This window comes from Polaribacter litoreus (assembly GCF_054584775.1).
On the sequence record NZ_JBTLRD010000018.1, the window covers coordinates 1 to 57,671 of the forward strand.

Genomic DNA, 57,671 nt, shown 5'->3' on the forward strand with positions numbered 1-57,671 from the left:
GGTATAGAACATTTAAAGAAATATATGAAAACGAAACATTAACAAAAGCTTCTGTTGCTCTATATGCTTCTCAACCTGGAGTTAGTGTACACTTAAATGCACTAGAAGCTTATGTTGGTAAAAAACTTTTTGAACGCACTTCAAGAAAAATGATTCCAACAGAAGATGGAAAATTTTTATATGAATATATTATTGAATCTATAAAAAAACTTGAGATTGCTGAACAGCATTTTAAAAAAACAACACAAGAAAAAAAACCATCACTAAATGTAGGGATGTGTTCTGAAATGTTTCAATTGATTATTGAACCCGAAATTCCGAAATTAAACTTTGATTTAGTTGCCAGATTTGGAGCACACACAGATTTAATAAAAGACCTAAACAACGGTATTTTAGATTTAGTAATAACCCCTAAAAAACAGAACGAAAAAAAATCATTCGTTGAATATGTACCCTTTTCAAAAGAAAGAATTGTTTTAATAGCAGGAACTAAAACAAATATAACCCAAATACAAAATCACATTAAAACAAAAGATTTAGAACAATTAGAAAAAGAGTTGCTCCAAAATGTTTGGTACAGTTCATCTAATGAAATGGAACATTTTAGACGTTTTTGGTTTGAAAATTTTAATAAGAAACCTGCTTTCAAACCCAACTATATTTTACCAAATCTTACTTCTATTATTAGATGTTTAAACAATGGAAATGGACTCGCATTAGTTCCAGATTTTTTATGCCAAGAACAAATTTTAAGAAACCAAATAAACTTAGTTTGGGAGGGTGAAGTACAAACAGAAAATACTTTATATTTTGCATCAAGTACAGATTTGAAGTATAATAAGGAACTAGATACAATTAAGAATATTTTTAAAGCAAAAATGAAATAAAGGCTCAACTCAATAAAATTAATTGCTAGGACTGGTCTACTTATAAAAGTTTTATGGAATTTCTATTTGGATAATAGATGTTTTTTTGTGATTAAAGCGCTTAATTCTGTAATAGCACTACCAGTTAAAGGCTAAATTTTAAAGTGTTATGGCAGTCGTTTTTTTAGTTAAATTATTACGCAAAAGTTATATGCACAAAAGCATAAAAATGATATAATTTTTCCGTCTTTAATGCAATTTTTTTGGTTTTTAGACCTATTGCTAAGTTTTTATATGTTTTTAATGATGTCTTCATACTCAAAATAAAATAGCTCAAATTTCGACATGGTTTCTAGATAAAACTCATAACAATCTCGCCAAGTATTTTTATTATAAATACTAAATTTTTTGTCGAAAGTCACGTAAATTCTATGGATTGTTTTTCCATTTTGAAGCACGTAAGCGTTATCAAAAACAACACTAGGGAGTTCGTTTTCTAATAAGGACTTTAAAGAAAGTAGTTGATCGTAATAGAGCAAATTTGCTACTTCGTCATTTGTATCGATATCTAAACAAACCAAGGCTTTTTTTCTGTCTGCAACAAATTTAAAAGCAAGTCCTTTTATTTTAGTATTGTACAACAACCATTTTCTTGGAAAAGATTTTCCAAAACTTGTCCAAAACAACTTTCTTAAGGCAGCAGCCTCTTCTTTAGAGAACATTTTTAGTTTATAACATCAAATTAGTGTAGTTCAAATGTATAGTTTTTTTGTGTATTCTATATCAAATTTAAATCGCAATTTTAGAAAAAAAGTCAATACAACTACAAGTATTAAGAATGTTTTTATTGTAATTAGAACCTGCTTATAATCCGTATATTTGTTTTTTGTATTCTTTACAAATTTGCTTTTATAAATTTACATTTTATGTAAGCAGGTGAATATTTTTAACATCTATTAATAATAAAAAAAGCCGAATTAAATAACCAACAACTAAAAATGGCAATTGTAAAACCTTTTAAAGCAGTACGCCCAAGTAGAGATAAAGTGGCTTTGGTATCCTCAAAATCTTATGAGGCATATAGCCCTGCTGAATTGGGTGCAAAATTAGACTTTAATCCGTTTTCATTTTTACATGTAATACATCCTGGGTATAAATTCCATCAAGAGGTTAGAGGAGAAGAACGTTTTCAATTGGTACATCATCGCTATTTAGAATTTAAAGAAAAGAATATCTTTATTAAAGATGATATCCCCTCTTTTTATATTTACGAAAGAGTAAGTAATAACAGTGCAGTTTGCGGAATCATTGCAGCCACAAGTGTAGAAGATTATAAGAACAATAACATTAAAAAACACGAGGCAACTATTAGCGAAAGAGAACAGCTTTTCGAAAACTATTTAAAAGTAACTGGCTTTAATGCAGAACCCGTATTGTTAACTTTTCAAGATGATGAAACAATAGCTAAAATCATCAAAAAAGAAAAGGAAAAAAGACCAGAATACGAATTTTCTACAACCGATAAACAATTGCATAAACTTTGGTTGATTAAAGTGGAAAAGAGCATACACCAAATTTCAGATGCATTTCATAAAATAGAATCATTATATATTGCTGATGGCCACCATAGGTCTGCTTCTTCTGCATTATTGGCTAAAGATTTGGCATCAGAAAACCCAAATCATAATGGCCAGGAAGCGTACAATTTTTTTATGAGTTACCTTATACCTGAATCTGAATTAAAAATTTTAGCTTTTAATAGATTTATTAGAGATTTAAATGGTTTGTCTGTAAATGATTTTTTACAGCAATTAAGCACTGTTTTTAACATAGAAAATAAAGGACAACACATATATACACCTACTAAAAAACATCATTTTACTATGTATCTTCAAGGAGAATTTTATGCCTTATATTTAAGAAAAAATTCATACCATTTTACAGATGCTTTAAGTAAATTAGATGCAGAAATTTTATACAACACAGTGTTGCATCCAATTTTAGGTATAGATGATGTAACTAATAATGATAGGATTGCGTATTCGCATAACCAAACAAATGCTATTTCTATTAAAACAAAGGTAGATGAAGGGTTGTACAAAGTTGGTTTTGGTTTGTATCCTATAGGAATCCATGAAATGAAAGAAATTGCAGATGCAAATTTAAAAATGCCTCCAAAAACTACATATATTCAACCAAAATTAAGAAGCGGATTAACAATGTACGAATTTTGATGTTTTTAAAACATCAGTATAAACCTTTTTAAAATAGATAAGAATGATTAAAAAAAACTTAGAAAATATAAAATCAACTTTACCCGAAAATGTAACGTTAGTTGCTGTTTCTAAAACCAAACCTGTAGCAGATTTACAAGAAGCCTACAACGCAGGTCAGCGTATTTTTGGTGAAAATAAAATTCAGGAAATGGTTGACAAATATGATGCTTTACCTAAAGATATTCAATGGCATATGATTGGTCATTTACAAAGCAATAAGGTAAAATATATGGCACATTTTGTAGATTTAATTCATGGGGTTGATAAATTAAAAACCTTAAAGGTAATTAATAAAGAAGCAAAAAAACACGATAGAGTTATTTGCTGTTTGTTACAAGCAAAAATAGCGCAAGAAGACACCAAATTTGGGTTATCTTTTGATGCCATTACAACCATTTTAACTTCTGATGAACTTTCTGAACTAAATAATATTAAAATAGTTGGTTTAATGGGTATGGCTACATTTACTGATGATGAAACCCAATTAAAAGAGGAATTTACATCACTTAAAAATCTCTTTGAAGACTTAAAAACAAAGGTAAATACAGAAAATTGTGCGTTAAGCATTTTGTCTATGGGAATGAGTGGAGATTACCAAATAGCCATTGAAAACGGAAGTACAATGATAAGAGTTGGCAGCTCTATATTTGGTCATCGAAATTATAATCAGTAAATTTCGCAAAAAAATAAAGAAAAAGATATTGTACGCAATTTTAGATATTGAAACTACAGGAGGTAAATTTAATGAAGAGGGCATCACAGAGATAGCTATTTACAAATTTGACGGACACGAAGTTCTAGATCAATTTATATCATTAGTAAACCCAGAAAGAGAAATTCAAGAATTTGTTGTTAAACTTACAGGGATTAACAGTAAAATGCTTAGAAACGCTCCTAAATTTTACGAAGTAGCAAAACGTATTGTAGAAATTACAAAAGACTGTATATTAATAGCACACAATGCTGCTTTCGATTACCGTATTTTAAGAACAGAGTTTAATCGTTTAGGGTTTGATTTTCAAAGAAATACTTTATGCACGGTAGAATTAAGTCAGCAGTTAATGCCAAACCAACCCTCATACAGTTTAGGTAAATTAACCCGATCTTTAGGCATACCAATAACAGACAGACACAGAGCTTCTGGAGATGCTTTGGCAACCATACAGCTGTTTAAATTATTGTTAGAAAAAGATACCAAAAAAAATATCATTCAAAATTCTATCAAATATTTTGACAAACGATTAGAAAAAGAAAAACTAAAAAACTTAATAGAAGAAATACCCCGAGTTTTGGGCATTTTTTATGTACACGATGCGAATGGAAAGGTAATTTTTATAGGTAAAGGTAAAAATATCAATATAGAAATTAACAAACTGTTTTTAAAAACCACAAGGCGTGCAGTAAAAGTTCAAGATAGAGCTACTTCTGTTTCTTATAACAAAACTGGCAATGAGTTATTTACTCGCTTAAAATATTATATTGCTTTAGAAACCTTATCACCCAAATTTAACTTTAAGAAAAAATTTAAGTTAACAGACGATAATTTTAATCATGATAATTTTATCATCTTAGATAAGGGTAGAGAAGTAGAGGAAAATGCTGTAATTTTGATTGAAAATAACAACGTTACAAGTTTTGGATATACCAATTTGGCTTATCAAGAAAATAATATCGGCATTCTTAAATCGTTATTAACAACTGTATCTCAAAAAGAACTTGCTAAAACTATTGTAAAGAATTATTTAAATAAAAATAAGGTTCAAAAAATTATTCGATTTTAAATAAAAAAATTGTTTCCAAGTTTTTATAATGATATCGGTTTTATAATAAACGAGCTAAAATAAGGCAAGTGACTTTGGGTGAAATCATAAAAACAGACAACAAATCTTCAACAAATATTTATGTACAGGTGTTGAATTCGTAAAAGCCTTATTGTATATCGCGTTTTAAAATCTTACAAGATGTTGTTTGTTGAGTAGCTAAAAATATCAGCTATTTTTCATCAAATTATAAAAGCCTTTAAAAGTTTTATAAACAAATAATGATTACTTTAAATCGGAAACAATTTAAGCAAAAAAATAAACAAATAGCAACACGTATTGGTAGCAGGTGCATAATTATAGAACAAGTAGCACATAATTGTTTCTAAGCTTTTAGTTGACTATTGTAATTACAAAAATTAGCATTAATATACTATATTAGCCAAAAAATAAAAAAGGGATTCATGTTTTGGTATCATCCAGATTTAGAGCGATTAGAAAATGAAGTAGAGTGTTTAGCGTATCTTCCTAAAATGATTTTTTATGGGAGTTCAACATTTACATTATGGCAAGAATTAGCAACTGTTTTTAGAGCTTACAACCCTGTTAATCTAGGTTTTGGAGGCTCTACTTTAGCGGCTTGTACTTGGTTTTTTGATCGTGTTTTTAAAAATATTAAAAACCCTGATTCTATTGTAATTTATGCAGGTGATAATGATTTAGGAGATGGAAGACACCCAGAAGAAGTTGTTTTGTTTTTAGAAAATTTGTTAGCTAAAATTAGAGCCAAATACGGAAACGTAAAGTGTACTTATATATCTATAAAGCCTAGTATTGCTCGCAAAAATTTGTTAGAAAGTATTCATTATACCAATACTTGTATTGAAACGTTAGTGCTTAAAGATCCTCATTTTTACTTTGTTGATATTTTTGAAACACTTTTGGATGAAAATGGTAATCCAGATCAAAAATACTATCAAGAAGATGGACTGCATTTTAATAGTGAGGGGTACAAGATGTTAATTAATGCGTTGAAAAAGAAAAAGGCAATTTTTCCAGAAAGAGTTTTAGAAAAAATTGAATTGGAATAATTGCTTTATAAAAATCTATGAAAAGAGAATATCACAAATGGTATAGTCCAAATCTTGAAAAAGAGATGGAGATTTTGGTCTATGGTGATTCTGGAGCAAAAGTATTGTTTTTTCCACCCAGAATGGGGCGTTTTTACGATTACGAAAACTGGAAAGTAATTAAAGCTTTAGAAGAAAAAATAACTAACGGATATCTACAAATTTTTTGTGTTGATAGTGTAGATTTAGAATCTTTCTATAACAGTTTTGTGCATCCTGGCTATAGAATTTATAGACACATTCAATACGAAAAATATGTGTTAGAAGAAGTATTGCCTTTAGCAAATAAAATTAATAGCAATACAAACGTTATCTCTACAGGATGTAGTTTAGGTGCTTACCATGCTGTAAATGTAGCCATGCGTCATCCTAATTTATTTTGTAAAGTTGTAGGTTTAAGTGGTCGTTATGATTTGACTAAATCTAAAGGATATTTTAAAGATTTGTTAAGTGGCTTTCATAACGATTTTGTGTATTTTAATATGCCCAATCAATATTTAAAAAATATTGATGATCCCATTTTAATTGAGCAAATTGATAAAATGGATATTATTTTAGTAATTGGTAAAGAAGATCCTTTTTTAGAAAGTAATTACATTTTATCAAGTATTTTACATGAAAAAGGTATTACGCACCAAGTTTACGAGTGGGACGAAAGAGCGCACAAAGCACGCTATTGGAGAAAAATGGTTCAAATTTATTTTTAGATTTTCAATCGTTAAAAATAAAAATGTACTCCTATTGCAGAACTAAAAGCATCTCCCATAGATACTTCTTTAGAGGTTATGGCATACCATAAATAAGACTCTACTGTACCCAATTCATAATAGAAATCGATTCCTTTAAAAATACTTTTAGCATCAAAGTCTTTATGAATTTTTACGCCCCCAAAAATAACAAAATGAATGGCATTAGATACATAATAACCTTTTGTAAACTGGCTAGGTAAGGTGGTAAATGTATTTGTTGTTGCATCATAAGTTGCAGTTAAACCAGCAATTGGAGATATAAAATAGTTTTTTGATAATTCTTTAGTAAAAATAGGAAATGTATTTTTAATAGTAATTAAATGAGTAGACTTAGCCTCTGTAATAGCTTCAGGTATGTAACCATATAATAGCTCAGCAAACCAAACATTATCAAAAATTTCATATCCTACACCAGTAGATAATAGGCCTATGTTACCAGCAAATTGTAAAGAAGCATAATCAGGTACGTACCATGATTTCTTTTTTTCTGTAACTTCTTGAGCAAAAATGTTTGCAGAAAAAATGAATAAAAAAATTAAAGTAGCTATGTGTTTCATTTTTTATAATTCTATCAACTCTATTGCAAAAGATTTTTCTCGAACCGTAACAATGCCGTAAGCTAATTCTTTGAGTGAAGGTATCGTTAAATAACTTACATCTCCTTTTTCATAATTGTAAGTATGCGTGTGGCCATGAATGGATAATGGCACATTGTTATTGGTCATAATATTTCTGTAAGTACTACCCATTTCGTCTGTAAATTGATCACCATTTGGAGGGATGTGTGCAATAACAAATACTTCATTAAAAGAATTATGATCTTTTAATTCTGATGATAACCAATCAAAATCAGGTGTTTTTTTACTCTCCCATACAATATCATCAAAAAGAATAAACTTATTATTATTAAATTGAAATGTGTAATTATAATCGCCAAACATTCTCGAATAAATTAAATTTCCGTTAGAATTATAATCGTGATTGCCAATAACCGTAAAATAGGGTTTTTTAAGATCTGCCATAATATCATAAAAAATCTCATATTCTTTTAAAAGTGCCTGTTCTGTAATATCGCCACCAAAAACAACAAATAGTATCTCGTCATTCGTATTAATATGGTCTACAACCGTTTTAAGATTATCGTAATAATAATGGCTGTCTGTTAGGAAAGCAAATTTAAAATCTTGAGAATTGACTTCAATATTTTTTAAGATCTCTAAATTTTTAGATGTTGTGTTTTTATGTTCTTCTTTAACATCAGCATCGTAAACAGTATATTCAAAAATAGTATCACAAGATATTATGAATACAATAATGAAAAGAAAAAAAAATACCTTGATAAATTTCATTTGAAAAAAAGTTTCAACTAATAATAAATGTAAAATTAAGTTGCAAAAATAGTTAAAAAGAAAGCAGTTGGATAATTTGAGAGTTAGTTTTTATGTAGAATTCTTTTAAATATAGCTTTACAAAACAAGTAGCTTGGCATTTTAGACATGATTGATAAATCATCAATAAAAGAAGTTTCGCCATCTAAAAATTGAAATATTTTTGCAATAGAATTTCTTTTAAATAACCTACTAAAAAGTGATGTACCCAATAGATTTTTTTCAGCCAAAATATCTAATAATAACAAATCATAAAACCAATACCTTGATACTTTGTGAAAATTTGTAAGTGGTTTGTTTTCTTTTAAATAAGATATTAATTCGGTAGTTTTTTTTATGGTATTTTTAAATGTAAAGCCTGTACTGGCTTTAGACCAGCCACCAGAAGTGCCAATGTGAATAATGTTTTTAGAATTTTTTTTCCAAAATTTATAAGATGTCATGGGTATAATACCATCTTCTTTTTCAATAATGGTATAATTTATAATCTTCTTTTTTTGTAAATAGTTTTTAATAGCATCTTCATAAACACTATACTGCAATAATTCTTCAGAAAAAAGTGTATACTCAAAAAGTGCAACCTTTTTGCTTAAAGGCAATACGTACATGAATCTTGTATTGTTTTTTTGAGGGATATTAAAATCCATAAAAGTTGCTGTAGTGTCATCAAAAGTATTTTCTTGCAACTCTACAAACCACCCTACAAAATGTTGTTTTAAAACAGGATATTTTGTTTGTTTTAAATATTGTGAATCAAATAAAATACTGTTCAATAATTTTTTAGTAGCATATTTAGATTTGTTTGTGGTAACTGTAGCAAAATTCTTTTCTTGATGAATTGCTTTTACATCAGACATTACAAAATCTATATGTTTTTTTGTGTCTAAAATTGACCATATTTTTTGATAAAACGTACTACTTCTTATCAACTTATAGGTATAAGGCGTTATCTTTTTTTTAAGGTGATACGTTTCGCTTTCAAAAAGTATGGTGTTCCAAGAAGTTTGTAAAATATCGTCCCATTCGCCTTTTCCTTTTTCCCAATAACACCAAGTTCTGTCATTGCTGGTTTTTTTTTCTTTGTCGATAATTAAAATGTTTTTATCATCAAAAAAAGTATCCTTAGCCATTTTGTAAGCCATCATTAAACCAGAGGCACCAGCACCAAGTATTATGTAATCGTAGTTTTTCATCAAAAGAACAAAAAGGTAGAAAAGAAAATAAGAATAGCCATAAGTATGTGTATAGAAACTTTTTGATCTGTTTTTATGTGAAACCTATTGTAAAAAGCATGTGCAATGGCAGCAATTAAAAACCAGGCTACATAGTTTTTTATTGGCACAATACCGTTTTCAAATTCCCAAAAATCGAATCTTGGGGCTACAACCTCTATAATTAAATCTAACAACATCATAAATACCCCACCTAATAAAAATCGTAATATCTTGTTTTTGGTAATTTTTTGTGAAACATCTGCTGTAATAACGGTTAATACGCCCCAATTTACACAAATCATAATAGGTACACCACCAATTTTAAATCCTAAATTTTCTCCATATTCATAATTACCAAAAAACCAACCATAATTAACACCTAGAAACTCAGTGATAAACCCGATAAAAAAAGGGATAGAAAAAGCGATAAAAAAACGAGAATTAATGCCTTGTAAATTCCAAAGAATAGCAAAAAAATATACCAATAAATTTAACGGAGTTAAGCTTAAAAACCAATCTTGATATGATGATAAAATACCAAAAATACCAGAAATATTAAATAACCAAATGATAAATATGGTAATATATGCTTTGTATTTGGTTATCATTTATGATTGTTTACAATTAATTCTGATACAATTTTACCCGATAGTAAACACAAAGGAATTCCACCTCCTGGATGCACACTACCTCCACAAAAATAAAGGTTTTTAATAGTTTGACTAAAGTTTGGATGTCTTAAAAAAGCTGCAAATTTATTATTACTAGACGCGCCATACAAAGCACCTTGATGCGATTGTGTATTCGCTTCAATTTTTTTTGGATCTAGAATAGATTCGTAATTGATTAGTTGGTTAAAATCGACCTTTAGTATTCTAGACAGTTTATCGATAATATTCTTTTTAGTTCTTTGGATAATTTCATCCCAATCTTGGCCAGTGTTTGATGGTACGTTTACCATAACAAACCAGTTTTCAGAACCTTTAGGTGCATCATTTTCTTCTTCTTTTGATGATATGTTTACATAAATTGTAGGATCATTACAAACATTTTTATCATCAAAAATAACTTGAAACTCTTTTTTATAATCTTTAGAAAAAAAGATATTGTGCAAATCTAATTCTGGGAATTCTCTTTCAATTCCCCAATAAAATATTAATGCAGCACTAGATCTTGGTTGGTTTAGTATTTTTTCTGGTGCCTGTTGTTTTTTTAATAATTTGCGGTAAGTGGGCACAACATCAGCATTAGAAACTACAATATTAGAAAAATATGTTACACCTTTGGCTATAATACCTTTTGCTTTTTTATTATCAACTAAAATTTCATCAACCAAAGTATTAAATTGAAATTTTACTCCAATATCTTTGGCCAAGTTGTACATAGATGTGGTTATGGAATGCATGCCTCCTTTAGGAAAGTAGGTTCCAAAATATTGTTCTAAATGCGGAATCATAGACATAATTCCTGGGGTTTTATAGGGTGATGAACCATTATAGGTGGCAAATCGATCAAAAAGTTGCACTAATTTTTTATCCTTAAAAACAGCTTTGTTGTAGTTGTGTAAGGTTGTATTAATATCTAAACTGTTGATTCTAAAAATAGCATTAATCGTATCTTTAGATAAATAAGTACTTAACTTGTGCAAAGATTTTTCTAAAAATAAAGAAGCGGTTAAATCGTATTTTTTTTTACTTTTATTAAAATATTTGTGCAACTGAGCTTCATCTACATCAAAAGAATTTGTTGCATTTTTAGCAAATTGAAAAATATCTGCAGCAGCTGTAAAACGAGTGCCATCTTCATAAAAATATTCGCAAACAACTTCTTTTTTCTTGTATTCAAAGTAATCTTGAATGTTTTTGTTTGTGGCTTTGAATAAGTCTTCTAGAAATTGAGGCATGGTAAACAAAGAGGGCCCCATATCAAATCGGTATCCGTTTTCTGAAAAAGCGGTTAGTTTACCACCAAAATAAGTATTGGCATCAAAAACTGTGACTAAAAAACCTGCAGATTGTAAACGAATAGCAGCTGCTAAACCTGCAATACCAGCACCAACTACAATTACTTTCTTCTTTTGGTTATCCATTAATTAAAAAGTGTAGGTATACGTTTAAGCTTTTAAATTGGGTTTTCTAAAATATTTAAATGGTACGAAAAGCATACCAAAGCACTCACTTTCTTCTTTGCCCATGTTTTTATGATGAATTTTATGTGCTTTACGTAAACCTAGTAAGTACCTGTTTTTGGTGTGTTTAAACCATTTAAAGCGTTGATGAATGAGCACATCATGAACTAAAAAATAGGCTAGACCATAAAAAAGAATTCCGAAGCCAATTGCTGCTAACCAATAAAGTTGTTGTTCTAACCCAAAAAATATAGATAAAGAACTAGGTATAGCAAAAATTACAAAAAAAGCGTCGTTTTTTTCAAATACATGAGGATATCCAGGTTGATGATGATCTTCATGCAAAAACCACCCAAAACCATGCATAATGTATTTATGTGTACACCAAGTAACACCCTCCATTACAACAAACGTAGCTAATGTGATTAATGCAAAAATCATTTTTAAATAATATTTAGCTTGTATTTTACATAACTTCTTGCCAATAGATTAATTTTCATTGGGTCAGAAATTCGAATTCTAGTGTCCATAATTTTTTCTGATGGAACAGATTTTAGTTTTTTTAACAACCGTCTGTAATATCTATAAGCAGTATAAACCCCAAACTTGGCTTCAACAGGAAGTTTTAAAATTCCGTGATTGTAAGCAAAATCAAAATCATCCTCTATTTCGTCGATAATTACCTGTTTTGAATTTGCATCTAATTCGCCTAAATTGATATTTGGGAAGTAAGAACGATTTAATACCTCAAAATCGTCTTTTAAATCTCTTAAAAAATTTACTTTTTGAAATGCAGAACCCAAACGCATTGCAGCATCTTTTAATTCGTTGTATTTTTTATCATCACCATTTACAAAAACTTTTAAGCACATTAAACCAACAACATCTGCAGAGCCATAAATATATTCATCATATTCTTCTTTGGTCTGGTATTCTGTTTTGTGTAAATCTGCTTTCATACTTTTTAAGAACGCTTGTACCATTTCATCGGGAATATTATAGCGATTTACAGTTTGCTGAAACGAGTGTAATATTGGGTTTAAGCTGATGCCTTGTTCTTTTGCAATATAGTAATCTTTTTCAAAATTTGCCATTAAAACTTCTTTATCATACTCATGAAAAGTATCTACAATTTCATCTGCAAAACGAACAAATCCATAAATATTATAAATATCTGTTCTAATTTTTGGAGATAACATATTTACTGCCATTGAAAAAGATGTACTATACTCTTTGGTAACCAGTTTACTGCAATGATTAGAAACGTTATCAAATAGTGCTTTCATTGTTAGTGTTGTTTTTTAATGATTAATTCTGTTGCAATTTTTCCAGAAATTAAAGCTGGAGGCACACCAGGTCCAGGTACTGTTAATTGTCCTGTAAAATACAAATTATTTACTTTACTACTCTTTATTTTTGGTCTTAAAAAAGCAGTTTGTAACAAAGTGTTTGCCATACCATAAGCATTGCCTTTGTAAGAATTGTACTCTTCCTCGAAATCTTTTACACAAAAAGATCTTTTAAATAATACGTTTTCTTTTACTTTTTGATTGGTTAATGTTTCAAATCTATCCATAATTTTATGGAAATATTTTTCTCTAAGCTCAGGTGTATCTTTAATGCCAGGTGCTAATGGAATTAAGAAAAAACCAGCTTCTTTACCTTCAGGAGCAGATGTTTTATCTGTAATAGAAGTAAAATTTGCATAAAATAAAGGTTCTGAAGGCCATTTAGGGGTATCATAAATTTCTTTGGCATGTGCATCAAAATCTGAATCAAAAAATAATGTATGGTGACTTACATTTTTTATTTTTTTATCAAACCCAACGTAAAATAATAATGACGAAGGTGCAAATGTTTTTTTATCCCAATAGGATTCTGAATATTGTCTTAGATTTTTATCTAATAGTGTTTCTGTATGATGATAATCTGCACCACTCAAAACAAGATTTGTTTTTATTTCTTTTCCGTTTACAAGTAAACTTTTGACATTCTTATTATCATCAACAATAATTTTATCAACATTAGCATTTACTTCAAATTCAACGCCAAGACTTTTCGCTAAGCTTACCATTGCTTCAATTACCTGATACATTCCTCCTCTAGGATGCCATGTACCCAAGCCAAAATCGGCATAATTCATAAAATTATAAAAAGCTGGAGTGTTGCTTGGTTTGGCTCCTAAAAATAATACAGGAAATTCTAAAATTTGAATAAGTTTTTGGTTTTTAATATTTTTTCTAACCTGTTTTCTTATGGTAGAAAAAAACTGACTCACTCTTGCAATAGTGGTTGTAGTAACTAATTCTAATGGAGAAACTCCTGGTCTGTAAACCAAATCTTTAATAGCAGTATCGTAATTAGATTTTGCAGACGCTAAAAAGTTTTTTAAGTGTTTGCTACTTCCTTTTTCTTCTTTTTCAAAAAGATCATAAATTTCATCTAATTTGTCAGATATTTTAACGGAATCGTCTTTGCCAAAATATACCTCATAGCCAGGACTCAATTTATCTAAGGTGTAATAATCTGATGGTTTTTTACCAAAGTCTAAAAAAAAACGTTCAAAAACATCTGGCATCCAGTACCAAGAAGGACCCAAATCAAAAGTAAAACCATCTTTTTTAAATTGTCTGGCTCTACCTCCTAATGTATCATTTTTTTCGAGAACAGTTACTTTGTATCCTGCTTTCGAGAGATAACAGGAGGCTGACAGGGCAGAAAATCCTGATCCTATAATATAAATTTGATTGTGCATTGATTGATTTTTGTTTAACAAATATAAAAATTAATCAAACAAAAATATTGAATGATAATAAAATTTATAAGAGTTTTAACAAATCTGATACAGATTTGTATAATTTAATATTATCGTTTAAATCCATATCCTGAATTTTTTCAACTTTTCTACCAATAGCAATAAATTGATTGTCTGTACGCTCCATAACATCTGCTATTTCATTAAAATAGTCCTCAATTTTATCATCGTAAGGTTGTATGGTTAAAGAAGTTACAAAACAGATTTCACGTTCACTTTCTAAGAAATAACTCAAATTGTTTAGCGGTAAACTTTGTCCTAAGTAAATGGTGTGATTACCTCTTAATACCAATTCATAGTTCAAATACATTAAACCCAGTTCATGAATTTCATTTTCTGGTAAAAACAAAACATAAGTTTTATTTGTATTTGCAATGCTGTATTGGAGTTTTTCTGTATTAATCTGAATTTTTTGAGCAATTAAATTAGAAATAAAATGCTCGTGTGCAGGCAGTAATGTTTCTGTTTGCCATAATAAACCAATATGGTCTAAAAAAGGAATAAAGATATCTTTAAAAATTTCTCTAAACGTTTTTTTGTGTAAAAGTTTGTTATAAGTATTGTTAAATAAAATTTTATCAAATTGAAACATGGCTACTTTAAACGAATTTATAGCTTCGTCATTGGTAGCAATGCTAAATGCCAGCTCTCGAGATTTTGTGTTAATCATCTCTTCTGACATTGCTGCAATTTTAGAGATTTTAAAGTTGTTTTTGTTTAATAAAACAATGTTCAGAAGTTTCGTCAGGTTTTGGGGTGTATAATACCTAATATTTGTATCGGTTCTTTTAGGTTGTAACAAATTATAGCGTTTTTCCCAAATTCTGATAGTATGAGCTTTAATACCAGAAATATTTTCTAGGTCTCTTATCGTAAATTCTTGTTTTATATTGTTCAATTTATAGCTCTTTAAGTTGAACAAATTTAAGAAATTTATTTGATAATAAAATAAATTTATACAAAATTGTAACAAATGTTGTTATTTTAGTACTAATATATCAAACTAACTATTTACCAAGTGCAGAAAGATTTAGAGACTAAATTTTTATCGGACTTTGAAAAGAATCAAAATATAGCACATAAAATTTGTAGAGTATATACTACAAATAGAGAGGCACACAACGATTTATTTCAAGAAATAACCATTCAACTTTGGAAAAACTATCCAAAGTTTAGAGGAGATTCTAAATTTAGTACTTGGATGTACAGGGTTGCTTTAAATACCGCAATTTCGCTGTATCGTAAATCAACAAGAAGAGTTAAAACACAAGATATAAGTGATTTTGCTTACAAAATTAAATCTACTGATTATGATGATACTGAAGAGGTGCAACTAAAAGCCTTGTATAAAGCTATTCATAATTTAAGTGATATTGATAAGGCATTGATTTTTTTATATTTAGAAGATAAACCTTACAAAGAGATCTCCGAAACATTGGGGATAACCTCAGTAAATGCTAGAGTGAAAATGAATAGAGCAAAAGAGAAATTAAAAAACATACTAAACCCATAATTTATGGATGTATTAGAAAATTATAAAAAGGTTTGGGGAAACCAACCTGAAGAGAGCAGTAAATTTTCGGCTATTGAAATTTATAAAATGGCACATTCTAAATCTTCGTCTATTGTAAAATGGATTTTTATTATAGGTATTTTAGAATTTATTGTTTTAAATTCATTGTATTTTTTTATAGATATGGAGCAAGCTAATAAAGAATACGAAAAACTAGGCTTAGAAAACTTTGTATTTTATTCTCAAATAACAGCTTATGTAATATTATTTTATTTTTTATGGATGTTTTATCAAAATTATAAAAGAATTTCTACGGTTGATTCCACAAAAATATTGATGAAAAAAATTCTTAAAACTAGAAAAACAGTAAGAAATTATGTGTTATTTAATTTAAGTTATTTAGCATTAATTATGTTGGTAGTAACCGTGGTTACTATTAATAATGATTTTGATGATTTAAGCGGTAAACAAATTTTTATAATTATTGTATCAACATTAATAGCAACACTTTTATTTTTGTGCATTTTGTGGCTTTTTTATCAACTTATTTATGGTATTTTATTGAAGAAACTAAACAGAAACTATAAAGACCTAGCTAAATTAGATTCCTAATTTTTAGCTTAGCTATCCAAAAAAGTATTGTTTTTATTTGTTTTTGTTCGTGGTACATCATCAGAATTCTGATGTTTGAAACTATGTACAATTTGAAGGTAGTTTTACTTTAGGATATGGAATATTAAAAAAATATTTAGCTGACATCTTTTAAAACATGAACAAAATACCTGTTTTTTGAATTGGTATTGATGTTTTATATGATGATAAAAAAAGTGTTTTTGCACTGGCTGCTTCTACTAGCGTTCATTTTTATTTCTGATAATGTTTCAATTCTTTTAACAGTATTTCGTGCATATCATCAGTATAATTTAAATGAGTTACAATACGTATTTTTCCTTCTCCCATTGGTGTAAGTAAGATGTTTTTGGTTGCCATTTTGCGAATAAAGTTGTCTGCACCGATTTTATCATCTACATAAAAAATTAAAATGTTGGTTTCAGCAGGTTCTATTTTTGTTATAAAATTACAGTTTTGTAAAACCTCGGCAATTTCTTTTGCTTTTTTATGGTCTTCTGCCAAACGATTAACGTTATTGTCTATGGCGTAGTTGGCTGCAGCTGCTAAAAAACCAACTTGACGCATTCCGCCTCCTAATAATTTTCGAATTCTTAATGCATGTTTTATGTCTTTTTTAGTACCTAAAAGCATTGAGCCTATTGGCGCACCCAAACCTTTAGAAAAACAAATAGAAATTGTATCGAATAACTTGCCATATTGTTTTGGGTTTTCATTTTTTGCCACTAGAGCATTAAATAAACGCGCACCATCTAAATGAAATTTTAAATTATTTTTTTGAGTAACTTTTCTAATTTTTTGCAATTCTTCAAAATCCCAACAGGCTCCACCACCTTTGTTAGTTGTGTTTTCAATACAAACCATTTTAGTGTTAGGCAAATAGATTTGCGGTTGTACAGCAGCCATATCACTAATTTGTTGTGCTGTAAACATTCCTCTGTTTCCATCTACCAATTTACATGTAACACCAGAGTTAAATGCAACCCCACCACTTTCATAATTGTAAATATGCGCATATTTGTCGCAAATTACCAAATCGCCAGGTTGAGTTTGAATTTTTATTGCGGTTTGATTTGCCATGGTACCTGATGGAAAAAAAAGAGCATCTTCCATACCAAATAGATTTGCTACTTTTTGCTCTAACTCATTTACAGTAGGGTCCATTTTAAAAACATCATCCCCTACTTTTGCTTGCAGCATTGCTTTTAGCATTTGAGGGGTTGGTTTGGTAACTGTATCAGAAATTAAGTCTATGGTCATTACGTTGTGGTTTGTTTTTTAATTAAATTATTGTCCTCCTAAACGTAAAATGTTTTCATAATAAGCATCAGAATTAGGGTCAGAAGGATCCATTTTTCCATAACCAATTTTATAATATTTTAATGCTTTTTTATACATTTTTCCGGTTTCATAATATCTGCCAATATAATATTCACCTAAAGGCGATCTTGGAAAAAGTTTTAAAATCATTTTTCCGAAATCTCTTAATTTATCACCATTTTCCTTTTCTATAACGATGTTTTCAATAGCATAGATATCTTTTTCTCGGATGCCCAAATTGGTGCCGAACAAAAATTCAATCTCTAAATACTTGTTTTCTAGGTAAAAAATGGCGTCTTTTGGAGCTAAATCTTTAATGTTTTTTTCATATTCCTCTTTAGAAATTGCAGAGTAAATTTCAAAAATTTTAGTCATAGCTCTAGGTATTGCTTCAGCAATAGCAGAAATAGAACTTGCTGTATTAATTTCGTCATTTATAACATTAAAATTGTCTATACCAAGCCCCTTTAAGCCTTTTTGAACTCTACTTATTTTGGATTGCTTCTGGGGTGAAAACGATGAAGAGTTGTTAGTGTAAAAATAAAATGTATTATCTTCTCTGCCAAACTTACTTAAATTATACGATTGCAATTCACCGCCAATAAAGTCAGAAAAACTAGGGTTTATACAAATAAAAGAATTTATAAAAGCTGTGTTTTCTTTTAAAAAATGTGATACTAAATTTCCAGAGTATCCATGACCAACTAAAGAAATAAACGGAGACGTTCTGTAAGTACTTTCCATGTAAAAAATTACTTCATCCCTTAAAAATTCATAAAAATATCTGGCTTTGGCATTCAATTGCCCATTAGAACGGTTAAAACCAACATCATCACTTTTAGTTTTTTCCATAGAAATACCCACTATAATTTGTTTAGGCGCTTTATCTTTCTTCGCAAAAAGTTTAGCACTTCCCACATAAATGTCAAACAAATATTCTTCATCCAAAACAACTGCTAAAGGATAGTTTTTAATGCTGTCTTTTTCATATCCTTCAGGAATGTAAATTCTAAGTTTTCTCGTTGTTTCTAAAATTTCTGATTCTAAGTTTTTTTCTAGTATTTTTTGAGAAAACCCCAAAACAGAAAAAAGAAGAAATAATAATGTAAGTGTTTTCTTAATCATAAATTAGAATGTTTATTTTTGCTGTTGATGATTTTTGTTCTTTTTATGAACGTCCAAAATACAAAAATATGATACAACCTGAGTGGAAAACCGCGAAAGAATATGAAGATATTACCTACAAAAAATGCAATGGAGTTGCAAGAATAGCATTTAACAGGCCTAATGTTAGAAATGCTTTTAGACCAAAAACAACTTCAGAATTATACGATGCTTTTTACGATGCTGGTGAAGATGTAAATATTGGTGTTGTTTTATTGTCTGCAGAAGGGCCAAGTACTAAAGATGGTGTGTATTCTTTTTGTTCTGGAGGCGATCAAAAAGCAAGAGGTCACCAAGGTTATGTGGGTGATGATGGTTATCACAGATTAAATATTTTGGAAGTTCAACGTTTAATCAGATTTATGCCAAAAGCAGTTATTGCTGTGGTTCCTGGTTGGGCAGTTGGTGGTGGCCATAGTTTACATGTAGTTTGCGATCTAACTTTGGCATCTAAAGAACATGCTATTTTTAAACAAACTGATGCAGATGTAACTTCTTTTGATGGTGGTTATGGATCTGCATATTTGGCAAAAATGGTAGGTCAGAAAAAAGCAAGAGAAATCTTCTTTTTGGGTAGAAATTATTCTGCGCAAGAAGCCTATGAAATGGGAATGGTAAATGCTGTAATTCCTCATGATGAGTTAGAAGACACTGCTTATGAATGGGCACAAGAAATTTTAGCAAAAAGTCCGACTTCTATTAAAATGCTAAAATTTGCCATGAATTTAACTGATGATGGTATGGTTGGGCAGCAAGTTTTTGCAGGTGAAGCCACACGTTTAGCCTATATGACAGACGAAGCAAAAGAAGGTAGAGATGCGTTTTTAGAAAAACGTAAACCAAATTTTCCTAAAAAATGGATACCATAGTCAATTGTAAATTTTAGAATTATGAATTACGAATATTGAATTCGTAATTTAAAATTAATAATTCATAATTAAATAGAATGAAATCACAAGTAGTAACTTTTTTAATAAAATGTCCAGATCAAAAAGGATTGGTTGCAAAAATTACCAGTTTTTTTTATGAAAAGGGCTTCAATATTTTAAGTTGTCAGCAATATGTTAATTCAGTAGAAGACATGTATTTTATGCGTATTCGTTTAAATGCAGAAGGTACAAATATCTCTAAAGTGGAATTGGAAAGCAGTTTTTTAGAATTAGCAGCACCTTTACAATTCAATTGGTCTGTAAATTATGGCGATGAAAAGCAGAATGTGGCAATTATGGTGTCGCATACAAGTCATAATTTATACGATTTATTAGAGCGTTATAAAGAAGGCAGTTTAAATTGTAATGTAAAAATGATTATCAGTAATCATGATAAATTAAGACATATAGCAGAAATGTTTAATGTTCCCTATTATCACTTACCAGTAACAAAAGAGACTAAATCAGATCAAGAAGCACAAGTAAAAGAATTGTTAGAAGTAAATGATATTGATTTGGTGGTAATGGCAAGGTATATGCAGATTTTATCATCAGATTTTATCAATTATTATAAAGATAGAATCATTAATATTCATCATTCTTTTTTACCAGCTTTTCAAGGAGCAAATCCATACAAAAGAGCTTATGAAAGAGGAGTGAAGTTAATTGGAGCAACTGCACATTATGCTACAGAAGACTTAGATGAAGGACCAATAATTGAGCAAGATGTTAAACCAGTTACTCACGAAAGTACTACTCAGACTTTAAAAAGAATTGGGGCAGATATCGAAAAATTAGTTTTAGCAAGAGCAGTTAAATGCCATTTAAACAATCAAATTATTGTTTCCGGAAATAGAGCCATTGTTTTTCCAGAAGCTGGAGAGTAATAGCTCTTTTAATTTCCCCAAAGGGAAAAAAAGTAAAACGTAATAGTAATGTAAAAACTCAAATTTTACCCAGATTGGAGTTCCTTCTTTTTGGGAAGGCTAGGATGGGATTTTGTAATGAAAATAATCTGTATTGGGCGCAATTACGCAAAGCATATCGAAGAATTAGCAAACGAAAGACCAGAAAATCCTGTTGTTTTTTTAAAACCAGATTCTGCTATTTTACCACGAAAAAATCCGTTTTTTATACCTCCTTTTTCTGATGATATTCATTACGAAGTAGAGGTTTTAGTCAAAATAAATAAAGTTGGGAAACATATAGACCCAAAATTTGCTTACAAATATTATGATGAAATCGGATTAGGAATCGATTTTACAGCCAGAGATGTACAAGCAAAATGCAAAGCAAAAGGTTTGCCTTGGGAAAAAGCAAAAGCTTTTGATGGTAGTGCTGTAGTGGGTGAATTTTATCCAAAAGAAGAATTCGATTTAGAGAATTTAAAATTTCAATTGTACAAAAATGATGAGCTAGTACAAGATGGAAATACAAATGCAATGTTGTGGAAAACTGATGAATTAATCGCTTATGTATCTCAATACTTTACCTTAAAAAAAGGAGATATTATTTTTACAGGAACACCTGCAGGTGTAGGTAAAGTTGTAGAAAATGATAATTTAAAAGGGGTTATAGAAGGTAAAGAGGCGTTTCAAATTAGAGTGAAATAGTTATAACAAATAATTTCTATTCAATTGTTTTACAGTTAATGATCAATTTTTTAATTCAAATAATTATAGCTGTTTTATAGGTTGGAGCTATGTATATTTAGCAAAGAAATTTAAAAAAAGCAAAATCATTTATTTTTGTATCGGCTTTTTTATTTGTTTGATATTTAGAATTGGATATCTGTTTTTTTATGGAGTTATTACAGATTTTAAAGTAGATCAAGATTTAAATGATCATAAAAACTTGTCAATCGTATTAAGTATTATTGTTGCTTATGTTTTGTTTCGATTATTACGAAATACATTGCAGGATAATAATTCAGAGACTCCTAATATTAACGAAATAGGAAAAGAGTAAAAATAGTTTTATAACCTACATACATTAACTTTAAGCAAAGTTGTTAAATAATATAATGAAAGCAGAAATAATAACGATAGGAGATGAAATTTTAATTGGGCAAATTGTAGATACCAATTCGCAATTTATAGGGCAACAATTAAATAAAATCGGAGTTTCTGTATATCAGATTACATCTATTCAAGACGATCAGCAACATATTTTAAACGCTTTACAAGAAGCGCAAAATAGAGTAGATATTGTAATCATAACAGGGGGTTTAGGACCAACAAAAGACGACATCACCAAAAAAACAATTGCACAATTTTTTAATGATGATGAAATTGTAGAATATCCAGAGGTAATTGCACACATAAAGGAACTATTTAAAAAAATAAATCATCCTTTTAAAGAAGTGCAACGTTATCAAGCGCAATTGCCATCAAAAGCAACCTTGTTAATGAATCATTTTGGAACAGCACCAGGCATGTGGTTTTATGAAAACAAAACTGTGTTTGTTTCACTTCCAGGAGTACCTTATGAAATGAAAGGTTTAATCACAAATAAGGTGTTGCCTAAAATTCAAAAACAGTTTAAACTACCTTTCATCATCCATAAAACAATTATGACATATGGTCAAGGAGAAAGTACCATTGCAGAAATTATAGAAGATTTTGAAGACAGTTTGCCAAAGCATATCAAATTAGCCTATTTACCCTCTTTTGGTAGAGTTCGTTTGCGTTTGTCTGCTATAGGCGAAAACAAAATAAAATTAGAAAAAGAACTTAATGACAAAGTCGCTGAAGTTTACAAATTAATTCCGGATATTATCACAGGTTTAGATGATGATAGTTCTTTAGAAAAAAGAGTGGGCTTGTTGTTGCAACAAAATAATCAAACTATATGTACAGCAGAAAGTGTAACTGGTGGTAAAATTGCATCCAATTTAGTTTCAGTTGCAGGTTCATCTGGCTATTATAAAGGGAGTTTTGTAACGTATTCAGCAGCAACCAAGATCGATTTATTAGGTGTTTTGCCACAAACTATAGAAAAATACACAGTGGTAAGCAAAGAAGTTGCTTTAGAAATGGCTAAAGGAGCTAAAGAAAAGCTAAACACCAATTATGCAATTTCAGTTACTGGTAATGCAGGGCCAACAACAGATCATAATGACAAAAGTGTAGGTTTGGTATATATTGCAATTGTATCTGATAATAATGAGTTTGTGGGCGAATTTAATTTTGGTCAACCACGTGAAAAGGTTATTCATAGAACTGTAAGCAAAGCCTTAGAATTGCTTCAAAAAGAAATATTAAAAAATTAGTAAATTTCTTTTGTTCACTTTTAGATTTATTTGTAGATTTGCACCTCGTTTAGAGATAACACTATAAATACTGTAAGAAGATGTCTAGAGTTTGTGAATTAACAGGAAAAAAAGCAATGGTTGGAAACAATGTTTCTAAAGCTTTAAATAGAACTAAAAGAACATTCGACGCTAATTTAATGACAAAGCGTTTTTATATTCCAGAAGAAGATAAATGGATTACTTTAAAAGTATCTGCATCTGCGTTAAAGAATATTAACAAGAAAGGAATTTCTGCAGTTATTAAAGAAGCAAGAGCAAACGGATTTTTAACAAAATAATACAAGTTGCAGTTTACAGTTTTAGTTTTCAATTGTAAAACTTACAAACTTTTAAACGTTAAAACTTTTAAACTCGAATAGAGATGGCAAAAAAAGGAAACAGAGTTCAAGTAATCTTAGAGTGCACAGAGCACAAAGCTAGTGGTCAACCAGGTACTTCTAGATACATTACTACCAAGAACAAAAAGAACACTCCAGATAGAATGGAAATTAAAAAATTCAACCCTATCTTAAAGAAAATGACTGTTCACAAAGAAATTAAATAATACAACTGTCTAGAACTCAGAATAGAGCACATAGATATAAAACATTTATACAATGGCAAAAAAATCAGTAGCATCGTTACAAACAGGATCAAAAAGATTAAGTAAAGCAATCAAAATGGTTAAATCTCCAAAAACAGGAGCTTATATGTTTGTAGAAGCAATTATGGATCCATCTAAAGTAAACGACTTTTTAGCAAAAAAGTAATCACTTACTACACAATATTTTAAAGCTACATTCTTTTAGATTGTAGCTTTTTTTTTACCTTTACTTTTCTAAATCCAAAGATTTGGGCGTTACCTAAAGGTCGGGCTTTTCGCACTCGCTTTTTTTCTGGTTCCTGAATTTAATTCAGGAACCAGAAAAAAGAGCTCAAACAAATGCTTCAATCCCTAACGCAGCTTGTTTGCAAACGGATTTGTTTACCAGCCAATTTGTCAATATTGTAAGTTGGTATGGTTTTAGACAAGTAATAGTAGTAATAATCATTAACAACTCGAACAATGAGTTTTTTTAAAAAAATATTTTCGAAAGAAAAAAAAGAGACCTTAGATAAAGGGTTAGAAAAGACGAAAGAAAGCTTCTTTGGTAAATTATCAAAAGCAGTTGCAGGAAAATCAAAAGTAGATGATGATGTTTTAGATAACTTAGAAGAGGTATTAGTAGCTTCTGATGTTGGTGTAAATACAACCTTAAAAGTTATTGATAGAATAGAAGAACGTGTTGCCAGAGACAAGTACGTTGGTACAGACGAATTGAATAAAATTCTAAGAGAGGAAATTGCTGGACTTTTATCGGAAACCAATATTGGTAATGAAACTGAGTTTTCTATACCAGAAATTCCTGCTAAAGATGGAAAAAAAATGCCTTATGTATTGATGGTTGTTGGCGTAAATGGAGTAGGTAAAACCACAACTATTGGTAAGTTAGCGAGTCAATTTAAAAAACAAGGTTTAAAAGTAGTTTTAGGTGCAGCAGATACGTTTAGAGCTGCTGCTATAGATCAATTACAAGTTTGGGCAGACAGAACAGAGGTGCCAATTATCCGTCAAGAAATGGGTTCAGACCCTGCTTCTGTGGCTTACGATTCTTTAAAATCGGCAGTTTCTCAAGATGCAGATGTTGTAATTATTGATACAGCTGGTCGTTTGCATAATAAAGTCAATTTAATGAATGAGTTAACTAAGATAAAACGTGTAATGCAAAAAGTGGTAGACAATTCTCCTCATGATGTCTTATTAGTTTTAGATGGTTCTACAGGTCAAAATGCATTTGAGCAAGCCAAACAATTTACCAAAGCTACAGAAGTAACATCGTTAGCAGTTACCAAATTAGATGGTACAGCAAAAGGCGGAGTTGTAATTGGTATATCAGATCAATTTAAAATTCCTGTAAAATACATTGGAGTAGGAGAAGGTATAGACGACTTACAAGTATTCAATAAAGTAGAATTCGTAGATTCCTTTTTTAAATAAAAAATGAATCTGTAAAGAAACTAAAACTCCTTTTCTAATACAGAAAAGGAGTTTTTTGTTTTATTTGAAGTTAAAAATTATATTTTATGCTACTACCTCAACAACGAAAAATTTCCTTTTTTGTTGATGATAGGTTTATTGGAGTTTTCAGGTGGAATAAGAGTGATATTAAACCAATAATCATCAGCAGGAAGGAGATTTCCTTGATAAATACCATTCCAACCTTGGCTGTCTATAGGTACTTGTGCTACTAATTTTCCATATCTGTTAAAAATATTGATGCTAGAATTCGGGTAAAAGGTTTTATTAACTCCTTTTACAATCCAAGTATCGTTTCTTCCATCACCATTTGGGGTAAAGAATTTTGGAAACTGAATTACAGAAACCTCTAAAGTGGTATCAGGTGCACATCCGTTTTTATCGTTTACAATAATGGTGTAAATACCCCCTGTTAAATTCTCGAAAAGTGGTTCGTCTTGAAAACCAATCATGGGTATTCTTTCATTATCATCTTGATTAAAAACGGCAAATTGATAATCTCCAGGTCCTAAATCGTTGTTAATAGTATCTATAGCAATAGATATAAGATCTTGACTACCAATGTTGTTTGATTCATCTATAATGGTGATAAAACTTTGTGCTAAAGTGGCAATATTCGATTCCTTAATTTCAATAGTTTCTGTTCTTTCACAAAGCGTTCCATTGGTTGTGGTTGCAGTAACCGTATATTTTCCAGGAACAGTAATATCAATATGATCAATAGAAGCAGTATTAATCGGGTTTCCATTGGGCGCTTTCCATTGATAAGTATATACATCTCTTGGGTTTTCTATAGCAATATTTAAAGGCAAATCATTTAAACAAAGAATTTGAGGAGAGGTTACTTCAAAATCTGGTAAAGGATTTACAATTACTTCCAAAGAAGCATCGTCATTAATACAAAGCGTTTGCCTGTTTTGAATACGAACAAAAAAGCGTTCAGTAGGATTTGTGTTTTCGTAAGGCGAAGCTATGGCATTATCACCAGAAGAAGCATCAGCTTGAGATTTGTGAAAGGTAACTATAAAATCATTAGGGCTTTGAGAACTGCCTAAAATTTCAGGGATTTTACTGTCTAAATCTATATTTTGAATGATGCCATTTGAGTCATCACCATCAAGCGCATCATCACAATAAGCTAGATTAGTAGGTACAACAAAAGTAGGCTCAGGGTTTACAATAACATCAAAATTAGAAATACTGTTTACACATCCTGTTTCTGTATTTTCTATTCTGATGTAAATGGTTTCTCTATTTGGCGTTTGGTTAGAGTAAGGAGAAACTAAAGGATTATTGCCATTTTGAGCATCAGTAAAAGAACGATGGTAAGTAACAGCAAGAGTACTTGCGTCTTGATTTCCTAAAATACCAGAAGTTTGAGCAGCTAAATCAATAGACTGAGAAAAACCATTTCTAGCAGAACCATCAGTATTATCATCACAAACTTCAAGATCTTCAACAAAATTGGCAATGGGTACAGGATTAACTATTAAATTAAACGAAGTATGATCTGTAAAACAGCCAGTTGCATTGTTGGTAACACGCACAAAAATAGTTTGCAAATCGCGAGTTGTATTTGCGTAAGGAGATACTAAAGGGAAAGTACCAGCATTCGCATTAGCAGCAGAATCGTGATAAGTAACTGTAAAATCATCAGGATTTTGACCATTTAAAATGGCTAAAGTTTGCGAATCTAAATTGAAATTTTGAACAATTCCATTGCTGTTATCGCCATCAATAACATCATCACACAATTCCAAATCAGCAACTTTAGCAGCAGTAGGAACAGCATTTATTTGCAAGTAAAATTGGCCTAAACCTTGGCAATCATTGTTGATGGTACTTAATATTTTATAATAAATAGGAAATTGAATTCCGTTAGAAATATTAGTAACATCGTTTTTAGTAATATCATTTCTAAAATTGGTAATATCAATTTGATTCAAAGAGTTGTTTCTATCACTTTCATTTTCATAGAAGAAGACTTCGGTATTCATTGGTGGGTTGATGTTGTTGATAATGGCATCTTTATCCAAAGAAAAATTAGTGATATTGTCAGTATCAGAATTTGCATCAGTATCATTGCCCTGAGCGTCTAAAAAGTCGTCACAAACGGGTGGCTGAAGCTCATCATAAGTATTACGAACTGTTTGACCGACATTTATAGTAAGTTCAGTAAGATTGGAAGCACAATTAAATTCAGAAATTACTTTTACAAACACCCTTTCTGGGACATTAACTTGAATTGGATAATTGGTAGGATCTGTAATTAAGTTGGTGCCTGCCATATCTTCATAAAATTCAAATGTTACGTTTGGAGTTTCTGAAACGTTTTGCTGTGCTAAAGTTAAATTAACAGTTGTATTGGTATCTGTTACTTCTATACATTGATTTAATTCTGGATTTGCCTTTAAAATTGGTATAGGGTTTACAGTAAGCGTAATTGAGTTAGAGGTTTCTGTACAGGCATTGCCAGATCTATTTAAAATAACTCGATATTGATTGCTATTAAAATTTAATGATGTATTTGTGATTTGCAAACTGTTTGTTGTACTTCCACTATAAATAGCATCGTCAGAAATTGTATTCCAAGTTGTTCCATCTGTAGAAAGTTCCCACTGAAAAGTATCTGCTGTGGAATCTATAGTAATGGAATTTGTTTCATTTTCGCAAAAAGTAACATCCTCAAAAGGAGTGTTTAGTACAATTGGAGCGCTTGTAATATAGTTTACATTTGGGCTTGTATAGCCATCTAAATTGTTCATTACTTTTCCATTATCATCAACCGCAAAAGGAGTAGCGTCTAAAATACCATCGTTATTGGCATCTGTAAAGCCAGCTTCTTTTACATCAAAACAATTATCATTGTCTGCATCTAATTCAACGAAATCAAAATCGGTATCATTATCAGTATTTGCAATTGTGTAATTTAAAGAAAGTAATTTTGCATTTGGTGTAGATTCTAAATTGTCAACTAAACCATTAATTCCTACTAAACTATTTGCGTTGTCTACAATTCCATCAAAATCAGTATCTAAATTATGACCAGCTTCAGTGGAATCGAAAATACCATCGTTATCGGAGTCTAAATCTAAATAATTTAAAATACCATCGTTATCAGAGTCAACATTTAAAACACCATCAAACATATCATCTAAGCCATCTAAATTAGCATCAACACCAGAAAGAGAACTTGGTTGAGGAAAAGCTTCATGTACATCTGGAATACCATCGTTATCTGAATCTAAATCGAACATATTTTCAATACCATCGCCATCAGAATCTAAAGAAAAGCAAGTAAGTTGTATGTTACCTCTAAAATAAGAATCGGTCATTAAACCAATAGAATTATGTTCAAAAACAATTTCATTTATTTGATTAGCCACAAACTGAAACGTGCTTGAATTGCCCATAACACCAGCTTTATAAGTAAATCTAATTTCTGAAGCAGAAACAGTAGTTACCCCAGTTTCATATTCGCCATCAAAATTGGTGTCTACTAAAAGTTGATCATCTGGATCTATTAAAGTAATATTTTTATTATTAGGCAAAACTTTTAAAATAAAGAACTCTTGATTATCTATAGCAACATGGTTTTTAGCGGGATCTTGTTTTAAAATAAAGTTTACACTATTCGTAAATTTTAATTGATATTGAGCACTTGAGTTTGGGTTAGGGGATAGTATCGATTCAAAATTACCATTGATATCTCCTGTTATTGAGCTATTATTTTCTGTTTTAGTGTATGTACTTGAAATTATAGTTGAATTGGTAGAACCGTCTTGAAAGATGATTTCAGGATTATTAATATCCGTAATGTTAATTGCTGCATTTCCAATAGATTCATCACAGTTTAAAATACCATCATTATCTAAATCAACGTCTAAATTATCTATAATTAAATCGCCATCATAATCATCAGGACAAATACTTACAGGTACTTCAATAGACTCAAATGTAGCGCCAGTACAAATTATTTTACCAATTAATTTATACTTACCAGGCTCAGATTCAATAGGCTTGTAATTAGAATCGGAACTTCTAAACTCCCAATTTTGTGTATTTTCATTGAAGTATTGCCATTCGAAACTGTCAAATAAATCGGTGTTTGCGGCTTGTAAGGTAATGTTAGGAATACAATTACCAAGCGAAGTTATGGTTGTATCAAAATTAATTTCTGGAGCTGTTGGAAAACCTGAGTAAAAACTACCAGAGGTTGCAGCTCCGTTAACGTTAAAATACGCACAATACAACTCATCACTACTTTCTACGCTGATGTTTCCTGTAAGATTAGTGACTTTATAGGTTTCGTAATCAGGTATACCATCATTATTAATATCTATACTAAAAGGTCCAGAAGTAGAAAAATTAGCAATTGGTTCTGAGTTAATAGATACATTAGCATTTGCATTGGTTACTACTGTAATTCCACCCGTAAAAGTAATGTTTCCAATATTTTCTATAATTGGTATATTATCTACTTTTCCTCTACTTTCGCAACTTAAAGGAGGTACAAAAAACATACCTTGATTGGCTTCGCTTGAGCTGGCACCCACGCCTTGAAAAGCAAATACAGGTTTAGAGGTTTTTACAAACATATTGCCATTTGTGTCAAACTCATTACCTTCTATTAACAGATATTCTCCTTTATTAATTGTAGTTGTAGCTCCATTATTATTGATTTCCACTTCAGTTTCATCTTCATGAGCAACAATTAAAACATTTTCCCAACCATTTTCTCCATCACCTTTTACAAAAATATAATCAGTACCTACTTTATCTAATCCAACAATTTGATCTATTCCATAATCTCTACCTCCACCATTATGAAAGCTACCATTTGCAGAACCCGTATTTACAACCACAGGCTTATCTGAATTGATTAAAGCACCAATTAAACCATCTCTATTAATCACATTCTCGGCAGCATTTGTAGCTAAAATATAGCTTTCACCCTCGTTTAAATTTACAGAAAAAGGAAAGTTTCCTGTGTAGTTTTTAATTGATATTCCTGCAGGTAAATCATCAAAAGTAACCTGAGTGTTATCTTCGGATGCCATAACTGATATAAAATTAAGGTAATTACTTTGCGGATTTTGATTAGTATACATACCAGCTCTAAAGGTTGTGCCTAATGCAGATGAACCTTTACTTACTAATGCACCAGCTTGTGCACCACCTCCAGCCAAAGCACGAACGGACACATATATTACATCTGTAGCTTCAACAATATAACCTTTATTATTATGAACAATACTAGTTTGTCTAGAATCAACAAAAAGTTGACTATTACCATTTGCTATAAATAGTTCACGTGGATTATTTCTAGAAATAATTCCTGTGATATCGTTATTAGGTGAACCAATTTGCTTTATGGTATAGCTAACGTCTTTAAGGCTAGGGGTAGATATATAAAAGTAGTGATCTTCCGGATTGGCATTACCTTCCTCTGCATACGTTAAAGGTGGTATAAAGTGTTTTTTGCTTAATTGAGAATAACTATTGTCAATTTTTAGAAATACAAAAACGAAAAACAATACTGATAGCTTATATTTCAATGAATTATTATTTATAAAATTAATTTGCTAAAAATAATAAGAATTAAACGGAAAAAGGTCTATTCTTATTATAAGATTAGACCTTTATTTACAAAAAAAGTTTAAGTATTGTTAAAAAATTATAAATCTCTTTTTAAAAGTAGTTTATAGGATAGAAATATGAATAAAAATGTCCAAAAGCAAACAATTAAAATGTTTGATAAATCTACAGAATAACTTTTACTAAATGTTTCACCCATGGTATTTGCAGCTGATCTTACAGCACCTAATCTTGAAAAAGGTTCTTTGATAAGGTTGGCCATTGATTCTAGTGGTAAAAATTGCATAAACTGATCTACAGTTTTACTTGTGTGTTCATTTTCATTGAATTTCCAAAACAGAAAACCTCTTAACATATTTTCTAAAATAAGCCATACAAACATTGCTCCAACAGCAAAAGCAGAGCGTTTTACCAATATTCCTAAAAATAATCCAAAAGAGAAAAAACCAACTAGTTTTATAAAAAAAGCGAATAAATACTCTAAATCTGACACAATAATTGCAAATTCATTATAATCAGAGTAAAACAAGCCCAAAATCAACGAAACCACAAAAACAAATACTGTTGAAATGGCTGCAAAAGCAATAACCGTATAAAATTTAGATAAAATAAATTCCTTTTTACTTAAACCATCAATTAAATTTTGTTTTAAAGTTTTATAGCTATATTCATTAGACATCATAGATACGATTACTAACAATAAAAAGAACTTTAAAATAGCAGCAATATAGGTGTTAAAATGCCAGATATATGGAAAATTAAAGATACCAGCATCTGCCAAATGCAATTTAAAGCTACCAAATTCAAATTTTATGGCTGCAATTAATGCAATTGATGTTAATAACCCAAAGTATATGATCGATAATACTTTACTGGCGCTGTTGTATTTTAGTTTGTGGAATTCTATAGTAAGAAGTCTAAGCATGACTTTGTTTTTTTGGTTAGTTGTTGTTTGTTAAATCTAAAAATTGCTGCTCTAAACTAGGTTTACGTTTTACTAAGTGGCTTAAAACAAATCCTTTATCAAACAATTCTTTATTGATTTTTGTAGCTGATACATTTTGATTTAATGTTGCAATAATTGTTTCATGATTTTTATTGATCTTTAAAATAGCTGTATGATTTTTTAAAAACTCAATTAGTTCTTCTTCGTTTTCTTCAACTTTTAACTCTAATAAACCATGAGAGGCTGTCATTTCATCAACCCTACCAGCATATAATTTTACGCCTTTTCTTATGACAACTACATGACTACATACTTTTTCTACTTCATCTAACAAGTGAGAAGCTAAAAGAATTGTAGTGCCAGTTGCAGCAATTTTTTTAATGATTTGACGAATTTCATGAATTCCTTGCGGATCTAATCCATTTGTAGGTTCGTCTAATATTAAAATTTCAGGATCGTTTAACAAAGCAGATGCAATGGCTAAACGTTGCTTCATACCTAAAGAAAAAGTTTTAAATTTGCTATACCTTCTTTCAAAAAGATTTACTGTGGTTAGTTTTTCATCAATTTTTTCTGTAGAGATGCCCTTAATCTTGCAAATTAGCGATAGGTTTTGAATAGCAGTCATGTAAGGGTAAAAGTTAGGGCGCTCAATAATTGCACCTACTTTTTTTAAGGCTTCGTGCGTAGATAATTTTCCGTCAAACCAAGAAAACTCGCCAGAAGTTCTGTTTACCACGTTTAAAATTATTCCTAAAGTGGTAGATTTTCCACTGCCATTTGGGCCAAGAATACCGTAAACATTTCCTTTTTTAATATCAAAAGATAGGTTGTTTACAGCATGTACTGCTCCATATTTTTTGTCTAAATTTTTAAGCGATAAGATTGTTTCCAAAGAAATTGATTTAGTCAGTTATATGTGTATGACGACTAAAATACAATTTTGTTACTAGAAAATGTTGAATTGTTTAAAAGTGTAATTCTTTCGTTGTAAAAACGTATCACTAGCTAATTAAACAGATAAACGATTACACGGAAAAATTAATACTCATTAAAATCAAAATCATCAAAAATATCAAATTCATCATCAGCATCTTCATCGTTAAGATTATCTGCAATGAATTCTTTTTCAGGAGCTTCATCAGGAATTTTACCTACTTCTAGAATAGTTTTTGGTAAATCGCTTCTTTTTTCTGTTGATATCTCTATAACATCAACATAAAAAGTCCACATATTTAAAAAATCGTACACATAAATAAGTTTGTCATTTGGCTCAGGCAGTGTTTCTTTTAGAACGCAAGTTTGCATTGAAACTTCTTCACCAGCTTCAGCCATATTAAATAACGGAATTTCATCACCTTGATTCCATTCGTCATCAGTTCTGTAAAAAGATGCCATTTCTTGGCCTTCAAAACCAAATGTTTTAGCAATAGCATAATGCAAATTTTCTAAATTGATATTATCATCAACTAAAATGGTTCTAATTACATCTTCTTTGGTATCTAAAATAACACGTATTTTGTACATAGATTTCTTAAATATTGGATTGCAAAAATACAATAAATTATGCGTATTTTTACATAGATAAACTTCTTATAAATGGATATTGACAAAACGCTTTTTGCTTTAAATAATCTTAATAAAAATACATTGATGGAAACTTTACATATGGAGTTTGTTGATGTAGGTAAAGATTTTGTAACTGCTAAAATGCCAGTAAATTCTAGCGTTCATCAACCTTATGGACTTTTACATGGTGGTGCAACAGCTGCTTTAGCAGAAACTGTGGGCAGTTGTGCTTCTGCATTATTTGTAGATACTAAAATTAAAATAGTTAAAGGAATTGAGCTCAGTATCAATCATGTAAAAAGTAAGAAACAAGGCACAGTTTATGCTACTGCAAAACCCATTCATAAAGGGAGAACTACCCATTTATGGGAAATAAAAGTTGTTGATGAAAACGACCAGTTGATATCAATTTGTAAGCTAACCAACATTGTTTTAGATAAAAAATAGTGAATGAATATTTTTGATAAAATTGCCACTTCTTATAATTCAAAATTACCATTTGTTGTATATAGAAAACCAAAAAGAAATACTATTTCTGGTTTTTTTATGATGGATGATAGTTTGAATTTTAGTACAAATTTTTCTGAATCTGGTTTTGTGTTTGCACCTTTTGATGCTAATGAAAAAGCCATTTTGTTTGCTTCAGAAAAATCTGAGTTTCTTACTGAAAAGTTGGTTTTAGATAATTTAGAATTCGAAAATAATACCTTCAAAAATGATGAAACATCTAAACAAAGCCACATTTCAATTGTAAAAAAAACAATACAGAAAATTGTAAATAGCGATTTGAAAAAGGTGGTTATTTCAAGAAAAGAAACGGTTAATATTGTTGATTTCGATTTGTTAAAAATCTATAAAAAGCTTTTAAAAAGTTATCAAAATGCATTTGTTTCTGTTTGGTTTCATCCAAAAGTAGGTTTGTGGTTTGGTGCTACTCCAGAAACACTTTTACAAATGCAAAGTGCCAGTTTTAAAACCATGTCTTTAGCAGGAACCCAAGTGTATGAATCTAAAAAAGAAGTGGTTTGGAAAAGTAAAGAGTTAGAAGAGCAACAATTGGTAACAGATTTTATAGAAAATCAATTGGTAAATATTGCATCAAATTTAAAAATTGATAAAACTGAAACCATTAAAGCTGGAAGTTTATTGCATTTAAGAACAAAAGTAGAAGGTGTTTTAGATAAAAAATCGGATTTAAATGCTATAATTAGAGCTTTACACCCAACACCTGCGGTTTGTGGTTTACCAAGAAATAGCGCAAAAGAGTTTATTTTAGCAAACGAAAATTATAATAGAAGTTTTTATACTGGTTTTTTAGGTGAGCTAAATATCAATCAAAAATCATCGCTTTTTGTGAATTTACGATGTATGGAAATACATAATAATATTGCCTCAATTTATATTGGTGGTGGTATTACAAAAGATAGTGATGCCGAAAAAGAGTGGGAGGAGACTGTTTCTAAAAGTATAACTATGAAAAAAGTTTTATAAAGCTTAGTTCGATTATTTGTGTATTGATCACCAAAAACGTACGTTTTTCTGCAAGGTTTTAGGTGTCTTTTAGGTGTTTTTTAACTAATTTATGAATAGCTATAAGGTAAAAAAAAGACCTTGCAGCATTTTATAGTGTAATTTAACATAAATTCGATATATATTTTTAGGTTGATGCAGGTTGATTTTTTTTGAAAAACAGTCGATTATAATTTTGAATATTACTGAGGTAAAAAATAAATTTTATTAAAAGTACCTAGCGAAGCAAATGGCGTGACTGAGAAATCTCAAATTTAAATTCAAAGTTCTTCGTTTCAGCAGAAATTGCATTCGTCTTAAAGAATAAAAATTATGAAATACTAATAATCAGTGGTTCTTAAATCGAAATTACGTTAATTTACTTTTTAAATGTTCGCGATTATTTTTTAATCAAAATAAGGGTATAAAATAAAAACAGCAAGCTCATTTGAGTCTGCTGTTTTCGTAAAGTGTAAAATAAATTTGAATTAAGTCTGGTATTGTATTTTTAAATATTTCTATTTAAAAAGGGGTATACAAACAGTATTACACTGTTAAATATCGTCAAAAGAAACATCTGTAAAACTTTGTGCAGATTTAGTTTCTTCTTTTATTTCATCTTTTTTGTAATCTTTTTGATGACGCTCACTAATTACTTCGTCTCCTTTTTCGGCTACTATGTAATCTGTAGCTTTTTTTAACATTTCATGAAAATCTGAAAAATCTTCTTTATATAAGTAAATTTTATGTTTTTGATAATGAAAAGAACCATCATCATGGGTAAATTTCTTACTTTCTGTAACTGTTAAATAATAGTCGTTTGCTTTTGTTGCTCTAACATCAAAAAAATAGGTTCTTCTTCCAGCTCTTAATACTTGCGAAAAAATTTCTTCCTGTTCAACTCTCTCTGCCATAATCTTAATAATAGTAATTGTTGTTTGTTGTGCTTACAAATCTAACAAAATATTTTATGTAGCCACGTTAAACCTTAAATTTCTTTTTCTAAAAGTTGTTGTTCGTACAAGCTCTTATAATAACCTTCTTGATTTATAAGTTGATTATGAGTTCCTTGTTGTGCTATTTTACCATTATCTAGTACAATAATTTTGTCAGCATTTTTTGCTGATGATACTCTGTGACTTATAATAAAAGTAGTTTTGTCTTTAGATACACGCTCTAAATTAGATAGTATTTTTTCTTCAGTTTCTGTATCTACTGCAGATAGGCAATCGTCAAAAATTAAAATTTTAGGATTTTTAATAATGGCTCTTGCAATTGAAACACGTTGTTTTTGCCCTCCAGAAAGGGTTACACCTCGTTCTCCTAAAATGGTGTCGTATCCTTTAGCAAAATCAACAATATTATTGTGTACTACAGCGTTTTTTGCGGCTTCTATAATTTCATTTTTGGTTGCGTTTTCTTTTCCAAACTTAATGTTGTTTCCAATTGTCTCAGAAAATAAAAATGGATCTTGAGGAACAAAACCAATTTGACTTCTAATATCGTTTAAATTGGCTTCTTTTATGGGTTGATCATCTAATAAAATTTCACCTTCTGTGGTGTCATAAAGCCTAGAAATTAGTTCGATTATAGTAGATTTTCCTGCACCAGTTTTTCCTAAAATGGCAAAAGTTTCTCCAGGATTTACAGTAAAATTAATGTTTTTTAATGCCGTAATATTTGTGTCATCATAAGTAAAACTTACATTTTTAAAAGTAACTTTTCCAAAAATTTCTGTTGATGCTTTATTTGTGTTTTCTATTTCGGGTACTTCTTCTAAAAACTCATTAATTCTAGCTTGTGATGCTTCAGCTTGTTGCACCATAGAGGTTACCCAACCTACAACAGCTACTGGCCAAGTTAGTATATTAACATAGAGCATAAATTCTATAATAACCCCGGATTTTATTTCACCATTTATATATAAATTACCACCTACATAAATTACGATTAAATTACTAATCCCTATCAATAAAATCATTAAAGGAAAAAAAAGTGCATTTGCTTTATGTAAATTGATGTTTTTTTCTTTGCTTTGATCAGAAATTTCATCAAAATCTTTAATGATAGAAGTTTCAATTCCGTAAGATTTTACCACATTTATGCCTGATAAAAATTCTTGATTAAAAGTGGTTAATTTAGATAGATATTGTTGTACAATGGTACTTCTTTTATGTATCACCCTACTTAAAACAAATATAGATATTGATAAAAGCGGAAAAGGAATTAAGGTATACAATGTTAATTTTAAATCTACCTGAATCATTTGTGTAAAGCCAACAGCAAAAAGCACCAACATATTCATAGTATACATTACAGCTGGGCCAACATACATGCGTACTTTGTTAACATCTTCGCTAATTCTGTTCATTAAATCTCCAGTTCTATTTTGCTTATAAAAGTTGAGAGAAAGTTTTTGGTACTGTTGATATATTTCGTTTTTCAGATCAAATTCAATCAATCTAGAAGTTACAATAAGCGTTTGTCTCATTAAAAAGGTAAAGAACCCGCTTAATAAAGCAACTGCTACTATAATAAGTACATTTATAAGCAACTCATGTTTTACAACATTAACATCTGTAATGGTGTTATTTTGGTAATCTTCTACAACATTAAAAGATTGTTTAATAAGTTTGGGTACTTGTAAAGCTAAGAGTTTAGATAATATGGTAATTATTAAACCTATGATAATACGCCATTTGTATTTCGAAAAATATTTATTTAAGTATTGAAGTGCTTTCAAAGAAAAAATTTAGTAAAAATAAAGTACGAAGATACAAGTTTCAAAAAGATAATTTTTCTTAAAAAAGAATTAAAAAAGTACTATTAAGAAAATAAATTAATACTACTTTTGCAACGCAAAAATAAAAGCTTTTTAAGTTCTTTACAATGATTAACAGAAGACATATTCGAGTTAAAGTAATGCAATCTGTATATGCAATGCAGCAGTCTCATAATAATGATATTATTAGAGAAGAAAAATTTTTAAAACACAGCATTTTAAAAATGTTTGATTTGTATGTTTTAAACTTTCAATTAATAATTGAAGTACAAAAACTAGCCGCAAAGAAAATGGCATTGTCTAAAAAGAAAATACTTGCAACGCAGCAAGATTTAAAGCCTAACACCAAATTTATAGACAACAGAATCATCAACCTTATAGCAGAAAGTGTTAGTGTTGAGAGTTATGTAGAGTTGAATAAATTAAACCATTGGGAAGAAGATGATGAGTATGTAAAAATTATTTTTGATGAATTACAAAAAAGTAATTTGTACAAAAAATATTTAGATACTTTAGAAGATTCAGCAAAAGTAGATAAAGCTTTTGTTATCGATTTTTTCAAAGAAATAATTGCACCAAATGAAAAACTAGCAGATTATTACGAAGATAAAATGATTTCTTGGGTAGATGATATTCCGTTTGTAAATACTTGGGTAGTAAAAACATTAAGCAAATGCAAGCCCAATAAACCCTTTAATTTAGGTAGTTTGTATAAAGATGAAGATGATGAAGCTTTTGTTTCAAATTTATTTAAAAAAACCATTTTAAAGCATAAAACCTATGAAGAAGATATAACCGCTAAAACACCTAATTGGGAAACTGATAGAATAGCTGATATAGACATGATACTTATAAAAATGGCAATCTCAGAATTTTTAAATTTTCCATCAATTCCAGTAAGAGTCACTATTAACGAGTATATAGAAATTGCAAAAGATTACTCTACCTCAAAAAGTAGTTACTTTATAAACGGTGTTTTAGATAAAATTTCTAAAGAATTTTTAAAAGATAAAAGAATTGTTAAAATAGGTAGAGGTTTGTTGTAACATTCTACAGACTAACAATTATTTATTATTTTTACAAAAATAAATCTATTATTATGAGAAAACTAACTTATTTATTTGCCTTTTTACTAATTACAACTGCCATAGTATCTTGTGGTAAAAGCAACGCAAAAGCAAAGATTAATAAAGAAAACTTATCAAGTGCTAAAGATAGAGATGTAGCCATTAAAGAAGGAGCAGCGCTTATTTCTTTCGAAACCAAAGAATATGATTTTGGTACTGTAAATGAAGGTGATATTGTAGAAACCACCTTTAAGCTAACCAACTCTGGGAAAACAGATTTAGTAATTACAGATGCAAAAGTTACTTGTGGTTGTACAGTACCTGTATGGCCTAAAAAACCAATTAAACCAGGTCAAACAGAAGAAATTCAGGTTAGGTTTAATACCAATGGTAAAAAAAATAGACAACAAAAAAATATTACCTTAATTACAAATACCGAAACTGGAAGAGAAATTTTAACTCTTAAAGGTATGGTTACACCAAAAGAATAATAATAAATTTAAATAATGGATTCAGGAACAATAGCTAGTTTTTTGCCTTTCGCAGCAATGATTTTAGTCTTATACTTTTTTATGATAAGACCACAAATGAGTAAACAAAAAAAAGAAAAAGCATTTTTAGCAGAAATTAAAAAAGGCACAAAAGTAGTCACTACAAGTGGTATTCACGGAAAAATTTCAGAAATCAATTCTTCCGACAACACGGTTACTATAGAAACTGGTGCTGGAAAAATAAGATTTGAGCGTTCAGCAATTTCAATGGAACTCACTAATAAATATTTAGCACCCGCTAAAAAATAATTATTTTAAAAACATATAAAGTGAGCTTTTTCTATAATTAGATAAAGCTCACTTTTTGTTTACAGCCTTTTTAAGTATTTTGCAATAAAATATAATCTATTGGTGAAAGCTATTAAAAAAATACCGAAAACTTTTTTTACTTTTTTAGTAATATCATCTTTAATATGGCTCTTAATTACCTTTTCTAAAGAATATAAAGCCGTAATTAGTTACCCTGTTAAATATACAAATATTGCACAAGATAAACTGCTGCAACAAACACCTGTTAAAGAAATAAACCTAGTTATAAAAGCTTCTGGTTTTAAGATTTTAAGAACAAAATTTTCTCAAAAAACCATTCAGCTTGATGCCTCAAAACTGAGAAGAAAAAATAAATCTAAATTCTTTTTTTTGTTAGATAATCAGTATTCAAAAGTTCAGAGTCAGTTACTGTCTGGTGTAGATTTACAAGAAATTATTCGAGATACGATCTATTTAGATCTAGGTTTATTAACATCAAAAAAAATAGCTTTAAAACCCAATTTAGAAATTGATTATCATATAGGTTATGATTTGTTAGATGCCATTGAAGTTACACCAGATTCTATAATAGTATCAGGGCCAGAATCTCAACTATCAAAAATCAATCATCTTAATTTACAAAAGTTAACATTTAAAGATGTGAAATCTAATTTTAATAAAAAAGTTGGCATAGAACAAACAGAACAAATTAAAAATTTAAAGTTTAAAAATACAGATGTAACCATTTCTGGTAAAGTTGATAAGTTTACCGAAGGAAAATTACAAGTGCCTTTTACGATAAAAAATATACCCGCAAACACCAACTTAACAACACTTACCCAAAATATCGAAATCGGTTTTGTTGTAGCTTTGTCTAATTTTGTAAAAGTATCAGAAGCATCGTTTAAAGTGGAGTGTGATTATCGTTTTTCGGAAAAAAATAACTTAGACTACTTAATTCCAAAAGTAGTTGTAAAGCCAGACTTTGTGAAAAGTTTTAAAATAAATCCGAAAAAAATAGACTTTTTAATTCAAAAATAAATGAAAATAATTGGTTTAACTGGTGGTATTGGCAGTGGTAAAACCACAGTTGCAAAAATGTTTGCAACTCATAAAAACAATGCAATTTATATTGCAGATGTAGAAGCAAAAAAACTAATGAATTCTTCAAAAGAAATCAAAGAAAAATTGATTGCAAATTTTGGTGAAGAATCTTATATAGCAGATACATTAAATAGAAAATTTATTGCTGATATTGTATTTAAAAATAAAGAAAAACTTGCCCTATTAAATAGTATTGTACATCCAGAAGTTAAAAAACATTTTCAAAATTTTATCAAAACACATAATAAAAAAGAATATCTTATTTATGAAAATGCCATTTTGTTTGAAAGTAATAGTCATCTTTTTTGCGATATTATAATTACTGTGATTGCTAATGTAAATACAAAAATTAATCGTGTAATTTCTAGAGATAAAACAACCAAAAAAGAGGTGTTAGATAGGATGAAAAACCAGTGGCATGACCACAAAAAAATGCTACAATCTAACTACATTATTACAAACGAAAACCTTGAAGAGACAGCGCTTCAAGTGCAAAGAATCCATAATATTTTAACAGTTAACGCTTAAATCGTTTAAATATCTTCAGCGTTTTTGTTAAAACACTCTTAAATTTACTTTAAATTTGTTAATCAACGTTAAAAACGCGATTTACCATTTTATTAAAACTTAACTTTGATTTATGCGCAAAAAAATGTTTGTTCTTATTGTGGTTTTAATGAGTATTTCCTTGATAGGAATTATTGCAGTTCAACTGTATTGGATTAACAATGCATTGGAGAGTAAGAAAGCACAGTTTAAGAACGATGTACAAAAATCTTTAGGTAGTGTTGCCGAAAGAATTAATGAAAAAGAGGAAGAGCAAATTCGATTACAAGTTCAAGATTTTATAAAAACCAAATCAATAGCAGATAATGCACAAATAAAAAATTATCTTTTTCAGCAAATAGATACCACAAACAACAGAAAAATTACGTTTGGAACCACTATTTTAGAAGAAAATTTTGAAATTCCATTAGATTTTTTAGACGATGAAAAAATAATTTTTACTAGAGTTACTGGTAAAAAAGATTTTGCACAGACAAGATTTATAAAATCAGCAGATGATATCTTGAATTCTGTAGATGAAAAAAGATATTCTTTTACAGGTAGAATGAAAGTTCTTGAAGATGGACAAATTTCTGAAATTTCGAAAAGTTACAAAAAGCATAATCCAATAAACCAAAGAGTAAGCAATAGAGAGTTAAATGCTACTATAAAAGACGAACTTAGAAAAAGAGATATTAATTTAGATTTTAAATATGGAGTTTACACAAGAGATGGTTTAGCCACTCCTTTAAAATCTGGTTATTATACCATAAATCCTAAAGGTAGTTATAAACGAGAGTTGTTTTCAGATTCAGAAGGAAACCCTGAGCACATTTTGTACATCACTTTTCCAAAACAAGACAATCATATTTTATCGGGAATATCCAGTATTTTATTACTATCCTTATTTTTTATTTTTATTATAATTATTGCTTTTTCAAGTTCTTTGTATCAACTAATTAAGCAAAAGAAAATATCAGAAATAAAAACAGATTTTATCAATAACATGACGCATGAATTTAAAACACCAATAGCCACCATTAATTTGGCTATAGATTCTATAAAAAACCCAAAAATTATTAGTGATAATGAAAAGGTTTTGCGTTACATTAATATGATTAAAGACGAAAATAAACGAATGCACACGCAAGTAGAAAACGTACTGCGTATTTCTAAATTAGAAAAAAATCAATTAGAAATAAGTAAGGAAACCATTGATGTGCACGACGTAATAGATGACGCAATAAACCATGTAAGTTTATTGATTAAAGATAAAAAAGGCGTTATACATACTCATTTCGAAGCCATAACAACAGAAATATCTGGTAACGAATTCCATTTAACCAACGTATTTGTTAATATTTTAGAAAACGGAATTAAATATACAGAAGGTGCACCTGCATTAGATGTATATACAGAAAGCACTAATAAATTTTTTATTGTTAAAATAAAAGATGAAGGAATTGGAATGAGTAAAGCTGTTCAAAAACATGTTTTTGATAAATTTTACAGAGAGCAAAAAGGAAATATACATGATGTAAAAGGTCATGGATTAGGCTTAGCATATGTAAAAGAAATTGTAGAAAAACATTATGGAACAGTTTTTGTTGAAAGCGAAAAAGGAAAAGGAAGCATATTTACAGTGAAATTACCTTTAATTTAAAAGTATAGAAATGGGAAGTAGAAAAATTTTATTAGTAGAAGACGATCCGAATTTTGGAACCGTTTTAAAAGATTATTTAGCATTAAACGATTATAACGTTACGCATGCAAAAGATGGTATTGAGGGCCTAATTATGTTTAAAAATAGCGATTACGATTTGTGTATTTTAGATGTAATGATGCCAAGAAAAGACGGATTTTCTTTAGCACAAGATATTAGAGCAACCAATAAAGAAGTGCCAATTATTTTTTTAACAGCAAAAACATTAAAAGAAGATGTTTTAAAAGGATACTCTGTAGGTGCAGATGATTATTTGAATAAACCATTTGATTCTGAAGTTTTATTGCATAAAATTAAAGCAATTTTACAACGTAAAGAAACTGATAAAACAGCAGAATCAGAACAGTTTGAGTTTAAAATTGGTTCTTTTTTCTTTAATTCTAAATTACGTCATTTGTCAATTGGCGAAAAAGGAGAGCCATCAAAACTTTCACCAAAAGAAAGTAAACTATTGCGCATGTTAGCCATTCATAAAAATGATTTGATGCCAAGAGAATTAGCCTTAACAAAAATTTGGAGAGACGATAATTACTTTACTTCTAGAAGTATGGATGTTTATATAGCTAAGTTGCGTAAATATTTAAAAGCCGATGAAAATGTAGAAATTTTAAATATTCACGGAGAAGGTTTCAGGCTGGTAGATAAATCATAAAAAGAATACTTCCTTATAAAAAAAACTCAGCTTTAAGCAAAGTTGAGTTTTTTAAAATTTTTGTAATATGGCAGACTTTGTTAAAATTTACAATGAGAATCCTAATGAAAATCAGATTCAAAAAGTAATAAAAGTACTACAAAATGGTGGATTAATCATTTATCCTACAGATACTGTGTATGGTTTAGGTTGCGATATTACAAATACAAAGGCTTTAGAAAAAATAGCAAAACTTAAAGGCATAAAATTAGAGAAAGCAAACTTTTCTTTTGTTTGTAGTGATTTAAGCAATTTATCCGATTATGTTAAACAAATAGATTCACCAACATTTAAACTTTTAAAAAGAGCTTTACCTGGGCCCTATACTTTTATTTTACCTGGTAGTAAAAACTTACCCAAACCATTTAAAAAAAGAAAAACGGTGGGTATTCGAATACCCGATAATAATATTGCAAGAACTTTAGTAGAAACGTTAGGAAACCCAATAGTTTCAACATCTATTAGAGATGATGATGATGTTTTAGAATACACAACAGATCCTGAATTGATTTTTGAAAAATGGAAAAACAAAGTTGATATTGTTATTGATGGTGGTTATGGAGATAATTATGCATCTACAATTATAGATCTTACCAATTCTGAACCCGAAGTTATTAGAGAAGGTAAAGGAAGTTTAGATATTTTATAAAACAACTACTTTATTTTAAATCTTTAAACGTTGTTCTACCCAAAACAAAGTATTGCCAAACAATACTAGTGTGTAAATTATAATCTTGTTTTTTTATTAATATTTTACGTTTTTTTAAAAACCTGTAAAAGTTTTTGTAAAAACTTAAATGCGCTTTTAAAATAGACCAAGTGTGTACTGGTCTAAGTTCTAAGATAAATTTAAGACCTGCAATTCCGTCTAAAATCAAACGAGAAAAAACCACAAACAAAAACCACTTTTTAGGTACGTTTTTTACAACATTTAATAAACTATTTCTAAAATTTAAATAAGTTTTATGAGGATTTGTTTCTTGTAAAGTTGCACCACCTACATGATAAACAGTGGAAGTGCCAACATATTTAACCTTGTACCCAATATTTTGTGTTCTCCAACACAAATCAATTTCTTCTTGATGCGCAAAATAATCTTCATCAAAGCCATTGATTTGATGATATATTTTAGAACGAATAAAAAAACACGCTCCAGAAGCCCAAAAAATATCCGAAATATCATCAAATTGAGCGGTATCTTTTTCTAAGTGATTAAAAACGCGCCCTCTACAATAAGGGTAGCCATATAAATCTATAAAACCACCACCTGCACCTGCATATTCAAATTTGGTTTTATCTTTATAATCTAAAATTTTAGGCTGAATAATTGCTGTATTTTCATCACTTTTAAAAACGTTTAGAATAGGGGATAGCCAATTTTCGGTAACTTCTACATCAGAATTAATTAAACAAAATATTTCTGCGTCAACAGCCTGTAAAGCATCATTATACCCTTTTGCATAACCACCATTTATGGCGTTTTCTATAATTTTTACTGAAGGAAAAACATTTCGAACATACGTAATAGAGTCGTCAGTAGAAGCATTATCAGCTACATAAATATCAGCTTGCTGTAAACTAAAATTTACGATTGAAGGTAAAAACTGTTCAAGAAGTTGTTTACCATTCCAATTTAATATGACAATTGCGGTTTTCAAGGTTGCGAATTTACATTTTAAAAATCAGTTAAGTTCTAATTTTATCTTAATTATAATTAGGAATTTCGTGCAAGAAAATATACGTTTCATTAGTAAAATCCATTTTACAATAAAAATGCGCTAAACCGTTGGTTACTATTAAGTAATTGGCTTTTAATTTTAAATTATAACGTGCAATTTGATCAAAAGTAGCTTGGGTTATTTTTACATGTGGTGCTTTACATTCTACAATAATATTGTGTGCTCCCTTTTTATCAAAAATCAGAATATCTGTTCTTTTTTTTCGGTTGTTGATGGTCAACTGTTTTTCTATAGCAATTAAAGAGGCTGGATATTTTTTTACATCAATTAAAAAAGATACAAAATTTTGCCTCACCCATTCTTCGGGAGTTAAAACCACATATTTTTTTCTTAAATTATCAAAAATAAGCGTTCTATTTTCGCTACTTTTGAGCTTGAAATTATAACTTGGTAAATTCAGTTTTATCATTAATCAAAAGTAATAAAACATCTTGTTTTAATTTCAAATAACAAACTGATATCAACAATATAATTGAATTCTTTTTCTTTTAGAAAACGCTAGAGTACCTTAATGAACGAAATAAGAACCATAGTTTCAGATATAAAAAAAGGAAATATAAAACCCATTTATTTTTTGATGGGTGAAGAGCCTTATTATATAGATAAAATTTCAGATTATATAGAAAGTACAGTTTTAGATGATGCAGAAAAAGGCTTTAATCAGCAAGTTTTGTATGGTAGAGACGCAAGTATAGAAGATATTGTAGCTGCTGCCAAACGCTACCCAATGATGGCAGAAAGACAGGTTATTATAGTTAAAGAAGCACAAGATTTAAGCAGAAGTATAGAAAAATTACTCTCTTATGCACAAAACCCACAGCCTACAACTGTGTTGGTTATAAACTACAAGTATAAAAAGTTAGACAAACGAAAAAAACTACATAAAGCAATTGCAAAATCTGGCTTGATTTATGAAAGTAAAAAACTGTATGATAATCAAGTTTCAGATTGGATTCGCAGGGTTTTAAGCGGAAAAAATTATCAAATTGAACCCAAAGCCGCGCAAATGTTAGTAGAGTTTTTGGGTACAGATTTAAGTAAAATTGCCAATGAATTGGACAAGTTAATGCTGATTTTACCCAAAGAAACCATTATAAACGACCAACATATTGAAGAGAATATCGGAATCTCTAAAGACTTTAATAATTTTGAGTTACAAAAGGCAATTGGTGCTAAAAACGTTTTAAAGGCAAACAGAATTATCAATTATTTTGTAGAAAATCCTAAGAACAATCCAACAGTAATGACCATTTCTTTACTGAATAACTTTTTTACAAAACTGTTGTTATTTCATGGCTTACAAGATAAATCTAAAAGTGCTGTATCTAAAGCTTTAGGGGTTAGTTTTTATTTTATTGATGATTATTTTGCTGCGTCAAGAAATTATCCGATGCGAAAAGTAGCGCAAGTAATTGCTTTTTTAAGAGATGCAGATGTTAAAAGTAAAGGTGTTGGGGCAAGCCAAACTCAAGCAGATATATTAAAAGAACTGGTATTTAAAATTTTACATTAAGATGAAAAATATTTTTACAAAAGAGGTAACACAACAGGTTATCAATAGAATAGAAAAACTTACACCAAAAACACAAGCCAATTGGGGTAAAATGTCTGTAGCACAAATGTTAGCCCACTGTTGCGTAACTTATGAAATGGTGTATACAAATAAGCACCCAAAACCAAATACTTTTGTAAAGTTTATGTTAAAAGCTTTTGTAAAAAAAGCAGTTGTGGGTACAAAGCCTTATCCTAAAAATAGCAGAACTGCACCTCAGTTTTTAATTGTTGATGAAAAAGAATTTGAAACCGAAAAGAAACGTTTAATAGAATTTATCAACAAAACACAACAACTTGGCGAAAAAGAGTTTGAAGGTAAAGCTTCTCCTTCTTTCGGCAATTTAACAGCTAAAGAATGGAATAATTTATTTTATAAACATCTAGATCACCATTTACAACAGTTTGGTGTTTAAGATTATTTTCTGTCTAAAAAATCTTGATAAGATTGCTGTGTGATTGCTTTACCAAGAGAATCTAATGTATTGGTTAACCCATTTTCTAAGATAGTATTTTTGCTAATATAGTCGTAAATAAAAGTGCCGTTTTTATTTAAAATGCCATATCCTTTATTAAAAACATAGTGAGCATAATTATCACTAGATGCATTAAAAATATTTTTACCAAAAATAAAGTCTTTTTTATCACCATTTAATAAGTCTAGTAAAGTGTAAGAAAAATCAACTTGACTAGAAATAAATGGTATTTTTTTTATGTTTTGATTCACTGCACCACCCAACCATAACATCGGAATTTGAAATTTTTTAGGAGAATCATAAGGACCTTTGTGAATTGGCAAACGATTTCCATGATCTGCCATAATTACAATCAAGGTATTATTATACCAAGGTTGTTTTTTTGCAAAATCAATAAAATCACCAATTACTTGATCTGTATAATGATGTGCACTTCTAAACAAATTATCATGCGTATCATCACCAAAAACATACTCGCCTTTTATTTCGTAAGGTTCGTGGCTAGAAAGTGTTAATGCTATTTTAAAAAAGGGTTCTTTTTGTGTTTTAGATAAATCTTTGGCAAAACGTTTCATAAAAACATCATCATAAGCTCCCCATTTAGAATTCCAATCTTTAGCGTTAAACGCGCTACCATCCACAAAATTTTCAATACCTGCATTTCGTAAATAGGTATTCATATTTCCAAAATTTAAATCTCCACCATAATAAAACCAAGTTTCGTATCCTAAATCTTTCATTTTTTTAGGCAACATGGGTAAACTTCTGGTTTTGTTTGGCATACGCATAATTCTTTTAACAGGTTGTGGGTAGTAGCCACTTAAAACGGCTGGAATTCCTTTATCGGTTCTATCTCCATTAGCGTAAAAGTTGGTGAATAGAATTCCTTCCATTGATAATTTATTCAAATTAGGAGTTACATTGGGTTCGCCACCTAAACTTCCCACAACTTTTGCAGATAAACTTTCCCAAAGAATTAAAATAACATTTGGTTTATCTTTAGTTAAAACAGAATCAATATCGGTTGTTAAAAGCTTGTTTTTAGTTTTTTTGATGATGTTTGAAGCAGTTATATCATCAAAATACACATAAGGATTTGTACCATCTGTTTTGTGAGTTAGTGTGTTAAAAAAATTCCACACAAAATTTATGGCAGCATGATTGGCAAACATTTTATTAGAAAAATACACATTACTTTGATTTACAGGTATGGTTTGCAAACCACCTCTAATAGGTATAATTAAAACAGCTGTTAGTAGCAGAAAAAATGGGACTTCTAGCCAAGTTCCTGATTTGATGTTTTTATAATTTTTGAAATAAAATTTGTTAAATAGGACTATAAATATAGAGAAAATAAAAAACCATCCTAATAAGCCAGAAATTAATTGAAAAGCAGAGGTAGAGGCAATCATCAATTCTGGTGTATTCAAATAGGTTAAAAGTGACGTATCTAAACGAACACCCCAAGCTTGATAAAGACCAGCATCAATCAACAATAATAAGGTGATAAAAATAATAAGTACAATAGTGTACCATTGTATAATCTTTGGTATGATTTTATTATTGATAAATATTGAAAAAATGATCAATAAAAATGGAATTACAGATAAATAGCCAGCAAATGCAGCGTCTAAGCGTAAACCATATACGAATGTTTTTAGGGTAGTTGTTAAACCGATTTCTTGTGTTTTATCTACATAATACAACACAAAAAACAAGCGTGCAAATACAAAATAAATTATCCAAAATAAAAAATATTGTAAATTAAATAAAAGTCTGTTCTTTAAATTTTGCAAAACCTATTAATTTTTTTACAAATTAATAACATTAATTTAATGTAAAAAAATTATAAGCAAAAAGTTAGTCTATCACTTTTAATCGTGCTTTTGCAGTAACTGAAACATCAGCATAGGTTTTATCTAAATATTTTAAATATCCTGTTATGGCAATCATGGCAGCATTGTCTGTAGTATACTCAAATTTAGGGATGTAAGTTGTCCATCCAAAATGTTTTTCTGCCAGTTGTAAACGTTCTCTAATAGATGAATTTGCAGAAACTCCACCAGCTATAGCAATGTGTTTAATTCCTGTTTCTTTTACCGCATTTTTTAGTTTATCCATTAAAATTTCTACAATAGTGTATTGAATTGATGCACAAATATCATTCAAATTTTCATCAATAAAATTAGGGTTTGTTCGCTGTTGTTTTTGTATAAAATAAAGGATTCCTGTTTTTAAACCGCTAAAACTAAAATCTAAGTCGCTTACTTTTGGTTTGGTAAATGTAAATGCTTTTGGGTTTCCTAACTTTGCATATGTATCAATTAATGGACCTCCAGGGTATGGCAAGCCTAAAATTTTGGCAGATTTATCAAACGCTTCACCCACAGCGTCGTCAATAGTTTCACCTAAAACTTCCATTTTAAAATAATCACTCACTTTTACAATTTGTGTATGTCCGCCACTTATGGTTAAACAAATAAAAGGAAAAGTGGGTTTTATGCTGTTGGCATCCTCAATAAAATGTGCTAAAATATGCGCTTGCATGTGGTTTACATCAATTAAAGGTATTTCTAACCCCAATGCTAAAGATTTGGCAAAAGAAGTACCCACTAAAAGCGAGCCCATTAAGCCAGGACCACGTGTAAAGGCTATTGCAGATAATTGCGATTTTGTTACACCTGCTTGTACTAAAGCTTGCTGTACAACTGGTACAATATTTTGTTGGTGTGCTCTTGATGCCAATTCTGGAACTACACCACCATATTTAGAGTGTACCTCTTGATTTGCAACAACATTACTTAATACTTTACCGTTAAAAATTACAGAAGCACTAGTATCATCGCAAGAAGATTCTATTCCTAAAATGTAAATTGATTTGCTCATTATAAAAGTTAAAGAATAGCAAAATTAAGTATAAATTTAGCGATGCTTCTAATTTTTAAGCATAGATATTTAATAGTTTGTTAAATTTGCACGTTCTTTGTAAGAATTGGCAATATTTTTGATTCTTATTAAGAAATATTCAATTTCTGTAAATACGGCGAGACTTATCAAAAAAACAAGAAAAAAATTACTAAAACGGCTAGGGTACTTTGTACTCTTTTTGTTGTTGATTAGTATTTTGCTTTCTATATCTGCTGTGCAAACTAAAATAGGGAGTTATTACACCAATAAAATCAATCAAGATTTTGGTACTGACTTAACAATAGATAAAGTTGATTTTTCGCTTTTAGGCAGTGTGCAGCTAAAAGGAGTACAAATTAGAGATCATCATAAAGATACCCTAATCTTTGTCAATAAATTACAAACTTCTTTACTTAACGCTAAACGAATTTTAGACAGAGAAGTTAATTTAGAAAGTATTTATTTAGAAGATGCATCTTTTTATATGAAAAAATATAAAGGTGAAGATGATGATAATCTAGCTGTATTTATAGCTTCATTTAATAGTGGTAAGCGAAAAGACACTACATTAAATCCGTTTATTTTAAAAACATCTAATGTTTATGTAAATAACTTAAATTACAGAATAACCAATGCAAATTTAAAAGATTCTGTAAATTATAATGTAAATAACGCCGTTGGAAATTTACAAGATTTAGCCATTGAAGGGCCCAACTTTTCATCGAAAATAAGAGGCTTGCATTTTACAGACAAATACGGATTAGAGGTTGCAAATTTAACTACTGATTTTTCTTATTCTAAAACAGCAATGCATTTTGTAAAAACTACCTTACAAACCAAAAATACCGATATTAAAGCCGATATTCATTTTGCTTACAAAAGAGAAGATTTGGCAGACTTTAATAATAAGGTTCAAATAAATGCAGATTTTAAAAATAGTACTGTTGCCATACAAGATATTAAAAAATTTTATAAAGAGTTAAATGGAAATGATGTACTTACCTTAACAGGAAAATTAGATGGTAAATTAAATAATTTTGGCGTACATAATTTAAATTTATATTCTAAAAAAGGACTTAAAGTTAAAGGCGATTTATTTTTTGTGAATTCTGTGAATACAGAAAGAGGTTTTATTTTTGAAGGCAATTTAGATAACTTAACAGCCACTTACAAAGAGTTAAGAGGTGTTTTACCTAGTGTATTGGGCAAAAATTTACCATCAGAATTCGATAAATTGGGTAAATTTAACATTAACGGCCTTGTAAAAGTTACTCCAGAACAAATACAAGCCAACATTAAAGTAAATTCAGAAATTGGTGCAGCAATTTCAGATTTACAGATATTAGATATAGACAATATTGATTACGCCAATTATGATGGAAAAATAGAGTTTAAGAATTTTGATATTGGTAAATTTTTTAACGATCCTTTGTTCGGAAAAATATCTTTAATAGGCGATGTTGACGGAAGTGGTTTTAAGCTCGATAATGTAAACACCAAATTTATAGGAGATATTTCGCAATTTCAATTCAAAAATTATAGCTACAGTAATATTTCTGCAAATGGCGAGTATCAAAATAATAAGTTTGATGGTGAGTTAACTATAGATGATCAAAATTTTAAAATGAAATTTAATGGCTTGGCAGATTTATCTTCTAAAATTCATAAATTCGATTTTAAATCAGCCATAACCTATTTAAATTTAAAAGAAACCAACCTTTTTACTAGAGATAGTATTGCCGATTTAAAAGGGTTAATTGAGTTAGATATAGAAGGTAACACGTTTGATGATATTATAGGTAATGCTGTTTTTAAAGACGTTTTTTATACCAATCAAAAAGAACAGTTTCGTTTTAAAGAATTTAAAGTATTGTCATCATTAAAAGACAGTATCAAAACTATAGAACTGATATCCGAAGATATTGCAGAAGGATATGTTACAGGTAAATTTACGTTTTCAGAAGTGTCTAAAGTAGCCCAAAATGCTTTGGGTAGTATTTACACCAACTATCAACCATATAAAGTTGCACCAAATCAGTTTTTAGATTTTAATTTTACAGTTTACAACCAAGTGGTAAATGTATTTTTTCCCGAAGTTTATATTGATGATAACACCAAAGTAAAAGGAAAAGTGGCTTCCAATAAAAATCAGTTAAAACTTACATTTTCATCGCCACGAATAGATGTGTACGGAAACGAATTGAAAGATATTTTATTACGAACAGATAACCAAAACCCTTTTTATAACTCGCATTTAACTGCATCAGAGGTTAATACAAAGTATTACAAGGTTTCAAAACTAAACCTTATCAACAAAACCGAAAATGATACCCTTTATTTTAAATCAGAATTTGATGGCGGTTTACAAAACAACGAAAATTTTAATTTAGATTTTTATTATACCATTAATAGCGATAAAAAATCTGTTGTAGGTTTTGAAAAATCTACTTTTAGTATCAAAAATACCGCTTGGAACATTAACCCTGATGCCAATAATCCCCATAAAATCACCTTCGATTTAAAAAATAACGACTTTAACTTTAGTCCGTTTAAATTGATTTCTGGCGAACAAGAAATTAAATTTAAAGGAAGTGTAAAAGGTACAACAGAAAAAAATCTATCAGCAGATTTTACCAAAGTAAAACTACAAAGTTTTTTACCAGAAATAGATAGTTTGGCATTAAAAGGTAAAGTTTCTGGAAATCTAGATTTTATTCAGAATGATAATATTTACAAACCAGAAGCCGCTTTAATTATTAAAGATTTTGAAGTAAATAACTTTAAACAAGGAGAATTGGCTATCAATATTATTGGAGATAATTCTTACGAAAAATATGATATAGACTTATCCATTAAAAACGAAAAAGTAAAAAGTATTGCAGCAACAGGAGATTTAGATTTTACAAATACAAGACCTTTAATAGATCTCGAAGTGTTTTTAGAAGAGTATAATTTAGAAGCATTTAGCCCTTTAGGCAAAGATGTAATTTCATCTTTAAGAGGCAGTGTAACTGGTAATTTTAATTTAAGAGGTTTTTTAAGAAACCCAGAGATGCAGGGTACATTAAGGTTTAAAAATGCAGGTTTAAAATTTCCGTATTTAAATGTTGATTATGATTTTGCAGGTGATGCTACAATATCTCTAGATCAGCAATCATTTATTTTAGATGAAATTAATTTATTAGACACCAAATATAAATCTAAAGGTAAGTTTTTAGGAAGTATTACACATCAAAACTTTGAGCAATGGTTTTTAGATTTAGAAATTCTAACAGACAATTTAGTAGCTCTTGATACTAAAGATAGTGAAGAAGCCCTTTATTATGGTACCATATTTATGGACGGATCAGTTTCTATAACAGGTTTAACAGATCAAATTACAATTGATGTAAATGCAAAAACAAATCCGAATACAACATTTGTAGTACCTTTAAAAGACGTAGAAACTGTAGATAGTTACAGTTTAATTCATTTTAAAACCGATAAAACCAATACCGAAGAAAGGCAAAGAGAACTTGCCAAAGAAGCCATTAAAGGCTTAGACTTAAACATAGACATAGAGGTTACTAAAGATGCAGAAGCACAAGTAGTAATAGATGAAGAGAATGGTAGTCAGTTAACTGGTAGAGGTGCTGGAAATCTTCAAATACGTATAAATACCAGAGGAAAATTTAATATGTTTGGAGATTTTAGAATAGACAACGGAGTGTATGATTTTAAATATGGAGGCATTATCAACAAACCCTTTATCATTCAAAAAGGAGGCACAGTATCTTGGAGTGGTAACCCTTATGAAGCCAATTTAGACGTAACAGCCATTTATAAAGCTAAAGCAAACCCAGGTGTTTTATTGCAAAACTTTAATACCAATCGAAAAGAAGAGATAGATTTAGTTACAAGAATAACAGGGGGCTTATTTGATTCAAAACAAGAATTAGACATTCAATTAACCAATGTAGACCCTACCATAGCTAGTGAGCTTGAGTTTATTTTAAATGATAATAACGTAAACGAAAAAACAACACAGTTTATATCTTTACTGGCTTTTGGCTCATTTAGAAACCCAGATAGAGTTAGTTTTGATGTAAATAATACTCTGGCAGGTACAGCCTCAAGTGCAATTGCAGGGGCATTTTCTAGCTTGTTAAATAGTCCAGATAGTAAGTTTCAGTTAGGTTTAGATTATCAGCAAGGAGAAGTTAACGATATTGATCGTTTAAATATAGACAATCAAGTAGATTTATCTGTAAGTACGCAATTAAGTGATAGGGTAATAATTAATGGTAAAGTCGGGGTTCCTGTTGGTTCTGAAACTCAATCTAGTGTTATAGGTGAAGTAAAAATTGAAGTTTTATTGAATACTGAAGGAAATTTTAGAGGAGTTATTTTTAATCGACAAAACGAAATTCAATATTCGCAACAAGAAGAAGGCTATACACAAGGAGCAGGATTTTCTTATCAAGTAAACTTTAACACATTATCTGGTTTACTTCGAAAAATTGGTTTAAAAAAGGAAAAAGAACGCATAAAGAAAAAAAGAGTTAAAACAGATACTCTTAAACAAAAAACAAACAAATTAATTAATTTCGAAGGCAATTAAAGTAAGTTTTTTTTAACCTTAAAGAATTTAATAAAAACAAGTAGATAAACGCAAACGCTTTCGGTTTTAAAAGACTATTATTCTCTTTAAAACAAAGGGTTTGTAGCCTATAACGTTTTCGTAGTTTTTTTATTTTAAATCATTAAAAAGCAGTAAATTTACATCATAAATTATGGAGAAAATTAAAAAAATAGGAGTCATGACATCTGGAGGAGATGCTCCAGGCATGAACGCAGCAATTAGATCTGTAGTAAGAACTTGTGCCTTTTATAAAATAGAATGTGTTGGTATTTACAGAGGTTATGAAGGGATGATTGAAGGTGATTTTACAAATCTTGATGCTAGAAGTGTAAAGGGTATTATTAACAAAGGAGGAACTTTTTTGAAGTCTGCAAGGTCCAAACAGTTTATGACCAAAGAAGGTAGAAAAAAAGCTTACGATAACCTAAAAGCGGCCGAAATTGATGCGTTAGTAGCCATTGGTGGAGATGGTACTTTTACAGGAGCTTTGGTTTTTAATGAAGAGTATGGCTTTCCTGTTATGGGTATTCCTGGTACAATTGATAACGATATTTTTGGTACCACTCATACTTTAGGTTACGATACAGCATTAAATACAGTTGTAGATGTAATTGATAAAATTAGAGATACAGCTTCCTCTCACAATAGATTATTTTTTATTGAAGTGATGGGTAGAGATGCTGGTCATATCGCATTAAATGTAGGAGTAGGAGCAGGTGCAGAAGAAATTTTAATCCCTGAAGAAGATTTAGGGTTAGAACGTTTAGTAGATTCTCTTAAAAGGAGTAAACAGTCAGGAAAATCATCTAGTATTGTAGTGGTAGCTGAAGGCGATAAAACAGGTAGAAATGTTTTTGAATTAAAAGATTATGTAAACGAACACATGCCAGAGTACGATGTTCGTGTATCGGTTTTAGGACACATGCAAAGAGGGGGCTCACCATCTTGTTTTGATAGAGTTTTAGCAAGTAGAATGGGTGTAAGAGCAGTAGAGGATTTGATAAAAGGCAAAACAAACTTAATGGTGGGTTTAATTAGCGATAAAATTGCAGTTACGCATCTAGAGCAAGCAGTAAAAGGAAAATCAGAAATAAATCAAGAATTAATACGTGTGTCAGACATAATGACCACATAACATTTTAAATTAAGTATAAATGATAAAAGTAGGAATTAACGGATTTGGTAGAATTGGAAGATTAGCTTTCAGACAAACAGTTTCAAGAGATAACGTTCAAGTTGTTGCTATAAACGACTTATTAGACGTAGATTATTTAGCATACATGTTAAAATATGATTCAGTTCATGGAGCATTTGATGGTGATGTTGAGGTAAAAGATGGTAAATTAGTTGTAAACGGAAATGAAATTAGAATTACAGCAGAAAGAAACCCAGCAGATTTAAAGTGGGATGAAGTTGGCGCAGAATATGTAATTGAATCTACAGGATTTTTCTTAACAGAAGAAACTGCAGGGAAACACTTAGAAGCAGGAGCAAAAAAAGTAGTATTATCTGCACCTTCTAAAGATCATACACCAATGTTTGTAATGGGTGTAAACAACACAGAATTAAAAGCAGATCAAAAAATATTTTCAAACGCATCTTGTACAACCAACTGTTTAGCACCAATAACTAAAGTTTTAAATGATAATTTTGGTATTGTTGAAGGTTTAATGACAACTGTACACGCTGCTACTGCAACTCAAAAAACTGTTGATGGTCCTTCTATGAAAGACTGGAGAGGTGGGCGTTCTGCAATAGGAAACGTAATTCCTTCTTCTACAGGTGCAGCAAAAGCTGTAGGCAAAGTAATTCCTGCAATGAATGGTAAATTAACAGGTATGGCTTTTAGAATACCAACTATGGATGTTTCTGTAGTAGATTTAACTGTAAAGTTAGAAAAAGCTGCATCTTACGATGAAATTTGTGCTGCAATGAAAGCGGCTTCAGAAAGTGGCCCAATGAAAGGCATTTTAGGATACACAGAAGACATGGTGGTATCTCAAGATTTTGTGGGCGATACAAGAACATCAATATTTGACGCTAAAGCAGGTATTGCTTTAAATGATAACTTTGTAAAAGTTGTTTCTTGGTATGATAACGAAATGGGATACTCAACTAAAATAGTAGATTTAGTAGAATACTCAGCATCATTATAAATAATAACTAAATTGGTTATTTAATTAAACAAACCTAAAAGTAAGAAATTACTTTTAGGTTTTTATTTTAAAATTTAAGTATGGAAATAGCAATTATAGCTCATGATGGCATGAAAGCAGAGATGGTACAATTTTTAAATGAGCATAAAGAAACATTGCTTCAAAAAAAGATTAGATTAATTTCTACAGGTACTACAGGTTCTAAAGCAGAAAAAGCTGGCTTTAATGTAACTAAATATTTGTCTGGCCCAATTGGTGGCGATGCACAAATTGCAAGTAGAGTTGCAGAGGGTAAGTGTAATATGGTTTTATTTTTTAGAGATCCGCATGCAAAACATCCTCATGAACCAGATATTATTATGCTATTAAGAATTTGCGATGTGCATAATGTGCCTTTAGCTACAAACCCTGCATCTGCAGATTTATTGATTAGTGCTATTTAACAGCAATCATACTAATTTCTACATTTACAAACTTAGGTAAATTAGCAACTTCTACAGTTTCTCTTGCTGGAGCTGTTGCTTCGTCAAAATAATTTCCATAAATAGTATTAATTTCAGAAAATTGATGCATATCAGCAATAAAAATAGAAGTTTTTATCACGTTTTCGAATGTCATTTCAGCAGCATCTAAAA

Annotated in this window: 56 protein-coding genes (1 of these 56 running past the window's edge); 33 read left to right on the plus strand and 23 right to left on the minus strand. The window is 29.7% G+C overall.

Annotated features, from left to right (window positions below):
* The coding region (locus ACW9UN_RS14245; protein ID WP_459486980.1) for a LysR family transcriptional regulator at positions 1 to 887 on the plus strand (887 nt) is incomplete at its 5' end.
* 269 nt (positions 888 to 1,156) lie between these two features.
* On the opposite strand, the gene ACW9UN_RS14250 is transcribed toward ACW9UN_RS14245, so the two are convergent.
* The gene (locus tag ACW9UN_RS14250; RefSeq protein WP_459486981.1) at positions 1,157 to 1,588 is read right to left on the minus strand and encodes a DUF4268 domain-containing protein; all 432 of its coding nucleotides are present in this window, start codon (positions 1,586 to 1,588) and stop codon (positions 1,157 to 1,159) included.
* A 276-nt stretch (positions 1,589 to 1,864) separates the two neighbouring features.
* Between ACW9UN_RS14250 and ACW9UN_RS14255 the strand changes: the two genes are divergently transcribed.
* The 5 genes from ACW9UN_RS14255 (at position 1,865) to ACW9UN_RS14275 (ending at position 6,739) form a co-directional block, all read left to right on the plus strand.
* A complete protein-coding gene (locus ACW9UN_RS14255) occupies positions 1,865 to 3,100 on the plus strand; it encodes a DUF1015 domain-containing protein (protein WP_459486982.1) in 1,236 nt (411 codons plus the stop codon).
* A gap of 43 nt (positions 3,101 to 3,143) precedes the next feature.
* Positions 3,144 to 3,815, plus strand: a complete 672-nt coding sequence (locus ACW9UN_RS14260; RefSeq protein ID WP_459486983.1) for a YggS family pyridoxal phosphate-dependent enzyme — start codon at positions 3,144 to 3,146, stop codon at positions 3,813 to 3,815.
* A 28-nt stretch (positions 3,816 to 3,843) separates the two neighbouring features.
* The gene (locus ACW9UN_RS14265; protein ID WP_459486984.1) at positions 3,844 to 4,923 is read left to right on the plus strand and encodes an exonuclease domain-containing protein; all 1,080 of its coding nucleotides are present in this window, start codon (positions 3,844 to 3,846) and stop codon (positions 4,921 to 4,923) included.
* A 443-nt stretch (positions 4,924 to 5,366) separates the two neighbouring features.
* Positions 5,367 to 5,993 (plus strand): GDSL-type esterase/lipase family protein, encoded by a 627-nt coding sequence (locus ACW9UN_RS14270; protein WP_459486985.1) that lies wholly within the window; start codon positions 5,367 to 5,369, stop codon positions 5,991 to 5,993.
* A gap of 17 nt (positions 5,994 to 6,010) precedes the next feature.
* Complete coding sequence (locus tag ACW9UN_RS14275; RefSeq protein ID WP_459486986.1) at positions 6,011 to 6,739, plus strand: esterase family protein; 729 nt, start codon at positions 6,011 to 6,013, stop codon at positions 6,737 to 6,739.
* Positions 6,740 to 6,750: 11 nt separating this feature from the next.
* On the opposite strand, the gene ACW9UN_RS14280 is transcribed toward ACW9UN_RS14275, so the two are convergent.
* The 9 genes from ACW9UN_RS14280 to ACW9UN_RS14320 all read right to left on the minus strand — a co-directional run bounded on the left by ACW9UN_RS14280 (position 6,751) and on the right by ACW9UN_RS14320 (position 15,224).
* Positions 6,751 to 7,338: a hypothetical protein gene (locus tag ACW9UN_RS14280; RefSeq protein ID WP_459486987.1), complete on the minus strand. Its 588-nt coding sequence runs from the start codon at positions 7,336 to 7,338 to the stop codon at positions 6,751 to 6,753.
* Positions 7,339 to 7,341: 3 nt separating this feature from the next.
* Positions 7,342 to 8,130, minus strand: coding sequence for a metallophosphoesterase family protein (locus ACW9UN_RS14285; RefSeq protein WP_459486988.1), 789 nt, complete (start codon positions 8,128 to 8,130; stop codon positions 7,342 to 7,344).
* Positions 8,131 to 8,213: 83 nt separating this feature from the next.
* Positions 8,214 to 9,362 (minus strand): lycopene cyclase family protein, encoded by a 1,149-nt coding sequence (locus tag ACW9UN_RS14290; protein ID WP_459486989.1) that lies wholly within the window; start codon positions 9,360 to 9,362, stop codon positions 8,214 to 8,216.
* Positions 9,362 to 9,991: a carotenoid biosynthesis protein gene (locus ACW9UN_RS14295; RefSeq protein ID WP_459486990.1), complete on the minus strand. Its 630-nt coding sequence runs from the start codon at positions 9,989 to 9,991 to the stop codon at positions 9,362 to 9,364. The genes ACW9UN_RS14290 and ACW9UN_RS14295 overlap by 1 nt, the downstream gene beginning before the upstream one ends.
* Positions 9,988 to 11,472: a 1-hydroxycarotenoid 3,4-desaturase CrtD gene (gene crtD / locus ACW9UN_RS14300; RefSeq protein ID WP_459486991.1), complete on the minus strand. Its 1,485-nt coding sequence runs from the start codon at positions 11,470 to 11,472 to the stop codon at positions 9,988 to 9,990. Before crtD ends, ACW9UN_RS14295 begins: the two co-directional genes overlap by 4 nt.
* Before the next feature lie 24 nt (positions 11,473 to 11,496).
* The gene (locus ACW9UN_RS14305) at positions 11,497 to 11,952 is read right to left on the minus strand and encodes a sterol desaturase family protein (protein ID WP_459486992.1); all 456 of its coding nucleotides are present in this window, start codon (positions 11,950 to 11,952) and stop codon (positions 11,497 to 11,499) included.
* Positions 11,953 to 11,954: 2 nt separating this feature from the next.
* Positions 11,955 to 12,797, minus strand: a complete 843-nt coding sequence (locus tag ACW9UN_RS14310; protein WP_459486993.1) for a phytoene/squalene synthase family protein — start codon at positions 12,795 to 12,797, stop codon at positions 11,955 to 11,957.
* Positions 12,798 to 12,799: 2 nt separating this feature from the next.
* A complete protein-coding gene (gene crtID, locus ACW9UN_RS14315) occupies positions 12,800 to 14,266 on the minus strand; it encodes a bifunctional phytoene desaturase/3,4-desaturase (protein ID WP_459486994.1) in 1,467 nt (488 codons plus the stop codon).
* Between the two features lie 64 nt (positions 14,267 to 14,330).
* A complete protein-coding gene (locus ACW9UN_RS14320; protein WP_459486995.1) occupies positions 14,331 to 15,224 on the minus strand; it encodes a MerR family transcriptional regulator in 894 nt (297 codons plus the stop codon).
* Positions 15,225 to 15,344: 120 nt separating this feature from the next.
* On the opposite strand from ACW9UN_RS14320, the gene ACW9UN_RS14325 reads away from it, so the two are divergent.
* Together ACW9UN_RS14325 and ACW9UN_RS14330 are read left to right on the plus strand one after the other, a co-directional pair.
* Positions 15,345 to 15,839 carry an RNA polymerase sigma factor gene (locus tag ACW9UN_RS14325; protein ID WP_459486996.1) on the plus strand — a complete coding sequence of 165 codons (495 nt, stop codon included), beginning with the start codon at positions 15,345 to 15,347 and terminating at the stop codon, positions 15,837 to 15,839.
* Between the two features lie 3 nt (positions 15,840 to 15,842).
* Complete coding sequence (locus ACW9UN_RS14330; RefSeq protein ID WP_459486997.1) at positions 15,843 to 16,451, plus strand: DUF8845 family protein; 609 nt, start codon at positions 15,843 to 15,845, stop codon at positions 16,449 to 16,451.
* Between the two features lie 252 nt (positions 16,452 to 16,703).
* Here the strand turns inward: ACW9UN_RS14330 and ACW9UN_RS14335 are convergent, their stop codons facing one another.
* Together ACW9UN_RS14335 and ACW9UN_RS14340 are read right to left on the minus strand one after the other, a co-directional pair.
* On the minus strand, positions 16,704 to 17,729 hold the full coding sequence (locus tag ACW9UN_RS14335; RefSeq protein ID WP_459486998.1) for a threonine aldolase family protein: 1,026 nt from the start codon (positions 17,727 to 17,729) through the stop codon (positions 16,704 to 16,706).
* Positions 17,730 to 17,756: 27 nt separating this feature from the next.
* Entirely contained in the window at positions 17,757 to 18,914 is a 1,158-nt protein-coding gene (locus ACW9UN_RS14340) for an alpha/beta hydrolase-fold protein (protein ID WP_459486999.1), read from the minus strand.
* Positions 18,915 to 18,982: 68 nt separating this feature from the next.
* Here ACW9UN_RS14340 and ACW9UN_RS14345 point away from each other — a divergent pair, with 68 nt between their 5' ends.
* From ACW9UN_RS14345 to ftsY, 9 genes are all read left to right on the plus strand, one after another.
* Positions 18,983 to 19,822: a 1,4-dihydroxy-2-naphthoyl-CoA synthase gene (locus ACW9UN_RS14345; RefSeq protein WP_459487058.1), complete on the plus strand. Its 840-nt coding sequence runs from the start codon at positions 18,983 to 18,985 to the stop codon at positions 19,820 to 19,822.
* A 77-nt stretch (positions 19,823 to 19,899) separates the two neighbouring features.
* On the plus strand, positions 19,900 to 20,769 hold the full coding sequence (purU, locus tag ACW9UN_RS14350; protein WP_459487000.1) for a formyltetrahydrofolate deformylase: 870 nt from the start codon (positions 19,900 to 19,902) through the stop codon (positions 20,767 to 20,769).
* A gap of 117 nt (positions 20,770 to 20,886) precedes the next feature.
* Complete coding sequence (locus tag ACW9UN_RS14355; RefSeq protein WP_459487001.1) at positions 20,887 to 21,495, plus strand: fumarylacetoacetate hydrolase family protein; 609 nt, start codon at positions 20,887 to 20,889, stop codon at positions 21,493 to 21,495.
* Between the two features lie 157 nt (positions 21,496 to 21,652).
* A complete protein-coding gene (locus ACW9UN_RS14360) occupies positions 21,653 to 21,850 on the plus strand; it encodes a hypothetical protein (RefSeq protein ID WP_459487002.1) in 198 nt (65 codons plus the stop codon).
* Between the two features lie 55 nt (positions 21,851 to 21,905).
* Positions 21,906 to 23,153 carry a competence/damage-inducible protein A gene (locus tag ACW9UN_RS14365; RefSeq protein ID WP_459487003.1) on the plus strand — a complete coding sequence of 416 codons (1,248 nt, stop codon included), beginning with the start codon at positions 21,906 to 21,908 and terminating at the stop codon, positions 23,151 to 23,153.
* Between the two features lie 80 nt (positions 23,154 to 23,233).
* A complete protein-coding gene (gene rpmB / locus ACW9UN_RS14370; protein WP_439131961.1) occupies positions 23,234 to 23,473 on the plus strand; it encodes a 50S ribosomal protein L28 in 240 nt (79 codons plus the stop codon).
* Positions 23,474 to 23,556: 83 nt separating this feature from the next.
* Positions 23,557 to 23,739 carry a 50S ribosomal protein L33 gene (rpmG, locus tag ACW9UN_RS14375; RefSeq protein WP_013868805.1) on the plus strand — a complete coding sequence of 61 codons (183 nt, stop codon included), beginning with the start codon at positions 23,557 to 23,559 and terminating at the stop codon, positions 23,737 to 23,739.
* Between the two features lie 52 nt (positions 23,740 to 23,791).
* Positions 23,792 to 23,944 carry a DUF4295 domain-containing protein gene (locus ACW9UN_RS14380; protein WP_298764974.1) on the plus strand — a complete coding sequence of 51 codons (153 nt, stop codon included), beginning with the start codon at positions 23,792 to 23,794 and terminating at the stop codon, positions 23,942 to 23,944.
* Positions 23,945 to 24,240: 296 nt separating this feature from the next.
* Positions 24,241 to 25,212: a signal recognition particle-docking protein FtsY gene (ftsY, locus tag ACW9UN_RS14385; RefSeq protein WP_459487004.1), complete on the plus strand. Its 972-nt coding sequence runs from the start codon at positions 24,241 to 24,243 to the stop codon at positions 25,210 to 25,212.
* A 92-nt stretch (positions 25,213 to 25,304) separates the two neighbouring features.
* Here the strand turns inward: ftsY and ACW9UN_RS14390 are convergent, their stop codons facing one another.
* The 4 genes from ACW9UN_RS14390 to ACW9UN_RS14405 form a co-directional block, all read right to left on the minus strand.
* Positions 25,305 to 30,809, minus strand: coding sequence for an FIDD domain-containing protein (locus ACW9UN_RS14390; RefSeq protein WP_459487005.1), 5,505 nt, complete (start codon positions 30,807 to 30,809; stop codon positions 25,305 to 25,307).
* Positions 30,810 to 30,928: 119 nt separating this feature from the next.
* Positions 30,929 to 31,774, minus strand: a complete 846-nt coding sequence (locus ACW9UN_RS14395) for an ABC transporter permease (protein ID WP_459487006.1) — start codon at positions 31,772 to 31,774, stop codon at positions 30,929 to 30,931.
* 16 nt (positions 31,775 to 31,790) lie between these two features.
* Positions 31,791 to 32,690: an ABC transporter ATP-binding protein gene (locus ACW9UN_RS14400; protein ID WP_459487007.1), complete on the minus strand. Its 900-nt coding sequence runs from the start codon at positions 32,688 to 32,690 to the stop codon at positions 31,791 to 31,793.
* 146 nt (positions 32,691 to 32,836) lie between these two features.
* Positions 32,837 to 33,322, minus strand: a complete 486-nt coding sequence (locus ACW9UN_RS14405; RefSeq protein ID WP_459487008.1) for an IS1096 element passenger TnpR family protein — start codon at positions 33,320 to 33,322, stop codon at positions 32,837 to 32,839.
* 72 nt (positions 33,323 to 33,394) lie between these two features.
* Between ACW9UN_RS14405 and ACW9UN_RS14410 the strand changes: the two genes are divergently transcribed.
* Both ACW9UN_RS14410 and ACW9UN_RS14415 read left to right on the plus strand, forming a co-directional pair.
* Positions 33,395 to 33,811, plus strand: a complete 417-nt coding sequence (locus tag ACW9UN_RS14410; protein WP_459487009.1) for a PaaI family thioesterase — start codon at positions 33,395 to 33,397, stop codon at positions 33,809 to 33,811.
* Positions 33,812 to 33,814: 3 nt separating this feature from the next.
* On the plus strand, positions 33,815 to 34,855 hold the full coding sequence (locus tag ACW9UN_RS14415) for a chorismate-binding protein (RefSeq protein WP_459487010.1): 1,041 nt from the start codon (positions 33,815 to 33,817) through the stop codon (positions 34,853 to 34,855).
* Positions 34,856 to 35,427: 572 nt separating this feature from the next.
* On the opposite strand, the gene ACW9UN_RS14420 is transcribed toward ACW9UN_RS14415, so the two are convergent.
* Together ACW9UN_RS14420 and ACW9UN_RS14425 are read right to left on the minus strand one after the other, a co-directional pair.
* Positions 35,428 to 35,787: a PUR family DNA/RNA-binding protein gene (locus ACW9UN_RS14420; RefSeq protein ID WP_459487011.1), complete on the minus strand. Its 360-nt coding sequence runs from the start codon at positions 35,785 to 35,787 to the stop codon at positions 35,428 to 35,430.
* A 74-nt stretch (positions 35,788 to 35,861) separates the two neighbouring features.
* Positions 35,862 to 37,616, minus strand: a complete 1,755-nt coding sequence (locus ACW9UN_RS14425; protein ID WP_459487012.1) for an ABC transporter ATP-binding protein — start codon at positions 37,614 to 37,616, stop codon at positions 35,862 to 35,864.
* A 146-nt stretch (positions 37,617 to 37,762) separates the two neighbouring features.
* Here ACW9UN_RS14425 and nusB point away from each other — a divergent pair, with 146 nt between their 5' ends.
* From nusB to ACW9UN_RS14465, 8 genes are all read left to right on the plus strand, one after another.
* Positions 37,763 to 38,701 carry a transcription antitermination factor NusB gene (gene nusB / locus ACW9UN_RS14430; RefSeq protein ID WP_459487013.1) on the plus strand — a complete coding sequence of 313 codons (939 nt, stop codon included), beginning with the start codon at positions 37,763 to 37,765 and terminating at the stop codon, positions 38,699 to 38,701.
* A gap of 53 nt (positions 38,702 to 38,754) precedes the next feature.
* The gene (locus tag ACW9UN_RS14435) at positions 38,755 to 39,213 is read left to right on the plus strand and encodes a DUF1573 domain-containing protein (RefSeq protein ID WP_459487014.1); all 459 of its coding nucleotides are present in this window, start codon (positions 38,755 to 38,757) and stop codon (positions 39,211 to 39,213) included.
* A 15-nt stretch (positions 39,214 to 39,228) separates the two neighbouring features.
* A complete protein-coding gene (yajC, locus tag ACW9UN_RS14440; RefSeq protein ID WP_459487015.1) occupies positions 39,229 to 39,522 on the plus strand; it encodes a preprotein translocase subunit YajC in 294 nt (97 codons plus the stop codon).
* Between the two features lie 102 nt (positions 39,523 to 39,624).
* A complete protein-coding gene (locus ACW9UN_RS14445; protein WP_459487017.1) occupies positions 39,625 to 40,563 on the plus strand; it encodes a YbbR-like domain-containing protein in 939 nt (312 codons plus the stop codon).
* Positions 40,564 to 41,154: a dephospho-CoA kinase gene (gene coaE / locus ACW9UN_RS14450; RefSeq protein WP_459487018.1), complete on the plus strand. Its 591-nt coding sequence runs from the start codon at positions 40,564 to 40,566 to the stop codon at positions 41,152 to 41,154.
* 124 nt (positions 41,155 to 41,278) lie between these two features.
* A complete protein-coding gene (locus tag ACW9UN_RS14455) occupies positions 41,279 to 42,835 on the plus strand; it encodes a sensor histidine kinase (RefSeq protein ID WP_459487019.1) in 1,557 nt (518 codons plus the stop codon).
* Positions 42,836 to 42,845: 10 nt separating this feature from the next.
* A complete protein-coding gene (locus ACW9UN_RS14460; protein WP_459487020.1) occupies positions 42,846 to 43,547 on the plus strand; it encodes a response regulator transcription factor in 702 nt (233 codons plus the stop codon).
* Positions 43,548 to 43,614: 67 nt separating this feature from the next.
* The gene (locus ACW9UN_RS14465) at positions 43,615 to 44,235 is read left to right on the plus strand and encodes an L-threonylcarbamoyladenylate synthase (RefSeq protein WP_459487021.1); all 621 of its coding nucleotides are present in this window, start codon (positions 43,615 to 43,617) and stop codon (positions 44,233 to 44,235) included.
* 10 nt (positions 44,236 to 44,245) lie between these two features.
* Here ACW9UN_RS14465 and ACW9UN_RS14470 read toward each other — a convergent pair whose 3' ends face one another.
* Both ACW9UN_RS14470 and ACW9UN_RS14475 read right to left on the minus strand, forming a co-directional pair.
* The gene (locus ACW9UN_RS14470; RefSeq protein WP_459487022.1) at positions 44,246 to 45,244 is read right to left on the minus strand and encodes a glycosyltransferase family 2 protein; all 999 of its coding nucleotides are present in this window, start codon (positions 45,242 to 45,244) and stop codon (positions 44,246 to 44,248) included.
* A 46-nt stretch (positions 45,245 to 45,290) separates the two neighbouring features.
* Entirely contained in the window at positions 45,291 to 45,734 is a 444-nt protein-coding gene (locus ACW9UN_RS14475; protein WP_459487023.1) for a type I restriction enzyme HsdR N-terminal domain-containing protein, read from the minus strand.
* A gap of 102 nt (positions 45,735 to 45,836) precedes the next feature.
* Between ACW9UN_RS14475 and holA the strand changes: the two genes are divergently transcribed.
* Entirely contained in the window at positions 45,837 to 46,838 is a 1,002-nt protein-coding gene (gene holA / locus ACW9UN_RS14480; RefSeq protein ID WP_459487025.1) for a DNA polymerase III subunit delta, read from the plus strand.
* Between the two features lies 1 nt (position 46,839).
* The gene (locus ACW9UN_RS14485) at positions 46,840 to 47,292 is read left to right on the plus strand and encodes a DUF1569 domain-containing protein (protein WP_459487026.1); all 453 of its coding nucleotides are present in this window, start codon (positions 46,840 to 46,842) and stop codon (positions 47,290 to 47,292) included.
* Positions 47,293 to 47,294: 2 nt separating this feature from the next.
* On the opposite strand, the gene ACW9UN_RS14490 is transcribed toward ACW9UN_RS14485, so the two are convergent.
* The gene (locus ACW9UN_RS14490) at positions 47,295 to 49,148 is read right to left on the minus strand and encodes an LTA synthase family protein (RefSeq protein ID WP_459487027.1); all 1,854 of its coding nucleotides are present in this window, start codon (positions 49,146 to 49,148) and stop codon (positions 47,295 to 47,297) included.
* 64 nt (positions 49,149 to 49,212) lie between these two features.
* A complete protein-coding gene (gene tsaD / locus ACW9UN_RS14495) occupies positions 49,213 to 50,238 on the minus strand; it encodes a tRNA (adenosine(37)-N6)-threonylcarbamoyltransferase complex transferase subunit TsaD (protein ID WP_459487028.1) in 1,026 nt (341 codons plus the stop codon).
* A 256-nt stretch (positions 50,239 to 50,494) separates the two neighbouring features.
* On the opposite strand from tsaD, the gene ACW9UN_RS14500 reads away from it, so the two are divergent.
* The 4 genes from ACW9UN_RS14500 (at position 50,495) to ACW9UN_RS14515 (ending at position 57,479) form a co-directional block, all read left to right on the plus strand.
* On the plus strand, positions 50,495 to 54,859 hold the full coding sequence (locus ACW9UN_RS14500; protein ID WP_459487029.1) for a translocation/assembly module TamB domain-containing protein: 4,365 nt from the start codon (positions 50,495 to 50,497) through the stop codon (positions 54,857 to 54,859).
* A gap of 169 nt (positions 54,860 to 55,028) precedes the next feature.
* The gene (gene pfkA / locus ACW9UN_RS14505) at positions 55,029 to 56,015 is read left to right on the plus strand and encodes a 6-phosphofructokinase (RefSeq protein WP_459487060.1); all 987 of its coding nucleotides are present in this window, start codon (positions 55,029 to 55,031) and stop codon (positions 56,013 to 56,015) included.
* A 19-nt stretch (positions 56,016 to 56,034) separates the two neighbouring features.
* The gene (gap, locus tag ACW9UN_RS14510; protein WP_459487030.1) at positions 56,035 to 57,036 is read left to right on the plus strand and encodes a type I glyceraldehyde-3-phosphate dehydrogenase; all 1,002 of its coding nucleotides are present in this window, start codon (positions 56,035 to 56,037) and stop codon (positions 57,034 to 57,036) included.
* 80 nt (positions 57,037 to 57,116) lie between these two features.
* Complete coding sequence (locus ACW9UN_RS14515; RefSeq protein ID WP_459487031.1) at positions 57,117 to 57,479, plus strand: methylglyoxal synthase; 363 nt, start codon at positions 57,117 to 57,119, stop codon at positions 57,477 to 57,479.
* Here ACW9UN_RS14515 and ACW9UN_RS14520 read toward each other — a convergent pair.
* A protein-coding gene (locus ACW9UN_RS14520; RefSeq protein ID WP_459487032.1) for a Rid family detoxifying hydrolase crosses the window boundary here: on the minus strand, positions 57,472 to 57,671 show its 3' portion. The gene runs 181 nt beyond the window's last position; only the last 200 of its 381 coding nucleotides appear in the window; its start codon lies off the right edge, out of view — the gene reads right to left on this strand; it ends in the stop codon at positions 57,472 to 57,474. The two genes, ACW9UN_RS14515 and ACW9UN_RS14520, sit on opposite strands and share 8 nt — an antisense overlap.

Coding starts and splice junctions, on each gene's coding strand:
- ACW9UN_RS14380 (WP_298764974.1), top strand. CDS start 23,792: ATGGCAAAAAAATCAGTAGCATCGTTACAAACAGGATCAAAAAGATTA.
- holA (WP_459487025.1), top strand. CDS start 45,837: ATGAACGAAATAAGAACCATAGTTTCAGATATAAAAAAAGGAAATATA.
- ACW9UN_RS14465 (WP_459487021.1), top strand. CDS start 43,615: ATGGCAGACTTTGTTAAAATTTACAATGAGAATCCTAATGAAAATCAG.
- ACW9UN_RS14415 (WP_459487010.1), top strand. CDS start 33,815: ATGAATATTTTTGATAAAATTGCCACTTCTTATAATTCAAAATTACCA.
- ACW9UN_RS14280 (WP_459486987.1), bottom strand. CDS start 7,338: ATGAAACACATAGCTACTTTAATTTTTTTATTCATTTTTTCTGCAAAC.
- ACW9UN_RS14420 (WP_459487011.1), bottom strand. CDS start 35,787: ATGGCAGAGAGAGTTGAACAGGAAGAAATTTTTTCGCAAGTATTAAGA.
- ACW9UN_RS14345 (WP_459487058.1), top strand. CDS start 18,983: ATGATACAACCTGAGTGGAAAACCGCGAAAGAATATGAAGATATTACC.
- ACW9UN_RS14485 (WP_459487026.1), top strand. CDS start 46,840: ATGAAAAATATTTTTACAAAAGAGGTAACACAACAGGTTATCAATAGA.
- ACW9UN_RS14340 (WP_459486999.1), bottom strand. CDS start 18,914: ATGATTAAGAAAACACTTACATTATTATTTCTTCTTTTTTCTGTTTTG.
- coaE (WP_459487018.1), top strand. CDS start 40,564: ATGAAAATAATTGGTTTAACTGGTGGTATTGGCAGTGGTAAAACCACA.
- nusB (WP_459487013.1), top strand. CDS start 37,763: ATGATTAACAGAAGACATATTCGAGTTAAAGTAATGCAATCTGTATAT.
- ACW9UN_RS14460 (WP_459487020.1), top strand. CDS start 42,846: ATGGGAAGTAGAAAAATTTTATTAGTAGAAGACGATCCGAATTTTGGA.
- ftsY (WP_459487004.1), top strand. CDS start 24,241: ATGAGTTTTTTTAAAAAAATATTTTCGAAAGAAAAAAAAGAGACCTTA.
- gap (WP_459487030.1), top strand. CDS start 56,035: ATGATAAAAGTAGGAATTAACGGATTTGGTAGAATTGGAAGATTAGCT.
- ACW9UN_RS14365 (WP_459487003.1), top strand. CDS start 21,906: ATGAAAGCAGAAATAATAACGATAGGAGATGAAATTTTAATTGGGCAA.
- ACW9UN_RS14310 (WP_459486993.1), bottom strand. CDS start 12,797: ATGAAAGCACTATTTGATAACGTTTCTAATCATTGCAGTAAACTGGTT.
- ACW9UN_RS14405 (WP_459487008.1), bottom strand. CDS start 33,322: ATGTACAAAATACGTGTTATTTTAGATACCAAAGAAGATGTAATTAGA.
- ACW9UN_RS14395 (WP_459487006.1), bottom strand. CDS start 31,774: ATGCTTAGACTTCTTACTATAGAATTCCACAAACTAAAATACAACAGC.
- ACW9UN_RS14260 (WP_459486983.1), top strand. CDS start 3,144: ATGATTAAAAAAAACTTAGAAAATATAAAATCAACTTTACCCGAAAAT.
- ACW9UN_RS14295 (WP_459486990.1), bottom strand. CDS start 9,991: ATGATAACCAAATACAAAGCATATATTACCATATTTATCATTTGGTTA.
- crtID (WP_459486994.1), bottom strand. CDS start 14,266: ATGCACAATCAAATTTATATTATAGGATCAGGATTTTCTGCCCTGTCA.
- ACW9UN_RS14410 (WP_459487009.1), top strand. CDS start 33,395: ATGGATATTGACAAAACGCTTTTTGCTTTAAATAATCTTAATAAAAAT.
- ACW9UN_RS14250 (WP_459486981.1), bottom strand. CDS start 1,588: ATGTTCTCTAAAGAAGAGGCTGCTGCCTTAAGAAAGTTGTTTTGGACA.
- ACW9UN_RS14455 (WP_459487019.1), top strand. CDS start 41,279: ATGTTTGTTCTTATTGTGGTTTTAATGAGTATTTCCTTGATAGGAATT.
- ACW9UN_RS14475 (WP_459487023.1), bottom strand. CDS start 45,734: ATGATAAAACTGAATTTACCAAGTTATAATTTCAAGCTCAAAAGTAGC.
- ACW9UN_RS14290 (WP_459486989.1), bottom strand. CDS start 9,362: ATGAAAAACTACGATTACATAATACTTGGTGCTGGTGCCTCTGGTTTA.
- crtD (WP_459486991.1), bottom strand. CDS start 11,472: ATGGATAACCAAAAGAAGAAAGTAATTGTAGTTGGTGCTGGTATTGCA.
- rpmG (WP_013868805.1), top strand. CDS start 23,557: ATGGCAAAAAAAGGAAACAGAGTTCAAGTAATCTTAGAGTGCACAGAG.
- ACW9UN_RS14255 (WP_459486982.1), top strand. CDS start 1,865: ATGGCAATTGTAAAACCTTTTAAAGCAGTACGCCCAAGTAGAGATAAA.
- ACW9UN_RS14285 (WP_459486988.1), bottom strand. CDS start 8,130: ATGAAATTTATCAAGGTATTTTTTTTTCTTTTCATTATTGTATTCATA.
- yajC (WP_459487015.1), top strand. CDS start 39,229: ATGGATTCAGGAACAATAGCTAGTTTTTTGCCTTTCGCAGCAATGATT.
- ACW9UN_RS14435 (WP_459487014.1), top strand. CDS start 38,755: ATGAGAAAACTAACTTATTTATTTGCCTTTTTACTAATTACAACTGCC.
- ACW9UN_RS14305 (WP_459486992.1), bottom strand. CDS start 11,952: ATGATTTTTGCATTAATCACATTAGCTACGTTTGTTGTAATGGAGGGT.
- ACW9UN_RS14515 (WP_459487031.1), top strand. CDS start 57,117: ATGGAAATAGCAATTATAGCTCATGATGGCATGAAAGCAGAGATGGTA.
- ACW9UN_RS14270 (WP_459486985.1), top strand. CDS start 5,367: ATGTTTTGGTATCATCCAGATTTAGAGCGATTAGAAAATGAAGTAGAG.
- tsaD (WP_459487028.1), bottom strand. CDS start 50,238: ATGAGCAAATCAATTTACATTTTAGGAATAGAATCTTCTTGCGATGAT.
- ACW9UN_RS14355 (WP_459487001.1), top strand. CDS start 20,887: ATGAAAATAATCTGTATTGGGCGCAATTACGCAAAGCATATCGAAGAA.
- ACW9UN_RS14275 (WP_459486986.1), top strand. CDS start 6,011: ATGAAAAGAGAATATCACAAATGGTATAGTCCAAATCTTGAAAAAGAG.
- rpmB (WP_439131961.1), top strand. CDS start 23,234: ATGTCTAGAGTTTGTGAATTAACAGGAAAAAAAGCAATGGTTGGAAAC.
- ACW9UN_RS14335 (WP_459486998.1), bottom strand. CDS start 17,729: ATGACCATAGACTTAATTTCTGATACAGTTACCAAACCAACCCCTCAA.
- purU (WP_459487000.1), top strand. CDS start 19,900: ATGAAATCACAAGTAGTAACTTTTTTAATAAAATGTCCAGATCAAAAA.
- ACW9UN_RS14330 (WP_459486997.1), top strand. CDS start 15,843: ATGGATGTATTAGAAAATTATAAAAAGGTTTGGGGAAACCAACCTGAA.